47 protein-coding genes and 2 pseudogenes (2 of these 49 only partly in view) are annotated in these 57671 nt (G+C 64.1%); 21 read left to right on the top strand and 28 right to left on the bottom strand.

Annotated features, from left to right (window positions below; genetic code table 11):
- Nucleotides 1–847: the 5' portion of an AI-2E family transporter gene (locus BMI01S_RS18635; RefSeq protein ID WP_028214362.1), read on the bottom strand. 203 nt of this gene lie to the left of the window's left edge; the window shows 847 of its 1050 coding nt (coding positions 1–847); the start codon lies at nucleotides 845–847; the stop codon falls past the left edge of the window.
- A 504-nt stretch (nucleotides 848–1351) separates the two neighbouring features.
- On the opposite strand from BMI01S_RS18635, the gene BMI01S_RS18630 reads away from it, so the two are divergent.
- Nucleotides 1352–2431, top strand: a complete 1080-nt coding sequence (locus BMI01S_RS18630; protein ID WP_028231169.1) for a S1C family serine protease — start codon at nucleotides 1352–1354, stop codon at nucleotides 2429–2431.
- Between the two features lie 37 nt (nucleotides 2432–2468).
- On the opposite strand, the gene BMI01S_RS18625 is transcribed toward BMI01S_RS18630, so the two are convergent.
- The 5 genes from BMI01S_RS18625 to BMI01S_RS39110 all read right to left on the bottom strand — a co-directional run bounded on the left by BMI01S_RS18625 (nucleotide 2469) and on the right by BMI01S_RS39110 (nucleotide 8281).
- Entirely contained in the window at nucleotides 2469–3929 is a 1461-nt protein-coding gene (locus tag BMI01S_RS18625; RefSeq protein ID WP_244145239.1) for an alpha/beta hydrolase, read from the bottom strand.
- Between the two features lie 56 nt (nucleotides 3930–3985).
- Nucleotides 3986–5824 carry an SLC13 family permease gene (locus BMI01S_RS18620; RefSeq protein WP_028231167.1) on the bottom strand — a complete coding sequence of 613 codons (1839 nt, stop codon included), beginning with the start codon at nucleotides 5822–5824 and terminating at the stop codon, nucleotides 3986–3988.
- Nucleotides 5825–5956: 132 nt separating this feature from the next.
- Nucleotides 5957–7069 carry a GGDEF domain-containing protein gene (locus BMI01S_RS18615; protein WP_028231166.1) on the bottom strand — a complete coding sequence of 371 codons (1113 nt, stop codon included), beginning with the start codon at nucleotides 7067–7069 and terminating at the stop codon, nucleotides 5957–5959.
- A gap of 145 nt (nucleotides 7070–7214) precedes the next feature.
- The gene (locus BMI01S_RS18610; protein WP_042290109.1) at nucleotides 7215–7904 is read right to left on the bottom strand and encodes a c-type cytochrome; all 690 of its coding nucleotides are present in this window, start codon (nucleotides 7902–7904) and stop codon (nucleotides 7215–7217) included.
- Between the two features lie 74 nt (nucleotides 7905–7978).
- Nucleotides 7979–8281: a hypothetical protein gene (locus BMI01S_RS39110; RefSeq protein ID WP_244145238.1), complete on the bottom strand. Its 303-nt coding sequence runs from the start codon at nucleotides 8279–8281 to the stop codon at nucleotides 7979–7981.
- Nucleotides 8282–8690: 409 nt separating this feature from the next.
- Between BMI01S_RS39110 and BMI01S_RS18605 the strand changes: the two genes are divergently transcribed.
- Nucleotides 8691–10100 carry a purine-cytosine permease family protein gene (locus BMI01S_RS18605; protein ID WP_028231165.1) on the top strand — a complete coding sequence of 470 codons (1410 nt, stop codon included), beginning with the start codon at nucleotides 8691–8693 and terminating at the stop codon, nucleotides 10098–10100.
- Between the two features lie 27 nt (nucleotides 10101–10127).
- Here BMI01S_RS18605 and BMI01S_RS18600 read toward each other — a convergent pair whose 3' ends face one another.
- Nucleotides 10128–11054, bottom strand: a complete 927-nt coding sequence (locus BMI01S_RS18600; protein WP_028214356.1) for a LysR family transcriptional regulator — start codon at nucleotides 11052–11054, stop codon at nucleotides 10128–10130.
- A 171-nt stretch (nucleotides 11055–11225) separates the two neighbouring features.
- Here BMI01S_RS18600 and BMI01S_RS18595 point away from each other — a divergent pair, with 171 nt between their 5' ends.
- From BMI01S_RS18595 to argE, 4 genes are read left to right on the top strand one after another with little or no spacing between them, the layout of a single operon-like run.
- Complete coding sequence (locus tag BMI01S_RS18595; RefSeq protein WP_028231164.1) at nucleotides 11226–12566, top strand: flavin-containing monooxygenase; 1341 nt, start codon at nucleotides 11226–11228, stop codon at nucleotides 12564–12566.
- Nucleotides 12566–12997 (top strand): RidA family protein, encoded by a 432-nt coding sequence (locus BMI01S_RS18590; RefSeq protein WP_028231163.1) that lies wholly within the window; start codon nucleotides 12566–12568, stop codon nucleotides 12995–12997. The genes BMI01S_RS18595 and BMI01S_RS18590 overlap by 1 nt, the downstream gene beginning before the upstream one ends.
- Nucleotides 12998–13007: 10 nt before the next feature.
- Entirely contained in the window at nucleotides 13008–13685 is a 678-nt protein-coding gene (locus BMI01S_RS18585) for a DUF1028 domain-containing protein (protein ID WP_028231162.1), read from the top strand.
- Entirely contained in the window at nucleotides 13678–14838 is a 1161-nt protein-coding gene (argE, locus tag BMI01S_RS18580) for an acetylornithine deacetylase (RefSeq protein ID WP_028231161.1), read from the top strand. The genes BMI01S_RS18585 and argE overlap by 8 nt, the downstream gene beginning before the upstream one ends.
- A 67-nt stretch (nucleotides 14839–14905) precedes the next feature.
- Here the strand turns inward: argE and BMI01S_RS39105 are convergent.
- The 9 genes and pseudogenes from BMI01S_RS39105 to BMI01S_RS40910 form a co-directional block, all read right to left on the bottom strand.
- A pseudogene (locus BMI01S_RS39105) lies at nucleotides 14906–15148 on the bottom strand (aldehyde dehydrogenase family protein); the annotation flags it as partial.
- Nucleotides 15149–15161: 13 nt separating this feature from the next.
- Nucleotides 15162–15647, bottom strand: a complete 486-nt coding sequence (locus BMI01S_RS18575) for an RbsD/FucU family protein (protein WP_028231160.1) — start codon at nucleotides 15645–15647, stop codon at nucleotides 15162–15164.
- Between the two features lie 95 nt (nucleotides 15648–15742).
- On the bottom strand, nucleotides 15743–16189 hold the full coding sequence (locus tag BMI01S_RS18570) for a GNAT family N-acetyltransferase (RefSeq protein ID WP_028214350.1): 447 nt from the start codon (nucleotides 16187–16189) through the stop codon (nucleotides 15743–15745).
- Nucleotides 16190–16909 carry a GNAT family N-acetyltransferase gene (locus BMI01S_RS18565; RefSeq protein ID WP_036020712.1) on the bottom strand — a complete coding sequence of 240 codons (720 nt, stop codon included), beginning with the start codon at nucleotides 16907–16909 and terminating at the stop codon, nucleotides 16190–16192.
- 116 nt (nucleotides 16910–17025) lie between these two features.
- Nucleotides 17026–17697 carry a DUF799 domain-containing protein gene (locus BMI01S_RS18560; RefSeq protein ID WP_028214348.1) on the bottom strand — a complete coding sequence of 224 codons (672 nt, stop codon included), beginning with the start codon at nucleotides 17695–17697 and terminating at the stop codon, nucleotides 17026–17028.
- 10 nt (nucleotides 17698–17707) lie between these two features.
- On the bottom strand, nucleotides 17708–18094 hold the full coding sequence (locus BMI01S_RS18555) for a DUF4810 domain-containing protein (protein ID WP_042290104.1): 387 nt from the start codon (nucleotides 18092–18094) through the stop codon (nucleotides 17708–17710).
- A gap of 2 nt (nucleotides 18095–18096) precedes the next feature.
- Nucleotides 18097–18744 carry a CsgG/HfaB family protein gene (locus BMI01S_RS18550; RefSeq protein ID WP_154671268.1) on the bottom strand — a complete coding sequence of 216 codons (648 nt, stop codon included), beginning with the start codon at nucleotides 18742–18744 and terminating at the stop codon, nucleotides 18097–18099.
- Between the two features lie 463 nt (nucleotides 18745–19207).
- Complete coding sequence (locus BMI01S_RS18545) at nucleotides 19208–19399, bottom strand: hypothetical protein (RefSeq protein ID WP_028212310.1); 192 nt, start codon at nucleotides 19397–19399, stop codon at nucleotides 19208–19210.
- A 13-nt stretch (nucleotides 19400–19412) separates the two neighbouring features.
- The gene (locus BMI01S_RS40910; RefSeq protein ID WP_154671267.1) at nucleotides 19413–19565 is read right to left on the bottom strand and encodes a hypothetical protein; all 153 of its coding nucleotides are present in this window, start codon (nucleotides 19563–19565) and stop codon (nucleotides 19413–19415) included.
- A gap of 267 nt (nucleotides 19566–19832) precedes the next feature.
- Here BMI01S_RS40910 and BMI01S_RS18540 point away from each other — a divergent pair, with 267 nt between their 5' ends.
- Both BMI01S_RS18540 and BMI01S_RS18535 read left to right on the top strand, forming a co-directional pair.
- A complete protein-coding gene (locus BMI01S_RS18540; protein WP_028212309.1) occupies nucleotides 19833–22607 on the top strand; it encodes a cation-translocating P-type ATPase in 2775 nt (924 codons plus the stop codon).
- Between the two features lie 78 nt (nucleotides 22608–22685).
- Nucleotides 22686–24425, top strand: coding sequence for a Na/Pi cotransporter family protein (locus BMI01S_RS18535; protein ID WP_042290101.1), 1740 nt, complete (start codon nucleotides 22686–22688; stop codon nucleotides 24423–24425).
- 80 nt (nucleotides 24426–24505) lie between these two features.
- Here the strand turns inward: BMI01S_RS18535 and BMI01S_RS18530 are convergent, their stop codons facing one another.
- The 5 genes from BMI01S_RS18530 to BMI01S_RS18510 all read right to left on the bottom strand — a co-directional run bounded on the left by BMI01S_RS18530 (nucleotide 24506) and on the right by BMI01S_RS18510 (nucleotide 28708).
- Nucleotides 24506–24760: a hypothetical protein gene (locus tag BMI01S_RS18530; RefSeq protein ID WP_028231158.1), complete on the bottom strand. Its 255-nt coding sequence runs from the start codon at nucleotides 24758–24760 to the stop codon at nucleotides 24506–24508.
- A 76-nt stretch (nucleotides 24761–24836) separates the two neighbouring features.
- Nucleotides 24837–25235, bottom strand: a complete 399-nt coding sequence (locus tag BMI01S_RS18525) for a VOC family protein (protein WP_028231157.1) — start codon at nucleotides 25233–25235, stop codon at nucleotides 24837–24839.
- Between the two features lie 67 nt (nucleotides 25236–25302).
- Nucleotides 25303–26859 (bottom strand): methyl-accepting chemotaxis protein, encoded by a 1557-nt coding sequence (locus BMI01S_RS18520; protein ID WP_042290097.1) that lies wholly within the window; start codon nucleotides 26857–26859, stop codon nucleotides 25303–25305.
- Nucleotides 26860–27099: 240 nt separating this feature from the next.
- Nucleotides 27100–27549: a CBS domain-containing protein gene (locus tag BMI01S_RS18515; protein ID WP_028212306.1), complete on the bottom strand. Its 450-nt coding sequence runs from the start codon at nucleotides 27547–27549 to the stop codon at nucleotides 27100–27102.
- 148 nt (nucleotides 27550–27697) lie between these two features.
- Nucleotides 27698–28708: a DUF2891 domain-containing protein gene (locus BMI01S_RS18510; RefSeq protein WP_028212305.1), complete on the bottom strand. Its 1011-nt coding sequence runs from the start codon at nucleotides 28706–28708 to the stop codon at nucleotides 27698–27700.
- 609 nt (nucleotides 28709–29317) lie between these two features.
- Here BMI01S_RS18510 and BMI01S_RS18505 point away from each other — a divergent pair.
- Both BMI01S_RS18505 and argG read left to right on the top strand, forming a co-directional pair.
- Nucleotides 29318–30322 (top strand): glycosyltransferase family 2 protein, encoded by a 1005-nt coding sequence (locus BMI01S_RS18505; protein ID WP_154671266.1) that lies wholly within the window; start codon nucleotides 29318–29320, stop codon nucleotides 30320–30322.
- A 244-nt stretch (nucleotides 30323–30566) separates the two neighbouring features.
- Nucleotides 30567–31901, top strand: a complete 1335-nt coding sequence (gene argG, locus BMI01S_RS18500; RefSeq protein WP_028231156.1) for an argininosuccinate synthase — start codon at nucleotides 30567–30569, stop codon at nucleotides 31899–31901.
- Nucleotides 31902–32151: 250 nt separating this feature from the next.
- Here the strand turns inward: argG and BMI01S_RS18495 are convergent, their stop codons facing one another.
- Nucleotides 32152–33534: a replication initiation protein gene (locus BMI01S_RS18495; protein WP_028231155.1), complete on the bottom strand. Its 1383-nt coding sequence runs from the start codon at nucleotides 33532–33534 to the stop codon at nucleotides 32152–32154.
- Nucleotides 33535–34883: 1349 nt separating this feature from the next.
- Here BMI01S_RS18495 and BMI01S_RS18490 point away from each other — a divergent pair.
- Entirely contained in the window at nucleotides 34884–36092 is a 1209-nt protein-coding gene (locus BMI01S_RS18490) for an AAA family ATPase (RefSeq protein ID WP_028212302.1), read from the top strand.
- On the top strand, nucleotides 36089–37084 hold the full coding sequence (locus BMI01S_RS18485) for a ParB/RepB/Spo0J family partition protein (RefSeq protein WP_028231154.1): 996 nt from the start codon (nucleotides 36089–36091) through the stop codon (nucleotides 37082–37084). The genes BMI01S_RS18490 and BMI01S_RS18485 overlap by 4 nt, the downstream gene beginning before the upstream one ends.
- Before the next feature lie 1741 nt (nucleotides 37085–38825).
- Here the strand turns inward: BMI01S_RS18485 and BMI01S_RS18480 are convergent.
- The 3 genes and pseudogenes from BMI01S_RS18480 to BMI01S_RS18475 all read right to left on the bottom strand — a co-directional run bounded on the left by BMI01S_RS18480 (nucleotide 38826) and on the right by BMI01S_RS18475 (nucleotide 40524).
- A pseudogene (locus tag BMI01S_RS18480) lies at nucleotides 38826–39482 on the bottom strand (TetR/AcrR family transcriptional regulator).
- A 53-nt stretch (nucleotides 39483–39535) separates the two neighbouring features.
- Nucleotides 39536–39865 carry a LysR substrate-binding domain-containing protein gene (locus BMI01S_RS43065; protein ID WP_255217812.1) on the bottom strand — a complete coding sequence of 110 codons (330 nt, stop codon included), beginning with the start codon at nucleotides 39863–39865 and terminating at the stop codon, nucleotides 39536–39538.
- The gene (locus BMI01S_RS18475; RefSeq protein ID WP_255217811.1) at nucleotides 39832–40524 is read right to left on the bottom strand and encodes a LysR family transcriptional regulator; all 693 of its coding nucleotides are present in this window, start codon (nucleotides 40522–40524) and stop codon (nucleotides 39832–39834) included. The genes BMI01S_RS43065 and BMI01S_RS18475 overlap by 34 nt, the downstream gene beginning before the upstream one ends.
- Before the next feature lie 196 nt (nucleotides 40525–40720).
- Between BMI01S_RS18475 and BMI01S_RS18470 the strand changes: the two genes are divergently transcribed.
- From BMI01S_RS18470 to BMI01S_RS18455, 4 genes are all read left to right on the top strand, one after another.
- Nucleotides 40721–41971 (top strand): metallophosphoesterase family protein, encoded by a 1251-nt coding sequence (locus tag BMI01S_RS18470; RefSeq protein WP_028212299.1) that lies wholly within the window; start codon nucleotides 40721–40723, stop codon nucleotides 41969–41971.
- A gap of 3 nt (nucleotides 41972–41974) precedes the next feature.
- On the top strand, nucleotides 41975–45442 hold the full coding sequence (locus BMI01S_RS18465; RefSeq protein ID WP_028231153.1) for an ATP-binding protein: 3468 nt from the start codon (nucleotides 41975–41977) through the stop codon (nucleotides 45440–45442).
- 248 nt (nucleotides 45443–45690) lie between these two features.
- Complete coding sequence (locus BMI01S_RS18460; protein WP_051381428.1) at nucleotides 45691–46212, top strand: H-NS histone family protein; 522 nt, start codon at nucleotides 45691–45693, stop codon at nucleotides 46210–46212.
- Between the two features lie 133 nt (nucleotides 46213–46345).
- Entirely contained in the window at nucleotides 46346–47143 is a 798-nt protein-coding gene (locus tag BMI01S_RS18455) for a sulfite exporter TauE/SafE family protein (protein ID WP_028231152.1), read from the top strand.
- A 34-nt stretch (nucleotides 47144–47177) separates the two neighbouring features.
- Here the strand turns inward: BMI01S_RS18455 and BMI01S_RS18450 are convergent, their stop codons facing one another.
- Complete coding sequence (locus tag BMI01S_RS18450) at nucleotides 47178–48503, bottom strand: MFS transporter (protein ID WP_208460975.1); 1326 nt, start codon at nucleotides 48501–48503, stop codon at nucleotides 47178–47180.
- 449 nt (nucleotides 48504–48952) lie between these two features.
- On the bottom strand, nucleotides 48953–49861 hold the full coding sequence (locus BMI01S_RS18440; RefSeq protein WP_028231150.1) for a LysR family transcriptional regulator: 909 nt from the start codon (nucleotides 49859–49861) through the stop codon (nucleotides 48953–48955).
- Between the two features lie 106 nt (nucleotides 49862–49967).
- Here BMI01S_RS18440 and mdlC point away from each other — a divergent pair, with 106 nt between their 5' ends.
- The 5 genes from mdlC to BMI01S_RS18415 all read left to right on the top strand — a co-directional run bounded on the left by mdlC (nucleotide 49968) and on the right by BMI01S_RS18415 (nucleotide 56957).
- A complete protein-coding gene (mdlC, locus tag BMI01S_RS18435; RefSeq protein ID WP_028231149.1) occupies nucleotides 49968–51605 on the top strand; it encodes a benzoylformate decarboxylase in 1638 nt (545 codons plus the stop codon).
- Between the two features lie 47 nt (nucleotides 51606–51652).
- Nucleotides 51653–53104, top strand: a complete 1452-nt coding sequence (locus BMI01S_RS18430) for an aldehyde dehydrogenase (RefSeq protein WP_028231148.1) — start codon at nucleotides 51653–51655, stop codon at nucleotides 53102–53104.
- Between the two features lie 9 nt (nucleotides 53105–53113).
- Nucleotides 53114–54037, top strand: coding sequence for a ketopantoate reductase family protein (locus BMI01S_RS18425; RefSeq protein ID WP_028231147.1), 924 nt, complete (start codon nucleotides 53114–53116; stop codon nucleotides 54035–54037).
- Nucleotides 54038–54172: 135 nt separating this feature from the next.
- Nucleotides 54173–55570 (top strand): MFS transporter, encoded by a 1398-nt coding sequence (locus BMI01S_RS18420; protein WP_036045079.1) that lies wholly within the window; start codon nucleotides 54173–54175, stop codon nucleotides 55568–55570.
- Between the two features lie 250 nt (nucleotides 55571–55820).
- Complete coding sequence (locus tag BMI01S_RS18415; RefSeq protein WP_028231145.1) at nucleotides 55821–56957, top strand: porin; 1137 nt, start codon at nucleotides 55821–55823, stop codon at nucleotides 56955–56957.
- A gap of 126 nt (nucleotides 56958–57083) precedes the next feature.
- Here BMI01S_RS18415 and BMI01S_RS18410 read toward each other — a convergent pair whose 3' ends face one another.
- On the bottom strand, nucleotides 57084–57671 hold the final stretch of the coding sequence (locus BMI01S_RS18410; RefSeq protein ID WP_028231144.1) for a polysaccharide pyruvyl transferase family protein. The gene runs 633 nt beyond the window's last position; the window shows 588 of its 1221 coding nt (coding positions 634–1221); its start codon lies beyond the right edge, outside the window; its stop codon occupies nucleotides 57084–57086.

The following is a 57671-nucleotide window of genomic DNA, read 5'->3' as shown; positions in this document are numbered from 1 at the left end:
ACGGGTCGAGCACATTGCCCATCACGAAGTTGATCGCAGAGAGCGAAACGAGCAGCGTGACGGGCTCGTTCCACTGGCCGAACTGAAGCGCCGCGAGCAGGACGGGAAGCGCCACCTGGATCAGCGAGCCCGCATACGGCACGAAGTTCAGCAGCACGATGAGGACGGCGATGAGCGGCGCGAACTCCAGCCCGACGAAATGCATGCAGACCCAGCTGAGAATGCCGAGCACCACGCCGAGCAGCGCCTTCAACGCCAGGTAGGTGCCGATTTTCGAGTTGATGGCGTCGATCACGGGCTCCATGTCGGCCTTGCCGCGCATGACTGCGGACAGCTTGCGGCGAAAGCGCCCCATCTCGACCATGAAGAACGCCGTGTACAGAAAGACGACGACCGTGGTCGCCATGAGCGAAGAGAGCGAGCCGAGCAGCGAGGTCAGCAGCGCCTGAACGTTGACGGCCGCCAGCAACTCGCGGCGGAACGCTGTCCACGACGCTTCCGTTTCCAGATGGAACAGCGCGGTGATTTTGGCCAGCAAGGCGAGCAGCGTGGCTTCGTACTTCGGCGCCACGGCCAGCATGCGGTCGGTATCGGAAAGCAGCAGTTCGGCCGCGAGCCAGGCCGCGACGAGGATGAGCGCGGCCGCACTCCAGTAGCGCACGCCTGCGCGAATGCGCTTGCCCACGTGCGGCACGCGCCGCAGGATTTCGGCAAGCCCGTAGATCACATACGAGGTAATGATCGCGAAGGCGATGGGCACCAGCACCGGACGCCCGATATACAGAACCCATCCCGTGATGACGGCAAGGACGGCCACACAGGTGAACGTCACGAGATCCTGTCTCATGAATTCCCCGGTGTCGCGCGGTTTCGTGTCACCCGCGATCGCGCCGGTTGGCAACGAAGCGATGATCCGGCCATCTCCTTCCTCGCATGACATGAAATGCTCTGGATGACGAACCACATTGCCTGATGTATCGACCGGCGCTTCGACCCGCGCGCCAGGCGGAAAACCGGTGGAAAGAGCCAGACGTTAGCTAGCCATTCACGCCCGGGTCAGCTATGGGGCCCTCAATATTGCGGGCTTCGGGGCGCGATCGGCCGCCACTTCGAAAGACTAGCCGCTTTGAGGAAGACTTGCGCGCTAGCTGGCAATGGCATGTCGAGAGCGGAACCACACGAATCGCGCCACGAAGCGGAACGGATATCCGATCCGGATGGACACTGCCCCGATTTAGTTGTGCGCACATCGAGCTTGCGGGCCACGAAATTCCGCTTCCCTTTAAGTCACGTTTAAGCACCGAAAAGTACCTTACGCCACCTTCACCAACTTTCCTTTTTGACCATAGCTATGAGTACCAGCAAATATCAGCGCCGGGGCCTGATCGCCGGTGTGGCGGTGGCGCTTGCAGGCGCATGGGTTGTCAGCCATGAGCACGCCAGCGCCGATGAGCGCGGCATGACGAAAACGTCGTTGTCGTCCCCCGCGCCCAAGGCTGACGACAGCAGGAGCCAGGCGCCGAACTTCTCGGCGATCGTCGCGCATTACGGTCCGGCCGTGGTCCATATCGAGGTCGTCAAGGAAAACCCCGATGCCGAAGACGGCCATTCGGGTGCCCTGGGATCGGGTTTCATCGTGAGCCAGGACGGCTACATCCTCACGAACAATCACGTCGTCGAGGGTGCGGACGAGGTGACGGTCAAGCTCACGGACGGCCGCAAGTTCTCCGCGCGCGTGATCGGCACCGACAAGGCGGGCGACGTGGCCGTGCTGAAAATCGCTGGCACGGGCTTTCCCACGGTGAAGATCGGCAATCCCGCCAACAGCAAGGTGGGCGACTGGGTCGTCGCGATCGGCTCGCCCTATGGTCTCGACAACACCGTGACCTCGGGCATCATCAGCGCGAAGTCGCGCCAGCTTTCGGAAGACAGCCCGACACATCTCATCCAGACCGATGTGCCCGTCAATCCGGGCAACTCGGGCGGACCGCTCTTCAATCTGGACGGCGAAGTCATCGGCATCAATTCGATGATCTATTCGCGCACGGGCGGCTTCCAGGGGCTGTCGTTCGCGATCCCCATCGACGAAGCCATGCACATGAAGGATCAGATCGTGCAAGGCGGAGGCAACGGGCGCACCCTGGCCCACGGCGCGCGTCCGCGTCTCGGCGTGGCCGTGCGTGCGCTCACCGGCGAAGAAGCGCAGCAGGTCGGCGTGGACGGCGGCGTGCTCGTCGTGCAGTCGGGCGGTCCGGCAAAGGCAGCGGGCATCGGCGCCGGCGACGTGATCATCGCTGTCAACGGCATCGAGGTGCAAAACGTCGAGCAGTTGCAGAGCCTGATCGCGCGAGCCAAAGGCGGTGTGTCGATCGTCGTTGCGCGCGACGGCGAGCAGATGACCGCGCGGGTCGAACTCTCGCCGCGCGCGTGATCGACCGGTGCCATGCCCGGCGCCGTCGATCACGCGATCACGGCCCGTGGCTCGCCAGATAGTCGATGCGCTCGATGACGTACCCGTAGAAGGGATTCCACGAGAGGCGCGTGAGAAGCCCGGCGCCAACGATCAGCGCCCCCGTTTCGCCGCGTACGGACTGTGCGCCGAGCTGGATTCCCATGTCGTCGTCGGGATCGGGGGTGCGGCCATAGAGCGAATCGGTTACCGGGAACGGCAGTGCCACATGTGAGAGCGAATAGACATCGAGCGGATAGTCGAGCCCCGTGGGCTCGACTTTTGACGTTGTCTCGTCGGGCGCCGTGCTCTGCTCGATCACTTGCGGCGAGGTGGCGGAGGCGTTGGTGAGCACCGTCAGGCGGTAGCGCAGCGGCGGCACGGGCGCGATACGGCGCAGCGCATCACGCATCGAAGCACGTAACAGCGGGCTCCACTGCGCGGTGCGGTTGATGTCGAAGAGCACGAGCTCGCTGCCGTTGGCAGGAAGTTGCGCATACAACGAACTGACGATGGCACTCGTGCTCACCGTGAAGTCCAGCACGGACTGAAACGTAAGCATGGGCGGCAGCGCCGCGATCTTGCCGTTGCGCGCCGCATCCGCCAGTTCCTGCTGGACCTTGCGGGTCACCCGCCACGACTGGCGCGCGCCGTTCACGGGAAACGAGTTGTACTTGTACGGATTGAATTCCGGCACGATATCGAGCCACGCGGCTTTTGCGAACGCCGGAAGGATCGACGGCAACGCCGCGAGGCCCGCGAAGCGCGCGAACCGCGTAATGCCGATCATCGGCGAAAGCAGGATCAGATGGTCCGCCTTCGGCAGGCTCGGGTTCTCCAGTGTCTCGAGCGCGTATTGAACCGCAAGCGCGCCGCCGTTCGAAAACCCCACGACATGCAGCGGCGCCGGCGCCGGCACGAGGCGGCGCGCCTCGCGCACGGCGAGCCGCGTGGCGGCCTCCCAGTCCTCCGCCGTCACTTCGGTCAAGCCGGACGGCACGGTGCCATGCCCCGGAAGCCGGACGGCCACGACAGCGAAGCCATCGCGCTGATAGCGCAGCGCAATGTGCCGCAGGCTGTACGGCGAATCGGTCAGTCCATGCACCATCACGGCCACGCCGCGCGGCGCGCCTTCCGGCATCAGCGTGTACGAGCGGTTCCAGTCGGTGCGAAAGTGGCCGGGGTAGATCGGGCTGCCCGAGAAATAGCGATTGGCGGGCACGCGTGCCTCTTCCGGCAGCTTGTCGGTCACGTTCTTCCTGACCGAATCGAACAGGCGATTCTCGTATTCGATGTATTGCGCCCAGGTCGCATGATCGATTTCGTCGGCGTGCATGTCGTGAGGCACATACGTGTGCCACAGACTCAGGGGCGCCTTGCGTTGCGCGTCGTACAGCCGCACAGCGGCGATGCAAACGAACGCGATCACCACGAAAAGAAACAGCCGCTTGATCCAGCGAAGGGCCCACGCTCTCGTCAAGAATTTCGCCATATCCGGTCAATGCCTCGCGAACGGATGACCTGCCTGGCCTCGCGCTAGCGCGGGAAGGCCGGCCAAATGAGCGGTACCAGCACGACGGTGATCACGAGCGCCCCCAGGGCCGCCGGCATGCCCACCTTGAAAAAATCCCGGAACCGGTAGCCGCCCGCCGTGCTGACGAGCGCATTGACCGGTGTCGAGATCGGCGACATATAGGCCGCCGATGCGGCGACCGCCGTCGTCAACGCGAACGGATACGGCGACGCATGCAGGTGCGCCGCCATCGCGATCACCACGGGCGCCATCAACACCGCCGTCGCCGTGCCGGAAATCACGGTGCCGATGACCAGCGTCAGCAGAAAAACGGCGCCCATCAGGCCATGCGGGCCCCATTCACCCGCCACGCGCAGCACGGCATCGGCGGCGATGTCGATGCCGCCCGTGCGCTGCAGCGCGATGGAAAACGGCAGCATGCCCACGATCAGCACGAGGCTGCGCCAGTGAATCGAGCGGTAGGCGCTGTCTAGACTCACGCAGCCGAACGCCCCCATGAGGAGACACCCGATCAGCCCCGCGAGCACGTTCGGCACCCGCGGCGAGCGCATCATCGCGATGACGAGCGCCATGACACAGAGCGCGTGCAGCGCCTTGTGCGGCTCGGGCACGTACGCGTCGCTTTCAACCGGCATCGCGAGGCACACGATATCGCGCTCCACCGACTGCATCGAGAAGATATCGATCCACGGGCCCACCACCAGCAGCGTGTCGCCGACCTTCAGCTGCGTGGTTTGCAGATCGCGCACGAGCGCCGCGTCGGCCCGGCGCAGGCCCACCACCGTCACGCCATGCCGCCTGAGGGTCCCGGAACTGCGCGCGACGTCGCCCACCAGCGACGAGTCCGGCGGCACGATGACCTCGGCCATGCCCACATCGTGTGACTGGTCCGTGAAATAGGCGCCCGACATGCGGCGCACCGCGAGCGTGTAACGCTCGCAAAACGCCTCCACGTCGAAGCTGGGAACCTCCACGTCGAGGAGCAGCACGTCGCCGGGCGCGATACTGCTGTCCGCCGTCGCGGGCAGCACGGTAGCGCCCATGCGCGCGCGCCGCTCGATGGCGACGACGTGCGCCACGGGATCGTCGGCGAGTCCGCAGTGGCCGAGCGTCTGCCCCACGAGCGGCGAGGCCGCCCCGACCTCCAGACGAAACGCGCGCCCTTCGAGCGAATAGCGTGCGACCCAGTCGTTCACGGAGGGCCGGGTGGGTGCGTCGGCGCCGCCGGAGCCCGGTCCGTTCAGGAAGCGTCTCGCGAACAGCATCCACGCAATGCACGCCGAGAGAATAGGCACGCCCAGCGGCGTGATGGCGAAAAAGGCGAAGCCCCGGTAGCCGCGATCGACGAGCGCGCTGTTGATGACGAGGTTCGGCGTCGTGGCGACGAGCGTGAGCATGCCGCTCGTGAGCGCCGCCATGCTCACCGGCATGAGCAAGCGCGCGCGCGACACGCCAGACTGGCGCGCGATGCGTATGACGATAGGAATGAAGATCGCCACGACGGCCGTCGAACTCATGACCGAGCCCATCACTCCCACGATGACCATGATCAGTACGACGAGCCGCCGCTCGTTCGAACCGCCGCGCGCGATCAGGTAGTCGCCGACGCGCTGCGCGACGCCCGTGCGCGCGAGGCCGTCGCCAAGCACGAACAGCGCCGCGATCAGGACGATGTTCGGATCGGCGAAGCCCGCCAGCGCCTCGTTGACGGTCACGATACCCGAGAGCGCCAGCGCCACGATCATGATGAGCGCCACCGCGTCCGCGCGGGGCCGGCCGATCAGGAACATCGCGATCGCGCCCGCCAGACAGGCAACGGTGATCAAGAGGTCGTAAGACATGATTTCGCTACGCCTGTTCAACGGGCCATGGAAACCAACGCTTGCGCAAATAGTGCCGGATTTTGAAAACTTACGTTCGCGAACAGCCGTAAGCGAGTGTCCTTACGATCTCTTTACTGGATCGCAACGGCGTCATTGGCGCACGCCGAGCAGGGAGACGCGGTTGCGCCCCTGGTGCTTGGCCTGGTACATCGCCTGATCGGCCTCGTCGAGGAGCGAGCGCGCTTGCCCCTCCGGCGTCCCGGCGGACGCCTCGCCGGCGTTCACCCGATACTCCGCGACGCCAATCGACACGCTGAGCGCAATGCGGCCGCCCTCGTCGTCGTGCACTTCCAGCGTTTCGACCGCGCGCCGGATGCGCTCGGCAACGGCCAGCGCGTCGGGCAGGTCGCACAGCAGCAGCGCGACGAACTCCTCGCCCCCGTAGCGCGACACCGTGTCCCCCACGCGCACCTGCTGCTTGAGGCAGGTGCCGATGGCGCCGAGCGCCACGTCGCCGATGGCGTGGCCGTGTGTGTCGTTGACCTGCTTGAAATGATCGATGTCGATGAAGAGGCACGTCATGGGCGCCGCGTGCGAATTCGCGCGCCGGATCTCCTGGTTCAGGCGCTCGTCGAAATAGCGGCGGTTCGAGAGGCCCGTGAGCGGATCGGTCACGCCGGTCTTGCGCAGATGCTCGCGATGCGCGACGTTGTCGAGGCTCGCCGCGGCGACGCTGCTGAACCGCATGAGGAGGTCCGTGCCCATGCTCGCGTCGAAGCGCGCGGGATCGACGCTCGAGAGGCATAGATAGCCGAGCACCTGGGCGCGGCTCAGGAGCGGCAGCACGATCGCGCTGCCCGTGGCCGCCTGCGCGCCGAAGAAAGTCTCGCTCGCGGCCGGTTCCAGTTCGCCCAGTTCGCTGATGCGGCCAAGCCACGGACGATTGGCCGCGCACAGCCGCGACAGTGCGAAGCCGCCCTGGGCCCCCGATTTCACGTTCGCATCCAGATCGGCGCACCCTTGCCCGGATTCGAGCAGGTCGCGCAGCAGCGGCGCGCGGGCGTCGAGCCAGAGGCCGGCCGAAGTCAGCCCGAACACCTCGGGCAGATAGACGAACATCCCTTCGAGAAAGGCGCACCAATCCTGCGCGCCGATCAGGCGCAGTTCCACGTCCTGGAACGATTTCGACGCGCGCTCGTTACGCTGTACGGTTTCGAGAAGCGCAGCAAGATCCAGTGAAGGCTCAGTCCCGGGATGTGTCACGATGCATCGAGAATATTCCGAAGCCTGCTATTACGGCAGCTTCGGGACGGACTTGAGCGCCGGACGACGGCACCCGCAGCCCGATGGCCCTTTACCGCGGAGTGGGCGAAACGGCGCTCTGGACCGGCCTCGGCAGGGCGGCGCGTCATTCACCGGCCGATCGGGTCTCGGAGGCCCCCAGGTCTGCCGGTATCGCGACCCGAGGCGCGGAGGCTTCGAGGAAAGCCGCTACCGAGTCCATTTCCTCGGCCGTCAGCTTGACGCAGATCGCATTCATCACCGCTCCACGAGGCCTCTGCCCGGGGTGTCGGAAGACCGCCAGCTGCTTCACGATGTAGTCGGCATGCTGGCCCGCGAGGCGCGGAAACTCACCTGCGCCTTCACCGTGCGCCCCGTGACAGGCGCTGCATGCCGGTACACCCCTCTCAGGCACGCCAGAGGTGAAGATCGCCCTGCCGCGACCGACTGGCAGAGGATCGCCGGGGACGCCCGCGGGCGGCGGACGGCTCGAAAAGTACGTGGCTAACTGGTCGATCTGCGCATCGCTCAGATGTGTGAAGCCCCACATATACCTTTGCGCGTTCAGGTCGGACCGCCGATGCGCCCTGAAGTCCATCAACTGGTTGACGAGATATGCCTTTGTCTGGCCCGCGAGCTTGGGAAACGTGGGAGAGACAGAGACGCCGTTCGCGCCGTGACAGATCGAGCACACCTGCAACGCGATCGTCCTGCCGCTGACAGCAGGATCGTCGGTCCGTCTGGAATGCTCGATGTCGTGACAACTGGCGTCACCCAGCAACGTGGCGAGCACAATCCATCGCGATACGCCTTTCATTTTGCAACGCTCCAGATGACTTCCACGGCATGTGTCCGGACGAAGAGACGGGATGGTTTTCACGGCGGGACAGATCACCAGTACGCCGCCCAGAGGTAAACAAACAGCGTGTCGTTGTTGCTTGCATTGCGCCCGAGCCCGTCGTAGTTCGAGCGCGCGCCAAGATATCTGGTGAAGTGCGTGTATTGCAGACCCAGCCGGATGTTTTGCACAGGAATCCATAATATTTCCGGGGTCCAGCCCTGTGTTGCCGGAGAGAAGTTCGCACTGCCCGGGTACGCGACGCTGTCGCGGCTGCCGGTCCCGTTACAGAAAGAGGCACGCAGGTGCCCACCCCACTGCGAAAAGCGGGTCGACAATGGCGAGGCTTCGCGCACGGCATCACCGGCGTCGCCTGGCAAAACTGTGGAACGACACAGGCCTGTGCTGCGCGGGAAACGAACCCGGCAAGCACACCCGTTCACTCGATGTCCAAAACGAAGAAGCGCGCCGCCTTATTCCGCCGACGGTGCCTCGACGCTACGCAGGGTCGGGACGATCCTCAACGAGAGCTTCGCGAGCAGAAAGGCGCGCGCTTTGCCGAACGGCTCAAACGATGCCTGTTCTTGCATAGCTTTAGCCTATGTAAAACATCGGGAAACAATGCTTGGCAAGCGAAATTTGGCGTCCGTTAATTCGCCCAATGTTTCGAGCGGGGGCGTCGATTTGTCCGGGCCCTGCACTTGTTTTCACCTTCGTCGCGCGTGCTGTCTTCAGCAACGCGCGGGCGAGAAAATGGAGATTGTTATGGCTGACAACCGCAACACGGTTCCCCTGATCGAGAAGCACACGATCGGGTACGTGCCCGAGAACGAGCGCCACGGCAAGGTCCGCGATCTCTTCACGCTTTGGTTCGGCGGCAATATCGCACCGCTGCCGATCGTCACCGGCGCGCTAGGCGTGCAAATCTATCACCTCAATCTCATGTGGGGCATCTTTGCAATCATCGTCGGCCAGGCGGTGGGCGGCATTCTCATGGCGCTGCATTCGGCGCAAGGCCCGCAAATGGGCATTCCACAAATGATCCAGAGCCGCGCGCAGTTTGGCTCGTGGGGCGCGCTGCTCGTCACGGTCATCGCCGGCATCATGTACGTCGGGTTCTTCGCGTCGAATATCGTGCTGGCCGGCAAGTCGCTGCACGGCATCGAATCGTCGATTCCGGTGCCCGCCGGCATCGTGATCGGCGCGCTGGGTTCGGGGCTGATCGGCATCATCGGATACCGCTTCATACACGTGCTGAACCGCATCGGCACATGGGTGCTCGGCATCGGGATCGCCGTGGGCTTCGGCTATATCGTCACGCACGTGCAATCGGCGGACTTCCTCACGCGCGGCGGCTTCAGCTTCGCCGGCTGGCTCGCGACGGTGTCCCTCTCCGCACTGTGGCAGATCGCGTTCGCGCCGTACGTCTCCGACTATTCGCGCTACCTTCCGGCGGATGTGGGTGTCGCGTCGACCTTTTGGGCGACGTACCTTGGCTGCGTGCTCGGTTCGACGCTTGCGTTCGTGTTCGGCGCCGTGGCCGTGCTCGCGGTTCCAGCCGGCGCAGACACGATGGACGCCGTCAAGGCATCGACCGGGGCGATCGGCCCGTTCATGCTCGTGCTGTTTTTGCTGAGCGTGATCAGCCACAACGCGCTGAATCTGTACGGGGCAGTCCTTTCGGTCATCACGTCGCTGCAGACGTTCGCGTATCGCTGGATTCCCACCGCGAAGTCGCGCGCAGTGCTCTCGATCATCATTCTGGTCGCGTGCTGCGTAGCGGCGGTCGGTGCGTCGAAGGACTTCGTCGGGCATTTCGTCGATCTCGTGCTCGCGCTGCTCGTGGTGCTCGTGCCGTGGACGGCGATCAACCTGATCGACTTCTATGTGATTCACAAAGGCCAGTACGATGTCCAGTCGATCTTCCGGGTCGATGGCGGCATTTACGGCCGGTTCAATCCGCAAGCGTTGATCGCGTATGCAGCCGGGATCCTGGTGCAGATTCCGTTCATGAACACGCCGATGTACGTGGGCTCCTTCTCGGCGCATCTGGACGGCGCGGACCTGTCCTGGCTCGTGGGCATCATCGTCACGACGCCGCTCTACCTTTGGCTCGCCACGCGCGATACGGCGTACCGTCGACGGTTGAATCAGCCATCCGCATCGCTGCAGTAAGTCACCGGGATCGTCGCAAGCACCTCATCAATGCTTGAGGTGCAACTGCCGGATATAGCTTTCGCAAAACGCGACGAAGCGCTTCACCACCTCGCGTTGCCGCACGGTGTTCGACGTCGCAATGCCGAGCACCGTCGCGGGAACGGCCTCCTTGAAGCGCTTGATGACAAATTCCTTGCCGTCCACGGTGCGGCACGACTCGAGCGGAAAGTTGAGAATGCTGTAGCCCAGACCATTCGCCACCATGCCGCGCACGACCTCGGGCTGCGACGAGCGGAACGCGGCGACAGGCCGGCTGCCTGCCGCGTCAAAGAGCGTCGAGAAATATTCGCGGCTGTGCGGAAGGTCAAGCATCACGTAAGGCTGCGGCAGCAGATCCTTTAGCGAGACCTTTGCTGCGCGTGCGAGCCGGTGCGTTTTCGGGAGGATCACGTACGGAGGCAGCGAGACGACTGGAACGAAGGCGATGCCTTCCGCGATATCGAGGCTATAGGTGAGAGCGACATCCAGCGAGCCGTCGCTGAGCCCGCTCAGCAGGCCATCCTGATGCGCTTCCCTGGTGATGAATGTGATCGCCGAATGTTCGCGCAGGAACTCGCTGATGAGCGACGGCATGAGCGGCGGCGCAAGCGAGACGAGGCATCCGAGCGAAACGGTGCCGGATACGCCGCCGTCGAGTTCTTGCGCCGTGAGTTGCAGTTCCTCGGCGCTTTTCAGGAGACTGCGTGCGTGGACGAGCAGATCTCGTCCCGGTTGAGTTAGCGACAGTCCGCTTGCGTGATGACGGATGAACAATTGCACGCCGAACGATGCCTCCAGCTCTGCCAGCGCGGTCGATATCGAAGGCTGCGAGATGTGCAGCCGCTTCGCCGCGGCAGTGAACGAAAGCGTTTCTGCCGTCGCGATGAAATAGCGCAACTGGCGCAGTGAATAGCGAATCGATACTCCGTCCATTTCAAGCGGTCTCTCTGGAGGGCGCAACCGGGACGGCACATCGCCGACGCGTGGTTGCATAGCTAAATCCGATGCATAAGATTTTATTTTAATACTTTTACCTATCCTGGGTCGCGCGTACAGTCCGCTTCGACGAACAGGACGATATTCGCAATCCGAAGGAGAACACAGATGAAGGCTGACAACGTGTCCATCGACACACTGGTGATAGGCGCCGGTCAGGCGGGCGTGGCAATGAGCGAGCATCTCGGCAGGTCGGGCGTGCCGCATCTCGTGCTCGAACGCGATCGCATTGCCGAGCGCTGGCGCACGAGCCGATGGGATTCGCTGGTCGCCAACGGTCCCGCCTGGCACGACCGCTTTCCCGGCATGGAATTCGAAGGACTGCATCCCGACGCCTTCGCGCCGAAGGAACAGGTCGCCGACTATTTCGTTGCGTACGCACGTAAATTCAATGCACCTGTCCGCACCGGCGTGGAGGTGACGAGCGTCGAGCGCATTCAAGGCCGTTCGGGCTTCACTGTGGCGACGAGCAATGGCACGTTCGAGGCCAATCGTGTCGTCGTGGCGACGGGCCCGTTCCAGCGTCCAGTGATTCCCGCCATCGCGCCAAAGGACCCGCATCTCACACAGATGCACTCGGCAGACTATCGCAATCCGGCGCAGTTGCCCGATGGTGCGGTGCTCGTCGTCGGCGCGGGTTCGTCGGGCACACAGATCGCCGAGGAACTGCGGCGCGCGGGCCGCACGGTGTATCTGTCGGTCGGGCCGCACGATCGGCCGCCGCGCGCTTACCGCAACCGCGACTTCTGCTGGTGGCTCGGCGTGCTCGGCGAATGGGACAAGGAGGTAGCTGGGCCCGGACGCGAGCACGTGACGATCGCCGTGAGCGGCGCTTACGGCGGCCGGACCATCGATTTTCGCCGGCTCGCGCATGAAGGCATGACGCTCGTCGGTGTCACGAAATCGTTCGATAACGGCATCGTGACGTTCGACCAGGATCTGGCGGAGAACCTCAAGCGCGGCGACGACAACCTGATGTCGCTGCTCGACGCGGCCGACGGCTATGTCGAGCGCAACGGCATCGACCTGCCGGAAGATTCCGAGGCACGCTTCATTCCGCCCGATCCCGAGTGCGTCACGCATCCGCTGCGCGAGCTGGACCTCGCGAAGTCTGGCGTGAAGACGATCATCTGGGCGACCGGCTATGCCGTCGATTACAGCTGGCTGCACGTCGACGCCTTCGACGAGCAAGGCAAGCCGAAGCATCAGCGTGGCGTCTCGAAGGAACCGGGCGTGTATTTCCTCGGCCTGCCGTGGCTGTCGCGGCGCGGGTCGTCGTTCATCTGGGGCGTGTGGCACGACGCGAAGCACATCGCCGATCACATCGTCACGCAGCGCAAATACCTCGACTATCGCGATGCGGCGCAACGCGAACGCCTGGCACTGGCCACGAATACCGCGCACGACGCATCGCACGCAAGCACCCTCAACGAAACCGGAGTGAATTGATGCCTATCCATACCCGCATCCGCATGTTCAACACGAAAGACACGTACCCGAACCAGACGCTCGACAACGACCTGTGCCAGGCCGTTCGCGCAGGCAACACGGTCTACGTGCGCGGCCAGGTCGGCACCGACTTCGACGGCAAGCTGATCGGCCTCGGCGATCCGCGCGCGCAAGCCGGGCAGGCGATGAAGAACGTCAAGCAGTTGCTCGAAGAAGCAGGCAGCGACCTTTCGCACATCGTCAAGACGACGACGTACATCATCGATCCACGTTATCGCGAGCCGGTCTATCAGGAAGTCGGAAAGTGGCTCAAGGGTGTGTATCCGATCTCGACCGGTTTGTGCGTGAGCGCGCTCGGCCAACCGCAATGGCTGATGGAAATCGACGTGATCGCGGTGATTCCCGAGAACTGGACGCCTGGCGAGGCATAAGGAGCGGCGCATGACATTCTCAATCGTCGGACGTTGCCGGGAGACCGGACAACTGGGGATCGCCATCAGTTCGTCGAGTATTGCCGTGGGCGCGCGTTGCCCATGGGTGCGGGCAGGCGTCGGCGCAGTTGCGACGCAGAATGTCACGCTGCCCGCGCTCGGCCCGCAAATCCTCGATCTCATGGAGCAGCAGAAGCTTGCGCCGCATGTTGCGTTGATGCAGGCCCGCGCCACCGACACCTTCAATGCCTGGCGGCAAGTCACGGTGATCGACGCCCAGGGCCGCACCGCGTTCTTCACCGGCGACAACGCGCTCGGGCTGCATCATGCGGTGGCCGGCGATCAGTGCGTCGCGGCCGGCAACATGCTCGCCGCGCCCCAAGTCGTCGACGAGATGGTGCGCGCATTCGAGCGCACGCATGGGCTGCTCGCCGCGCGTCTGCTGGCCGCAATGCACGCCGCTGTCGAGGCAGGCGGAGAAGCCGGCCCGGTTCATTCCGCCGCGCTGAAAGTCGTCGACCGGCAGGTCTGGTCGATCGTGGATTTGAGAGTCGATTGGGCCGACGACGACCCCATCGGTCAGCTAGCGCAGCTATGGCGAGCGTATCTTCCGCAGATGCAGGATTACGTCACCCGCGCGCTGGATCCGGGCGCCGCGCCAAGCTATGGAGTGCCAGGCGATGAGTGAACGTGCCAGCCGCGCGCTGCTCGAGCGGCTGATCGGTTTCGCGACCGTCAGCCGCGAATCGAATCTTGAACTGATCGCGTTCGTGCAGCGCTATCTCGCGGGTTTTGGCGTAGAAAGCGAGCTGTTTCACAACGCCGAGCGCACGAAAGCCAGTCTCTTCGCGACCATCGGTCCGCGCGAGCAGGGTGGCATCGTGTTGTCGGGACATACGGACGTCGTGCCCGTCGAGGGACAGGCGTGGACCGTCGACCCGTTCCGCCTCACGGAAAAGAATGGGCGGCTTTACGGGCGCGGTACGGCGGACATGAAGGGCTTTCTGGCGTGCGTGCTCGCGGCGGTGCCCATGTTCGTCGAGCGCAAACTCGACCTGCCGGTACATATCGCGTTCTCATACGACGAAGAAGTCGGCTGCGTCGGGGTGCGGCCGATGCTCGCAGAACTCGAGAAGCGCGCACACAAGCCGCGTTTGTGCATGATCGGCGAGCCGACGGAAATGAAGCCCGTGCTCGGCCACAAGGGGAAGCTCGCAATGCGCTGCCGCGTGAAGGGCTCGGCGTGTCATTCGGCTTACGCGCCGTATGGCGTCAATGCCATTCAATACGCCGCGCGACTCATCAACAGGCTGGAAAGCATCGGCGAGGAACTCGCCCGGCCCGAGCATCGCGACGAGCGCTTCGATCCTCCGTTCTCTACCGTTCAAACGGGCGTCATCGCGGGCGGGCGCGCGCTGAACATCGTGGCGGCAGAGTGTGAGTTCGACTTCGAAGTGCGCTCGGTCCCGGGCCTGGAGGCACAGTCGATTGCCGGGCGGATCGAGTCGTATGCGCAAGCGGAACTGCTGCCGAAAATGCGTAAGGTGCAAGCCGATACCGACATCGGCTTCGAGCTCCTGAACGCTTATCCAGGCCTTGCGACGCCGCCTGATAGCGAAGCCGCGCAGCTCCTCGCCGTCATCGGCGAGCTGGGCGACTTCGGTACGGTCGCGTTCGGCACCGAGGGCGGACTGTTCACGCGGGCGGGAATTCCCGCCGTCGTGTGCGGGCCTGGCAGCATGGAGCAAGGTCACAAGCCAGACGAGTTCGTGAGTGCCGCACAGCTTGATCGCTGTGATGCGATGCTGGCGCGGCTTGCCGCGCATCTCGAAAGCGCGTAGCGCTTGCTGTAGCGCGCGGGCGGTGCCAGGCCGCCGCCCTACTCGTGCTCTTCTCGCTCACGCGGCGAAGAGCGCCCGCCACGCGCCACACACGGCCGATGTCGCGCGCATAGAAGTACGCGGAAAGGCCGAAGTCGGTGTCGTTCGCCGCCTGGATCGCTTCTTCCTCGCTCTCGAAGCGGAACACCGCAGCGACGGGGCCGAACGTCTCCTCGTGCGCGAGCATCATGCCGCCGTGCGCGCCGGTGACGGATGTCGATGAGGAAAGCGCCGCGCTACCCTTCCGCCGCGCGGCTCCTTTCAGCGTGGAAAAACGCGGAAGGTCAGGGCGCGCTTGTGCCGCCCGATGCACCAGGCGCATCGGGCGCGAGCAGCACGCCCTTGGCGAACACGAAGCAGCCGTAGCCGCGTGTTTCGCCCGTAGCGATCACGCAATATGCCTTGCGCGCCCGCGCGTAGAACGCATGACGCTCGATGGATGCGAACGGCACCGGCCGGCCCTCGGCGGCATCCACTTCGGCTTGCGCTTCGCGCTGGACGGTTGGGATCGTGCCGGGCTCGCCCACGACTTCCATGCGCATGGCCGGCGACTCGACGAAGGTATCGAGCGGCAGCACCGAGAGGATCGCGCGAATGGCGCGCGGCGCGTTGGCGCCGTCGATGCGTAGCAGCCTGCCAAGCGCCGTTGCGCGCGCAATGGAATCGGCGGGGAAATTCGCGTCGCACACGACTAGCTCGTCACCGTGCCCCATCGCGCGCAGCGCATGCAGGATATCGGCGTTCAGAAGCGGGTCGAGGTTCTTCAGCATGTTGGTGTCTCCGTTGATGGTCTGTCATTCCCGGGAACCCATCGTGCACGCTCACAGGCGCCGCCGTCAACCGGCGGGCGCCGCCCACGCGGCTTTCAGAACTGGAGACGGTAGCGCACGAAGTCGTCGGCCGTGGCGAATTCGTCGTAGAGCTTGCGCGCCGGGTTGTCCTCCCGCGTGTGCCAGTAAAGGCGCGACCAGCCGCGCGAGCGCGCCAGCGCGATCAAATCCTCGATGAGCCTTCTGCCAAGGCCCGCACCGCGAGAGGCGGGATCGACGAACAGGTCTTCCAGATAGCAGATGGGTGCATCGACCCATGTGCCTTCATGAAGCACCGAGAGACTGAATCCCGCCACACGCCCCTCCAGTTCGGCGACGCGGCCGAACAACGGCACGTTCGGATCGAGCATGCGCTGCCACGTACGCTCGCTGATGTGTGGCGAGATCGTCGATGCGTAGAACGCGTTATAGCCCGCCCAGAGGCTGAACCACGCGTCCCGGTCGGCGGCCGCGACGTCGCGGATAAGGATCGGCCGCGGCATTCAGGACGCCGCCGCTTCGCGCAGGCTGGCAAGCGACGCACGTTGCTTGCCGGCTGAGTCGAAGTTATCTTTCGAGAGCCACTTCTCGAACGCCGCTTTCGCGAGCGGCCAGTCCTTGTCGATGATGGCGAACCACGCCGTGTCGCGATTGCGCCCCTTGTACACGATCGCCTGGCGGAAAATGCCCTCGAACTGAAAGCCCAGACGCAACGCGGTCTTGCGCGAGGGCGCGTTGAGGCTGTCGCATTTCCATTCGTAGCGCCGGTAGCCGAGGTCGTCGAAGACATAGCGCATCAGCAGGTATTGCGCTTCGGTGGAAATCGGCGTTTCTTTCAGGCGCGGCGAAAACGTCACGCTGCCGACCTCGATCACGCCATGCACGGGTTCGATACGCATGAGCGCGAACGTGCCGACGGCCCGCCCGCTCGCGCGGTCGATCACGGCGTAGTGAAACGGGTCGTTCGACGAAGCGGCCTTCGCAAGGTATTCGCGAAACGCGGTGAAATCGGTGAACGGCTCGGCGAACAGATAGGTCCAGTCGCGGCCGTCGGCAGCCTGGCTATAGGCCTCGAAGAGGTCGGCGACGTGCCGGTCGAGATCGATGGGCTCGATGCGGCAAAACTGACCTTCGATCGTCACGCGCGCGGGCCGCTCGCGCGGTTGCCAACCGGCGACGGGTTCGCCGATTGGCTGCTGGTATTCGTTCAGTCGTGCTGCCATGGGTGACAGGCTCCTCTTGCGAAACGTGGGCGGTAACCGCGTTAAGGTAACGCTGGCGTGGTTCCGTGGAAAGGTCCACGGACCGCGGTCCCGGTAGAGCCACGCTTCGGTATGCGTCAGTCGGTGCCGTATCTCGGTGAACGGGGTCCATACAACAGGCCATCGGGTGGGCCGGCGCGCAGGAGACGGTCACCGGTGAGCCCTGCAACATCATGGGCTTCGTCGGACAGGTTATGCGCGACCTGTTTGACGGCAGCCTGCACCAGCGCACCGACCAGCCCGAAACCCAGATCGATGTTGGCACCGATTTCCTTTCCGGTCGCGCGGCCCCTGCCCTCCCAGAGCAAGTCGCCCGTTTTGAGATCGACCAGCTTTGCCGATGCCGAGACGATCGTCGTGCTGTCGACGATCTGGTACACGGAACCGTATTGCGTGACCTTCGGATAGAGCGCCGCATCTGCGCCGAAGATTTCGCGCAGCTTCGCCCCCGATACCGACTGGATGTCGGCTGGAGTCGTGAGTCCGTTTTGACGGAAAGTCTCGTCCATCACTGCGACCGGAACGACGTAATAGCCCGCTTCGCCCAGCGGCCTGGTCAGTTGCGACAGTACGCCGTATGTCGCATGAACATCCGACGTTTCGTTCACCGGCGGCAGCACGAGAATCGAGCGTGGGCGGCTGTTCTTGAACGCCGTGTAGTCAACGCGTTGCGCAGTCCCTGCGCAGGCCGCCAGCAGTGCGCTCATGGACAACGCGAAGGCGAGTTTCGTGAAAAGTGATTTGAACATGAACGGATACTCAAAGTGGCTTCGATTTCTTCTTCATCAGGAAATCCATGTATGCCGACGACTCCGGAAAGAGTGCCTTCTCGGCTTCGAACTCCTGCGTGGCCTGCCCGGTCTTGCCAACGCTCGAATACAGCATGCCGAGCTGCGCGTGAAAGCCCGGCGGTGGCATGCTGCCTTTCGCACGGATACGCTCGAGCGCTGCCTCCAGGGCTTCGATCTGCGCATCGGGCCCCTTCTCGCCCTTGAAGTACTCGTACACCTGAGGCTGGTAGGCATCCCATTGATAAAGGGGAGGACTATGAGTTGGCGCACATCCCGCCAGCAGCAGTCCGGCGGCGATACCCGGCAGCGCGGCGCCGATGCTGAAGAGCCTGTTTCTGTTGATTGCACGATCCATTTTCACTTCACCCCTTGCAGTGCGCCTGTATCGATCTGGGCAGCCATGCGGTCGACCGCTTCCTGGATGGCGAGAGTGAGCACCTTGCCATTGAGCGTCGAGTCGTAGCCTGCCGTGCCACCAAAGCCTATGATTTCCCGGTTGGACAGGCTGTATTCGGCCGCGCCACTGCTCGACAGCATCACTTCGGAGGTCGTCGTATCGACGATATTGAGGCTGACCTTCGCGTAAGCGACCTGGCTCTTTCCACGCCCCAGGATGCCGAACAGCTGCTGGTCACCGACCTCCTTGCGGCCAAATTCGGTCACATCCCCCGTTACGACGTAGTTGGCCCCCTTCAGGGCCTGCGCCTTCTTCATGAACGCCGCTTCCTGCCGGATTTCGTCCAGGTTGTCCCGCTCGAGGACGTTAAAGCGCCCGCTTTCCTGCAGCGAAGTAACCAGAATGGTCTTCGCCTGGCCGCCGAGACGGTCGATTCCATCCGTGAAGATGCCGCGCATATAGCTCGAGCGGTTGTCGAACTTGCCCACCGCGATCGCCACGCGATTCCCGACGTACGGCGTTTGCGCACTGCTCGCAGGCGCAACCGGCAACGATCGCGACGCCTCGGTGGCACAGCCGGTCAGTGAACCCGCGACGGCGATACCCATTAGTACTCCAACGCTTCTGGAAAATTTCAAGATCTCAACTCCCGTGGCACAAAATGACGCCTGCTTCGCATGCGGGCACTGCGCCGGTTTCTGCCTGTCCTGATTTCCCCCGCGCGGTGGCCGCTCCGCAAACGGCGACGAGCATTCCCCGGAGCTTGCTGATAACAAGCCCGTAATAACGGTTATTCATTGTTTTATCCGCAGTACTGAACGATGGCTCGCGCGAGGCTATCAAGCCCGTTCCGGAATCACTATCGGACAAATCTGAAATACTTTTATACGGGTTTCTTTATTTTTTCAGTTGAGCGCCGTTGACCACGGACATTCCTGGCCGCGCTGACGTGCGCCACGGCGAAGCCGACGAGTATCACGACCACGCCAACGATGTTCTGGAATTTTTGAAAGAATACCATGGGGCAGAAAGACACCCGACATCGCAGTGCCGGGCGCGCAAAAAACGTAATCAGATGATTTTGCAGGGCGGCTGCGAATCCATTACCGCTCGGGACGCGTGATGAATTGCCAGGGCGCAAAACGCCGCTTCGCTCATGCCGACCGCGCGCGATGCGTCCTGCAAGGAGGCATAGTCGCCAGGATGCAAGGCAATCGCCACGGCGACAGGCTCCGGCTTCGTGGTATTCAGCTTTTCACTCATGACGAGACTCCGGTCAGCTGTCGATCGTTGAAGGCCGGCGATGCACCCCAAGGACCTTCTTCAGCAGGGCAAACAAACGCGCGGGAAAGAGGACGAAGTGGCTGTTGCAGGCGATGCCAGCACGGTCATGCATGCGGCCAACTCGAATCAGGGAAAAGGGACTCATTGCTGCCTCCACAGAAGTCCGAATGGAATGGTGAGATGGTAGAGACGTGCCGCCGGCCTTCCCATAAGACCAGTCTCAAAAACATCTGCCCCCAAAGTCGGCTTGCTGCGGCCGGTTGTCACGTCGTGCCTCACAACCGGTGTCAGACGTTCCCATACATCGCCAGGCGACCCGCGCGCCGTCGAGTGCGCGCGCACCAGGTTGCGCGTGCCCGCCGCGAAAAAAACCTACTATTGCGTTGAATCTCCGAGCGACCAGGGGGCGAAGATGAGTTCAGCCGAGCATGCGGATTCAGGTTCGGGCGCGACGCCGTGGCACGCCATGCCCGTCGAAGAGATCGAGCGCAAGCTCGGCGTCGCGCCATCGCGCGGGCTCGATCCGGCGGACGCGTCGCAACGCCTCGGCACTTACGGTCGCAACGTGCTGCCCCAAGGCAAGAAAAGCGGGCCGCTCATGCGGCTCCTTGCCCAGTTCAACAACGTGCTCATCTATGTGCTGCTAGCGGCCGGCTTCATCAAGCTGATGCTGAGCCTCTGGCTCGACGCCTCCATCATCTTCGCCGTCGTCATCCTCAATTCGCTGCTGGGGTTCCTCCAGGAGGGGCGCGCCGAAAAGGCGCTCGATTCGATTCGCAACATGCTCTCCGCAGAGGCGCGCGTGCTGCGCGCAGGCGAAGTGCGCCTCGTTCCCGCCGACGAGGTCGTGCCCGGCGACATCGTGCTGCTCGAATCGGGCGACCGCATCCCCGCTGATCTGCGCCTCGTCGAGGCCAGAAACCTGCGCACGGAAGAAGCGGCGCTCACGGGAGAATCCGTTCCGGCGGAAAAGAGCACGGGCGCAGTGCCGGCGCGAGCGACCGTCGGCGACCGCGAAAACATGGCGTTTTCCGGCACGATGGTCCTCTCTGGGCGGGCCACTGGCGTGGTCGTGGCAACGGGCAGCCAGACCGAACTCGGCCGCATCAACCAGATGCTCGCCGAGGTCAGCGCGCTGGAAACACCGCTGCTTCGCCAGATCAAGAAGTTTGGATACGTCATCACGATCGCGATCGGCATTCTCAGCGTGCTGCTCTTCGCGTGGGGCCACTGGCTCGGCCACATGACCTTCATCCAGCTGTTCCAGGCGGTGGTGGGCATCGCGGTTTCGATGATCCCGGAAGGCCTGCCCGCGCTCATCACCATCACGCTCGCCATCGGCGTGCAGCGCATGGCGAAGCGCAACGCCATCATCCGGCGCCTGCCCGCGGTCGAGACGCTGGGCTCGGTGTCGCGCATCTGCTCGGACAAAACGGGCACGCTCACCCTCATGGAGATGATGGTGACTTCGGTCGTGACCGCCGATGCGCCCTATGAAGTAACCGGCGACGGCTACGCCCCCGAAGGCGAAGTCCGCGCGGCCGGCAAGGCGCTTGGCGCCGCGCCGCCCGAAGTGCTGTCGCTCATGGGTCGCGTGTCGATACTGTGCAACGACGCCGGGCTCTTCGAGGAAGAGGGGAAATGGAAAGTGGAAGGCGACCCCACCGAGGGCGCGCTCTACCCCTTCGCAGGCAAGCTCGGCATGGACCGCGCCGCGGAAACGGCGGCGGCGCCGCGCATCGACGCCATCCCCTTCGAGTCGGAGCACAAGTTCATGGCAACGCTGAACCGCTGGGCGCAAGGCGAAATGCTGCTCGTGAAGGGCGCGCCCGAAGTCATCATCGAGCATTGCGATCGCCAGCAAACGGCAACCGGGCCCGCGCCGCTCGATCGCGAACGCTTCGCACGCGAAGGTGAGCGGCTCGCCTCGCAGGGCGAGCGCGTACTGGCGCTGGCGTGGCTGCCGGACCCCGGCCTGCAAGTCGGCAACCTCGGCCCGCTGGATCTGCCGAAGACCCTCGTGCTGCTCGGCCTCGTAGGCCTGATGGACCCGCCGCGCAAGGAAGCGATCGACGCCGTGCGCGAATGCCACGGCGGCGGCATCCGCGTGACGATGATCACGGGCGACCACAAGGTCACCGCCGCCGCGATAGCGGGCATGCTCGGCATCGGCGACGGCAGGACGGCCGTGGCCGGCACCGAAATCGAGGCGATGAACGATGCTGCGCTGCAGGAATGCGTACGCGACGTGGATGTGTTCGCGCGCGCGAGCCCCGAGCACAAGCTGCGCCTCGTGAAGGCAATCCAGGCCAACCGGCAGGTGGTCGCGATGACGGGCGACGGCGTGAACGACGCGCCCGCGCTCAAGAAGGCCGACATCGGCGTGGCCATGGGTATCAAGGGCACGGAGGTCACGAAGGAGGCGGCCGGCATGATCCTCGCCGACGACAACTTCGCTTCGATCTCCGCGGCGGTGAAGGAAGGACGCACGGTCTACAACAACATCGAAAAGGCCATGCTTTTCATGCTGCCCACGAATATCGCCCAGGGCGCCGTCATTGCCATCGCGATCCTGTTCGGCTTCACGCTGCCGATCACCGCGCCGCAGGTGCTGTGGGTGAACATGGTCACGTCCGTCGCGCTCGGCCTCGTCATCTCGTTCGAGCCGCATGAAGACGACGTGATGCAGCGCCCGCCGCGTTCGATCGACCGGGCTATCGTCACACCTTTCGGCGTGTGGCGCATTCTCTTCGTCGGCGCGGCGCTCGTGCTCTATACGCTCGCGGCATTTTTCTGGATGAAGTCGCAGGGCGCGTCGGATTCACTTGCGCGCACCGCCGCCGTCAACGCGATCACACTCGGCCAGGTCTTTTATCTTCTCAACAGCCGCTCGCTGATCAACTCGGCGCTATCGGTGCGCGCGCACATGGGCAATGCGTATCTCTGGTACGGGATTGGCGCTGTCGTGGTGCTGCAGACGCTCTTCACCTATACCCTGCCCTTCCATGCCATCTTCCAGACCGAGTCGCTGCCGCTGGCGACGTGGTTCTGGCTGCTGGCCGGCGCAGTGCTGTTCTTCCTCGTCGTCGAAAGCGAAAAGCTCGTCATCCGGTCGATTCCGGCGTTGAAAAAATCGGTGACACCTCAACCGCGCAAAGGAGCGACAAGGCAGTACCATGACGCGTAGCGTCGCTTCGTCAAGCTGAGCTGTCGTTGTCCTTGTCGCTATCGTCGTCGTCCTGGCGCGAGAGGGAGGGCCATTGCCATGCTGTCTGGTGCGAACCTGAATCTGGTCAACGTTGTCGGATTGCTGATTGGCGGGCTTGCGCTGTTCCTGTTCGGTCTGGACCTCATGACAGGCGCGCTCAAGACCATCGCGGGCGCGCGCCTGCAGTCGCTGCTGGGCTCGCTCACCGCCAACCGGTTTCGTGGCGTGCTCGCAGGCGCGGGCATTACGGCGCTGCTCAACTCGTCCACCATCACCACGGTGCTGCTGGTGGGCTTCGTCTCCGCGCGGCTCATGACGCTGCGGCAGGCGATACCGATGATCATGGGCGCGAACATCGGCTCGACGCTCACCGCGCAGATCATCGCCTTCAACATCTCGGCGCTCACGCCATTCATGCTCGCGGGCGGATACGTGCTCTATGGCTTCGCGAAACGTGAAACGCTGCGCGAGCTGGGCGGGGCCCTCCTCGGCCTCGGCTTGCTGTTTCTCGGCATCGAGATGATGGGCAACGCCACCCGGCCCTTGCGCGATTACCAGCCGTTCATCGACGCCATGCAGGACATGCGCTATCCGTTGATCGGCGTCGTGATCGGCGCGGTGTTCACGGCCATCGTGCAAAGCTCGGCCGCCACGCTGGCCATCGTGATCGCGCTGGGCAGCCAGGGATTGATTCCGCTCGAATCGGGCATCGCGCTGATCCTCGGCGCCAACGTGGGCACGTGCGGCACCGCGCTGCTCGCGTCGATCGGCAAGTCGGCGGAGGCGGCGCAGGTCGGCATCGTCCACCTGCTCTTCAATGTGCTTGGCGTGCTGTTCTTCGTCTTTGCGATTCCGCAGTTCGCCGATTTCGTTCGCCTGATTTCGCCTTCCGCGCCCGAGCTCACCGGCGCAGCGCGCCTCGCCGCCGAAACGCCGCGCCAGGCCGCCAATGCGCACACGGTTTTCAGCGTATTCAGCACCTTTGTGCTGATCTGGTTCACCGGCCCGATTGCGAAGCTCGCCGAACGCCTCGCCCCGGTGCGGCGCGAAGCGTGGCAGGGCCCCGGCGTGCCGCGCTACCTCGACGAGACCCTGGTCGAAATGCCGGCGCTCGCCATTGCCCGCGTGCAGCTCGAACTGGCTTCGCTCGGCAAGCAGGTCCAGGTCGTTGTCGAGCAAAGCGTCTCGCTGGCCGTGCAAAGCTCGACGCGGGCGCTCTCCGCGGTAACGAACGAAGACAAGGCGGCGGATTCGCTCAGCACCGCCATTCTCACCTATATCGGCAAGCTCTCCGATGCGGTCCAGAGCGACGACGAAGGTCGGCAGCTGGTGGATCTCGCGCGTATCGCGACCTGCCTCGACGCGATCCGGGACGTGGCGACGACGAGCATGCTCGCGCTGAGCCAGCGGCACATCGCGCAGAGCGCGGACGTGTCCCGCCTGATCGGCAACCCGGCGGGCGTGCGTTTCGCCAGCTCGGTGATCCAGCATTTCACGCTCGCCGTGCAAACGATCTCGCATCCAGACGTGGACGTCGTGACGCGCATCGTCGACGCCAAGGCGGAAATCGAAGCGCAGTCCGACCTCGCGCGGCAGCACGTCATGTCCACGCTGCAGCTTCGCAACGAGGGCGATGCCTTCATTTTTCGCTTCGCCAACGACATGATCGAGCAGCTCAACGAAATCGCGCGGCTGTCGCGCGCCATCGCCAAGGCCACGCGCTGGCTGCACGATGTCAAGGTGGCGGAGCCGGCGGCCGAGGCTGAAGCGGAGCCTGAAACCGAGCCGCAGGCATGACGGCGCGACAGCCGCGCGTTCTGCGCGTGGCCTTTAGCGCATCTGCGCGCGGTGATCGCCGCGCTGCGGGTGTGACGGCGTTACTGGCGGTCCTTGCCCCAGCGCCAGCGAGGCGGTTCGCCCTTCAGCCAGCACACTGCGGTTAGTGCGAGCGTGGCGAGTATCACGAGCCCGGCAAAGATGAACGGATGCCCATGCGGTTCGCAAAATACCGCAATCAGGCAGATCGACAAAATATACAAGACGAGCGCCACCCATCCCTGCCAGGTGGACGGGAGTCCCCACCCCCATCCATAGCGTTTGGCTGGAAACCAGTATTTGTCAGAGCGTGGCATTTCCCCATCTCCCACGTATCGCGTTGAGCGGCGAGGACATGGCCGCCGACTTCCGCGCGTGGCGCGACGCGCAACGTCAGGCCGGCGCCGAATGGCACACGGCCTCGACCCGGTTGCCGGCCGGATCGATGAGAAACGCACCGTAGTAGTCGGCGTGATATTGCGGCCGCAAGCCTGGGTCGCCATCCGAGCGGCCGCCCGCCGCGAGACCGGCCGCATGGAACGCGTCGACCTGCGCGCGCGAAACGGCCTTGAAACACCAGTGACGCTTGTTCGGTTCGATGACGCTGGCGTCGAGATAAACGGCGAGACACGACGATTGCGTATCGGCAGCGCTGCAACGCTCGCCGTAGCCGAGCGCGGCGGGCCGGTCGTAGACCTTGACCGCGCCGAGCGCGTTCATGATGGCGTCGTAGAAGGGGCGCACTGCATCGAGATCGGGAACGCCGATCGATACATGATCGAGAAGCTGCATCGTGTCTCCAGTCGGTGGTCGCGAAAATACGACTATAACCGGCCAATCACGCCATGCAGCGTCCGCTTTACCCTGCTCGCCCGGTGCGGAACACCGAAACCGCCGCGTTCAGCCGGTGCGCTTCGTTTTCGAGCGACGAAGCGGCAGCCGTTGCCTGCTCGACGAGCGCCGCGTTCTGCTGCGTCACGAGGTCCATCTGGCCCACGGCGACGTTGACCTGATCGATGCCCGTGCTCTGCTCCGCCGCCGCCGATGCGATCTCGTTCATGATCGCGCTCACGCGCGCGATCGCCTCGACGATCTCGCTCATGGTCGAACCCGAGCGCTCGACGAGGCTCGCGCCCGTCTCGACGCGCGCGGTCGATGACTCAATCAGCTCCTTGATCTCCTTCGCCGCTGCGGCACTGCGCTGCGCAAGCGAGCGCACTTCGCTCGCCACCACCGCGAAGCCGCGCCCCTCCTCTCCCGCGCGCGCCGCTTCCACGGCCGCGTTGAGCGCGAGAATGTTGGTCTGGAAAGCAATGGCCTCGATCACGCCAACGATCTCGCCCACGCGCCGCGAGTGGCCCACGATGTCCTGCATGGTGCCGACGACTTCGCGCGACAGCGCGCCGCCCTGCGCGGCAAGGCCCGATGCGCCCTCGGCGAGCGTGCTGGCCTGCCGCGCGTTCTCGGCGGTCTGCTTGACGGTGGACGTAAGCTCTTCAATGCTCGCCGCTGTTTCCTCGAGCGAGGCCGCTTGCTGCTCGGTGCGCTGCGAGAGGTCCGTGTTGCCCGCGGCGATCTCGCTCACGCCCTTGTCGATCGATTGCGCGCCTTCGCGCACGCTGCTGACCGTCTTGGTGAGCGCATCCTGCATCTGCCGCAACGCGGATTGCAGGCGGCCCATTTCATTGGTGCTCGTCGATTCCACCGTGCCGCTCAGGTCGCCGGCTGCGATGCGCTGGAACTGCGCGATGGCGGCATCGACGGGATGTACGATGGCGCGCACGAGCGCGGCGCGGCCGATCCATGCGAGCAGCAGCGACAGCGCCATGCCCACGGCCACCGCGATGCTCACCGCGTTGAAGCGGTCTTGCGCTTCCTGATAGCGCTGCGCGCCGAGGTCGATCTGGCGCTGCTCGAGCACGAGCATGGCCTTTTCGTACGTGTTGTAGAGCGCCGGCAGCTTATGGCCCTGCAGTTCCTGGAACGTGGTCTTGTCGCCGGCTTTGAGCGCAGCCAGCGCCGGATCGACGCCCTCATGCAGGAAGCTGTTGCGCTTGGCCGCGATGAGATCCTGCGCCTCGCCTTCGCCGCTCGCAATCGACAGATAGTGGTCCAGCCGTTCGTTCGAGTTCTTCAGGTATTGGTCGAAGCGCTTGAGCACCGCCTCCGCGGCGTCGTGGTCGCCCAGATCGGAGAGCGATGCGTTGGTGGCAAGCGCAAGGCGCAGACGAAGCAGCTGGCCGGCGCTGCCTTCGAGATCCGCGACAGCCGGCGTATTGACCGTGTACATGGTGCGCAGCGATTCGTTGCCCGCTCGCATCGACAGGAGTCCTGTAGCGGCCCCGACCACCAGCACGACGCCGAAGAAGGCGATCATCACGGTCAGGCTCGCGCGTATCGACAGCTTGGGAAGCATTCCTGGTCTCTCTGGCGTGGAGCGCGCGGCTCTGGAGGCCGCCCGCTGCGTTCGTGGTTGTACCGGCGCGCTTGCCCAGTGCAGCCCAAGTGACCAGGCTGATTAAGCGCCCAGTACATAACAACGGCAGGAGACGTTGCGAACTTTATGGTTCGCGGCGAAGAAGCACGGCCGTTAGCAACGCTGCGCAATGCACGTCAATATGTGGGACGCGCAGGCCCCATTCGGCATCACGCGGCATCACGCCTTCGGCTGCGCCGCAACGGGGTCGACTTCGGCGCTCTCGTCCATCGGCACGAGATAGCGCAGCACGTCGCGCCAGCTCACGATGCCCACCGGGCGGAATTCGGCATCCACGATGGGGATGCACGAAATCTTGTTGGACAGAAAGAGGGCCACGGCTTCGGATAGGCTCGACTCGGGCCGCAGCGTGAGCGGCTTGCGGCTCATGATTTGATGCACGCGCTTGTTGAGCGTGCCCAGATCGCGCGCGGATTCGACCACGCTGTCGATGAACGGGCTAATTGCGCGCAGCAGATCGCGATCGGACACGACGCCTTGCAGCTTGCCCTCTTCGACCACGAGGAGATGGTGAAAGCTCGCCTTCGCGAAGATTTCGCGAACCGTCGCGAGCGTATCGTCGAAACCGATCGTGACGATACGGTTCGTCATGAATTTCTCTACTTGCATACCTTCCGGACCTGGTGGATTCGATGTCCCCCGCCGGCGTATGCAACGCGGATTGCGACTGCGGCGCGGGCCCATGCCTGGATATCGACCGCCCGCGTGCAAATCTTCAGTCGGGACGCCGTTGGCGCCACCCGATCTCACGCATCGTCTACGCTTCCAGCGCAAGCGTCGCGAAGGTCGCAAGCCAGTGTTCGCCCATATAGTCCCCGGCCACGTGCTCGAGTGCGCTGGCGAGATGCGTTTGCGCAGCGGCGTTGAGCACGGCAACGCGCGCATCGTCCGCTGTCAGCGCGCGCGCAAGCGAGCGCTGACACCACGCGCGACTCAGATTGAGCCCGTCGAGGTGGGCGATCTTGCCGTCGCTGCGGTCCGTGACGGTGGCGGGCGTGAAGAGCGTGGCGGGCTCACGCGCCGCAAGGTTGGGCAAGAAGCGCGTGAACCACGGCTCGAAATCCGGCGCGGGCAGCACGCGGCTCATCAGCAACGCCACGCTGAGCGCGGGTGAAAGAAACTCGTCGCCGCCGGGCTCCCACGCCTGGCAGGCCGCGTCGTTCGCGTGCCAGCGCATGGCAGTCGCTTCGATCAGCGTGGCCAGCGACGCTCGCGAGGTGGCTTTCGCGAAGTCATGCGCGAGCGTCAGCGCGAAGGCCGTATTGAAGTGCGTGCCCACGCGCAGCGGATAGGTCGCCTTCGGCAGGAATTCCTCGAAACGCTCGACGAACCACTGCGCGAGCGGCGCGAGCGCCGACTTCCACGGCTCGGCTTGCGGCAACTCGAGCGCTTCTACCTGCGCCGCGAGCGCGAGGAGCCATGCCCAACCATAAGGCCGCTCGAAACCGCGGTTGTGCGCCAGCGTGAGGTAGGCCATTTCGCCGGCCATCTTGTCCGCGGTGAAATGCTCGTCGACCACGGCGACGATCTGCGGCGCCTCGGGCAGGCCGGGAAAACGCTGCAGCAGATGCAGTACGAGCCAGTAGCCGTGCACGCACGAATGCCAGTCGTAGCTGCCATAAAAGACCGGATGCAACGCGCGCGGACCTTGCACGTCCTGCGGCCCTGCAAGCGAGTGCGTGAGCTTGTTCGGATATTCGCGCGTGAGATGAGCGAGCGCGAGCGAGGCGAACTTCGAGGCATGGGCGGTAGTGAGATCGGAGGTCATCGTGAGCTTTTCAGGTCGGGAAAACGAAGGCGTACCTCGGCAGCCTGTTCGCGACAGGCAGCAGCACGGCGGCAGGCCATCCTTGATTGCACCGTTTTCGTCGCTCGATTCGAGCAGCGCTGCGGGAACGATGTTGAAGTCCTCGTCCCTCGCTGTCCCGAGCGTACACGAGTGGGTGCCGCCGCGTCGCGGCGCGGGCATGGGGCGGGCGGGTTGGGCCGTTAGTTGCATCTATATGGCTGGATGCTTTGCTCTTCTCTGATCTGTGCGTTATTAATCAGTGATCCAAAATGAATGCTTGCTGATGGCCCAACCCTCGCGGCGCGTCGCGACACGAACTCCGCGCCGACACGCTCGCCACCGCTCACCCGGCTGAGACGGGCCGCCGCCGGATTTTCTTTCCGATTCCTCAGAGGAAAACCGGGCGTTTTTGCGCGATGCCCGACAGGGCGGGCGTTGCGGGCTGCCGTGCGCAAGCCGCGTTCCTTGCGATTTATTTTCGATTTCTTTCGGGTTTTTTTCATTTACCGTCGGTGGCCAACGGATGAAGTCGCCAGCGTGAACCTGCTTGCGCCGACTTCTTCGCCTACTCAAGACCGGGGCTCGCTCATGACGACAACAACGAAAGTCTCCATTTGTTTGCCGACGTGCAACCGGCCCGAGTTGCTCGTTCGCTGCATCGAATCGTGCCTGATGCAAACGCACACGAACATCGAGATCGTGATCGGCGACGATTCGCACGACGATCGAACGGCGCAACTGGTCACCTCCCGTTATGGCGACGACCCGCGCATCGCCTACCGGCGCAACGTGCCCGCACTCGGACAGGCGCCCAATGTGGCCAGCCTCTTCGAGCGCGCGAGTGGAGACAAGATCCTGCTGATCCACGACGACGATTACCTGCTCGTCCACTGCATCGAGACACTGCTTGCGCAGTGGTCCCGCCACCCGGATCTGGAAGTCGCGTTCGGCGATCAATACGAAACCGATCATGACGGGCGCATCATGCACGCGGCGAGCGAGCGCATGAACCGCGCCTATCACCGCACGCCGAGTGCTGCGGGGCTGCAAGATCCACCGGGTCGCGCGGGCATCGTGCAGATGTTCCCCAACAACGGCTGGCTCGCCAACGCGGCGCTCGTCAAGCGCATCGGCTACGACGACCGCTACGGCACCTGCTGCGATTACGTGTTCGGCACGCGGCTTTGTCTCGCGGCAAAGCGCGTGTGCTACGTGAACGAATACGTCTCGTGCTACCGCATGACAGATGCTTCGGTCTCCCAGGCAACGCGGCGCAGCATCAATGCCTCGTCGATTTCGGCATGGCAGTTTCTCGAGGGCCTCGCGCTGCCGCCCGACCTCGAACCGGCGCGCAGGCTCGCCAGGCGCCGGCTGGTGCCGATCGTGGTGTCCCTGCTCGCGCGCAATCGCGAGGCGCGCGCCGGGCTGCAACTCGCGCTCGGCAATCTCTATGCTTACCGGTTCGGCTTGAGCCCGCGGCTCTACTACCACTTGCTGATGATCTGGAAAGCCACGCGCCGGCCCCGCGAGGAACCGGTCGCGCCGAGGGGCATCGACCATGGCGTCGATGCGTCGAGAACGCGGATGCCGTAGCGCGAACGTCGGACGAGGCGCAAGCGCTCCCATCGTTGAGTGCGTTCTGTGCGCGATCGAGGCTGCCCGGGAGAGGCTGTGCCGAAGCCGCCGCCCCAAATCGGGGCTAGCGGCCGTGGCCCTTTTATTTGCGTAGAAATCGCGGCGAAAGCCGCCAGGCTTGCCGAATGGCCGGGGATACAAGATACTTGACGATTCGACCGAATTCCCTCCGCATTCTCGTTCTACCGGGTCCTTTCTCATCATGAGCACAATTCTTGAAAGCCTTCCGACCGGCCAAAAGGTCGGTATCGCGTTCTCCGGCGGCCTCGACACCAGCGCCGCGCTGCACTGGATGAAGCTGAAGGGCGCCGTGCCCTACGCCTACACCGCGAACCTCGGCCAGCCCGACGAAGACGACTACGATTCGATCCCGCGCCGCGCGACCGAATACGGCGCCGCGGGCGCGCGCCTGATCGACTGCCGCGCGCAACTCGTGGCGGAAGGCATTGCCGCCCTGCAATGCGGCGCGTTCCACATCTCGACGGCCGGCGTCACGTACTTCAACACCACCCCGATCGGCCGCGCCGTGACGGGCACGATGCTCGTGGCCGCGATGAAGGAAGACGGCGTCAACATCTGGGGCGACGGCTCGACCTACAAGGGCAACGACATCGAGCGCTTCTACCGCTATGGGCTGCTCGTCAACCCTGAACTGAAGATCTACAAGCCGTGGCTGGACCAGCAGTTCATCGACGAACTCGGCGGCCGCGCGGAAATGTCGGAATTCATGCGCCAGTCGGGTTTCGCATACAAGATGTCGGCCGAGAAGGCCTACTCGACCGATTCGAACCTGCTCGGCGCGACGCACGAAGCGAAGGACCTGGAAAGCCTGGAAAGCGGCATCAAGATCGTGAACCCGATCATGGGCGTGGCGTTCTGGCGCGACGACGTCAAGATCGACAGGGAAGAAGTCACGATCCGCTTCGAGGAAGGCCAGCCGGTCGCGCTGAACGGCCAGACTTTCCCGAATGCCGTCGAACTGCTGCTCGAAGCGAACCGCATTGGCGGCCGTCACGGTCTGGGCATGAGCGACCAGATCGAGAACCGTATCATCGAGGCGAAGAGCCGCGGCATTTACGAAGCCCCGGGTCTGGCTCTGCTCTACATCGCGTATGAGCGCCTCGTCACGGGCATTCACAACGAAGACACCATCGAGCAGTACCGCGAAAACGGCCGCCGCCTCGGCCGCCTGCTGTACCAGGGCCGCTGGTTCGACCCGCAGGCGATCATGCTGCGCGAGACGGCCCAGCACTGGGTCGCGCGCGCCGTGACGGGCGAAGTGAAGGTGGAGCTGCGCCGCGGCAACGACTACTCGATCCTCAGCACGAAGTCGGACAACCTCACGTACCAGCCGGAGCGTCTGTCGATGGAGAAGGTCGCTTCGACCTTCTCGCCGCGTGACCGCATCGGCCAGCTCACGATGCGCAACCTCGATATCGCCGACACGCGCGATAAGCTGCGCGTCTACTCCCAGGTGGGCCTGCTTGCGCCTGGCGCGGCTTATACGCTGCCGCAACTGAACGACGACAAGAAGTAAGGCGTCGTCGCTCCGCGAACAAAGGGAAGGCTCTGTGCCTTCCCTTTTTTCATGGATACGCGGGGATGCAATGGTGGTCCGGGTTACCCACAGATTCTGTTGGCAAGCTTGTGGAGAACGCTTGGGACGACTACCTCAAGCCCTTGATCCATCGGGTGTTTCCCGCCGGGTGATCGCTGGAGGCAGCGCGTGCCCGGCCTGCGCATAACACGCCTGCCGCCAGATCAGGCGCGAGGTGTATTGAACACACTCACCCGGTGGCAAGCTGCTTCATCTTCCCGTAGACGAATTGTCCGAAATACCACGACAAATCGGAATGGTTGAGGATGTTGGCATCGGAGAGCGCGCCCGCCTCGAGCTTCAGGCGGCGCAGCATGAGCTTGCCGGCCTGCGAGGCGATGTAGAGCCGCACCAGCTCCTTGCGGGTCTTGTCGTCGGCCGATTCGAAGTGGTCCCGGCCTTGCCTGACCTCCTCGTTGCGCTGCGACCTCGCCTCTTCGTCGCGGGCCGCGATGCTCTGCTTCACGGCCGTGGTCGCCTCGGTTCTCGCGATCTCCTTCGCCGTCGCCGCGACGGCCTGCTCGCTCTGGATCGCCACCATCTTGCGCTCGGCCTCCGAGACCTGCCAGTTGTGGCTGAGCGCCTTCATCAGATACCCCGCCGGGCTCTTGGTCACCTTGCCCTGATTAAGCCGGAAACGCGTGTACTCGATGGCCTGCTGGATGCGCTCGTCGGTCCAGCTCATGCGGTGCTCCGCGATCACGTCGAACTGCTTGTTCGAGAGGCCGAACTCCTCCTTGAGCGTGAGCAGCAGGTCGTGCGCATCGGGCTGCCGGCTCAGGAGCGCCGCAACCGTGTCCTTGCGCTTCATCCGGAAGCGGATCTTGTTGATCTTGCGTGAGGTTTCCGAGTCGGCCCGGGTCTCGTAGCTGAGGTCGATATCGGAAAGCTCGTTGATCTGGCGGACCGCCGGATCGAGGTACTTGGGCCGGAAATGCTTGAACTCCGACGCGCTCGTGCCGAGTTTGCCCGGCCAGCGCCGCATGACGTCGAGTTCGATCCAGTCGGTCAGCCCGGCCGCCACGAAGGGCAGCACGTAGTCGTAGATCGCCCGCGCGTAGGTCTGCGAAAAGGACGCCGTGATGCACAGGTTGAGCCAGTGATGTTTGTCGGGACCGGTGATGTGGCGCAGCATGAGCGGCGGAATGCGGAACTGGATGCGCCCCTTGCCGATCTTCACGCTACCCATCAGCTGCTCGGAAATCCACTGGTCGTCTTCGCTGGGTGCGCGGTCGGGCGGCGTGTCGGTCACCTCGATCAACACGCGCTGGGCTTCCTTGATGACGCTCTGCAAATGACGCACGTTGCGGCTCTCATAGCGCATGAGCCACTTGAAGTAGTTGAGGTCGACGTCGTAGATATCGCGCGGCGCGGGCTCCTGGGCAGCAATGAAATAGGCAGCGTCGATGAATCGGCGCGACGACAGCCCAAGCCCATTGATGGCGACGAACACATTGTTGCGCTGAAAGCCGATCTCACGCGTACTCTCATTGATCGGCTGGCCGGACATCTCCTCGAAGAGTCCCAGCGACATCTGCTGTGTAGTTGTCCTGCGCCCGCTCTCCTCCGACATACGCCCGCTCTCCCGTCGACATTGGCGGGCACTCTATCATTCCCTAAACACAAGTCAACACAATAAACGTTACCTCAAACAGGCGCCTAAACCAGCGTGCGCACAACAAACGTACCTTGCTGCACAAATATCTCCACACCCCCGCACACAAAACGGGACGTGCGAGCACATAAACCGCTGCTTCGAGCACATAGAACGGTGCTTTTCCGGGCTAAGTAGCTGAGCGCAAAGAGTTTGGCGCTGTACGTTAGTTGGTTGGTGAGTTGTTTATGTTTAAGTAAACAAACAAACTCCGCGGCAGAAAGAACGGCTCAGGGCTCGATTTGGCGCGAGGCGTTTCGGCTCTGTGGCCGAAAAGAGGGGCGCTTATTTCCCGGAACCCCTATGGCTACAGGCTTGCAACGAGGCGGCCTGCCGAACCGACGGCGTTGTCTACCAGACGGAGCGCTCAAACAGGTAACGATCTCTGTGCAGCTGTGAGGGCGAAGGTAGTGGTTTATGTGCGCACCGGCTTCGGGTGGCACGCAAAGACGCGTGACAGGTCGAAAGCCGCTGGAGAGGAATGCCGAGGGCGCTCTTTTCAATCAGCACTTTGCAGGGTAACGGTTTTTGTGAAATATCGGCCGCTCGGCAAGGCAACGGTTTTTGTGCGCGTGCTACGGGAGGCCCGGGGTAACGGTTTTTGTGCGCGCGGATCGCCACAAGCCCCCTGGGCGCCTCGTTTATCGAGGTAACGGAAATTGTGCTGGAGTTGTGCAGGCGCGTGACGTCGCGGTTCCGATTCCCCGGAACAAGCGAAACCGGCTACTGCTGCTGCACCAGAGGACGCGAAGGTAACGGTTTTTGTGCATTGTGGGTGCGCGAGCGCATCACGCCGGCCTTCCGCGCGGGCAGGTGGTAACGGTTTTTGTGCACTTCTGAAGCGACGGGGTGCCGGTAAAAGACCAGGAGCACAAAAACCGTTACTGTTCGCGGGCGACTGATCCTTTTGAAGAACCGCGCCGTGAAAACCGCACAAAAACCGTGACCCTCGCTTGCGCAGGTGACCCCCTCAATAACCTGGGCGACGCCGCAGCCGGATCTGCACAAAAAACGCGACCTGTGACAGGTTTGATGGAAGGCCCTTCGAACAGGCGTACGCTCAAAAAGCACGCAAGCCGGGCGCACGATGGATCATGGTCGCAATGCCGGTGCTAACGCCGCTGGCCCTGCTGGCCTGCCCAGCGGCCTACGGGACCTTCCAAGGCCTTTTGAGAGGGTATTTGTTTCATATCGCTCTCAATTAGTGTGTTTTCATACACTTTTGCTGTATTCTACGCTTTATCCAAATTCTGATAAAAAGCGTATTAATGGCAAAGACTATCGAGTTACCGTCGATCGATCGACGCGTGGATCTTTCCGCGATCACCGAGTTCGCCGAAGAGGCCGGCCGTCTGTCTGAGGAGCTCAGGGAGATGATGCTCGCACCGCGGCCGCGAAAGGCGGCGCCCACCTTTACGTCCGCGCAGGTCGCAGAGCTCTGCGGCATAGATCGCATCAAACTGAACAACTTGCTAGCCACCCGGGAGGGTCTCCCACAAGGTGTGGCGCAAGGCTCGGGGCGCAGCCGGGTCTTCACCCTGGCAGAAGCGCGAACCTGGGTCCAGCAGGTTTCGGATATCTACCAGACGCCGCTCCATACCGGCGTGCGCGATGCAGACGGCAAGGTGCTTCTCGTCGCGAACTTCAAGGGCGGGTCGACGAAAACGACCACGACCATGTGTCTCGCCCAAGGCCTGACCTTGCGTGGGCGCAAGGTGCTGCTCATCGATCTGGATCCTCAGGCGTCGCTGACGGAACTCTGCGGTCTCTATGCCGAAAAGGAAGTGACGGAGGACAGCACGGTCCTGCCGTTCATCTATGACCCGCACATGGAAGGCGGCCTGACGAATTTCGTGCAGGAAACCTACTGGGACGGCCTCGACGTCATTCCCGCGCACCCTACGCTCTTCTCCGCGGAATTCCACATTCCTGGCACCGTGATCAAGAACCCGGGGTTCAAGTTCTGGGACCTGTTGCGCCAAGGGGTGGAGTCGCTGCGCAAGCAATATGACTACATCATTCTGGACACGGCACCGTCGCTGTCATATCTGACGATCAACGCGCTCATGGCCGCGGATGCAATGGTCATGCCCCTCGTCCCGGAAAGCCTGGATTTCATCAGCTCGGTTTCGTTCTGGAGTCTCTTTTCCGACCTCGCGCATACCATCATGGAGCGCGGCGACGAAAAGACCTACGACTTCGTTTCTGTGCTGCTTTCCAAAGTGGACTACGGTAAGACGTCGTCGGCGCCAGTCGTGCGTTCGTGGGTACAGCGGACTTACAAGGACTGGGTGAATGCGCTCGAAGTGCCGGCGAGTTCGGCAATGAGCAACGGCGCGTTGGCAATGGCGACGGTGTTCGATATCAGCAAAGGCGATCTCGCCGACAAGACGGTTGCACGCGTGCGTCAGCCGCTCTCGGATTACGTGCGGTGGATCGATGATCTTTACGTAGAACAATGGAGGGCGGGCAAGTGAGTTCATTCCGCGACAAGATGGCGGCGAAGACCGCTGAACTCGGCTCTTCTTCGGAGCGGCCGGCCCCCGAACGCCCGGCTGCCGTCGCACCGGCCGAGCCGCGCCGCAGCAGCGCGTTCAAGACCGGACCCGGAATGCTCGGCGCATTGGCCGTTGCTCAGCAACGCATTCAGGAACTCGAGAGTACGAGCGACAAGCTCATGTTGCCGGTGAGCGCGATTCAGCCGAATCCGTGGCAACCGCGCAAGATTTTCAGCGACGAGGGCCTCGCATCGCTCGCGGAATCGATACGCGAAGTCGGGCTCGTCGAGCCGGTGGTCGTTCGCCGGGCGGAAAACGGCTATCAGCTGATCGCGGGCGAGCGACGTCTGCGCGCGCACGCGCTGATTCAGGCGCAGGAGATTCGTGCCTCCGTTATCGAGTGTTCGGACCAGGACATGGCGGTGTTGGCGCTCGTGGAAAACGTCGGTCGCGAAGACCTCACCGATTACGAGATCGGACAGTCGCTGCGACGGGCCGAGCGGGAGTTCCCCACTCGCAAGCGCATGGCCGAGGCGCTCGGTATGTCGCGCAAAGGCCTGTACCGCTTTCTGGCGTTCGAGAACCTCCCGGATTTCATGCGAAAGGATCTCGATTTGAATCCGCGATTGCTCGGCGGCTCGGCAGCGGACGAGGTCGTTTCGGCGATCAAAAAATACGGGTCGGCGGGTCTGGCGGCAGCACGTGAGTTGTGGCCGGCCGTTGTCGCTCGGACACTGGACCAAGGGAAGCTGGCCGCGGCGATCGGGGCACAAGCGAGCCGGGGCGGTTCGACCGAACGCGTCTCAGAGCGCAGCATCGAGAAGATTTTTTCGGGGAAGAGCCACGCCGGGAGCATTACCAAGGATGCCAACAGCTTTACGGTGAAGCTGAAGACCGGCGTGCTGTCCGACGCGCAGGAAACGCAGATTCGGGAACTGATCAGTCAGCTGTTCAATGTGAAGCCCGGCTGAACCCCAGTGGGGTTGTCGGTTGAATGGGGAGCCCGCTTCGGCGGGCTTTTTTTTGGCTGTGCGTGTGTCGAGTTGACACACCGTACCGGGGGCTGCGGCACGTTGTTATCGTCCAGCGGATCGAGTTCGCGTCTTGAGATCGACATCGACATATCCCGAGCCAGCCAATACGTCTGTTGCTCATGGGCCACCGGCTGGTGTGTCGAGTCGACACACTATGATCGGAATGCCCCGACTCGCATGACGCGTGTGACATCCGACTCCTTCGAGTTGAAAAAACGGTCGGCTGAACGCTTTCCTGTCCCAAACCGCTTACGGTGAGCACCTGCCGGCGTTTCCCCTTAGCCGATGCTTCTTCCCTATCTGATGACGGACCTCGAAGACATAGACGTCCGGGCAAGTGTGTCGAGTCGACACACGATAGGTCGACCGCGTTCTCACCGGACGGAGACGACTCCCGTTGGCGCACCCAGCGCGTAGGGCGTCGCGCTGAACTGCCGATGCACAAGGGCTTCGCGCGCAAGGGTCGACTAACGTGCGTGAGGAGGCTAGTCGACAGGAAAGGGATGCACAAGGGCAACCCTGAACTGCGCGTTAGTCGCTGCCTGCAGTGTGTCACGTTGAAGCTATCAACTCTCGGCCTGTGTGGGGACCTCGCGCTAGTTGCACCTGCACCGCCCATACGGAACGATGCCGCGACTCACGGCAATCCACCGGTCTGTGCGATCGAATGGTTCGGCGATGTGTGTAGAGTCGACACACATCTGTGCAACGCAAAGTTTCATGGTTTGTGGACAGCGAACCCGGCAACGACGCCCGATCGCTGTCCACTGGCGGACCTCCAGCAGCAGGCGAAAAGGCTGGTGCCGCAGGCTCAACGCTTCACCCCTTCTTCGAGCCAAGGATTCACGAATGCTGGTCCCAGGAGATCGCATGCGTCGTCCCCTCTGCATTCGTTGCCGTCCAGAGGGAACCGGTAACTCAGCCGGCCGCAATTCCTACGCCGACTCGCGAACGTTGGCTTGATATTAGTCGCGGCGTGAGGCGTGTATGGGGTCGATGAGTTTGTCTACGCGCTCATCGCTCCGTGAGCGTAACGTACGCGATTTTTCCGCAGGGGCCGGAAGTAGCAGCTCCTGAATTGTCTCATTGCCAGGGCAGGGCAGACCCCAAGCTCACCGGCGGGAAACCGCAGTGGCGATGGCGAACTGCAAGAGGCGCAGGGTAAGCTCGGGGAATCGCTTGACAAAAGCAATGCAACTAACAGATTGAATGCCAATGTGAGCGCACTTTCGACCGGACAAGGCATATGGCCATGCCGGTGAGGCGCCGGACCCTCTCTGACGAACGGCACTGGCGAATACTGTCACGCGGGAACCCAGGAACAAGACGGACCTGAACGTACGCATGCCGCGACCCCCGCGTCCGAAGGGCTGGGAAAACAGGGGAGTGGAAAATATGGCGCCGATGATGAGCACCGACATCCGCAATAGGGCCGCGCTAGCCGTGGAACATTTTTCTAAAAAGACCAAAACGGCCCCAAGCCTTATCGTGCAAGCCCTACGAGCCAGAAACCAACCAAATTCTCGTAGTTGTTTCACGACACTACCGACTCTCCGACCCCCAAATGCCGGAGAAACTATCGCCGGCAGGCAAAAACCCGCACAACCTCGATCGTTCGTATATTTTCATACGTATTTTGTAGTTCAATCGATATCTTCGGAAGACGCGGCGGCCTGGTTCACCCGAGCATATTCAAAGCCGTTTGCAGCACGACGCGCTTGTACTTCGCCTGCTGTTTCGGCAACGCAGAGAACACCTACAGGAGATGCCCGTAGGCAACCGTTTTACTAATGCCGTTCATCAGCATAAAGAACAGCACGTTTGCATCGACCACTTTGAGTGTCCCGCACTTTCCGGCATCGGCGAGCAAAGGAACCAGCACGCGATGATAGGGGCGCACCAGGCGCTCGACGAGCAGCCCGAAGCGCATACCTTCCTCAGTGGCGGCCGTCGCAAAGAAAAGGCCGATGTCCGGTTCGTCGAAAACTTTGTCGATGTAGATTTCGAGCGCGCGCTCCACGCGCTCGCGCGCCCCCAACGGCGACTCGCGTAATGCCGCCGTCGCCGCGATCATGGGCACGGCGTGTTCGGCGATCTGTTCGACCACCGCGGCCCAGAGCGCTTCCTTGGAGCCAAAGTGATGCGCGAGCAACGCCGCATCGACGCCGGATTCGCGCGCGATCTCACGCACGCTCGTAGCGTCGTAGCCACGCTTCGCGAACATGCTGCGCGCGTTGCGCAATAGCGCGTCCGGCCCGACGGAGCTGCCATGCGCGGGGCGTCCGCGCGCTCGTTTCTTCGCTGGGGTCGTGTGCGAGGTGGCCGCGCTCTTCATGCGTCTCGACGGTATCTATCTGGAAGGAGGGTCAATCGAGCGCAATGCGCGGTTCACGCCAAATAGCCCATCGCGCGGACGTGCCGCGCTTGCGCAGCCTCGAGCGCCTCTTCGTGCCCGGCGATCTTTTGCGGCACAGTGTCTCGCAGGAATTCGACCAGCGTCTTGATCTTCGCATCGAGATACTGGCGCGACGCGTAAAGCGCGTAGATGTTGTGCGGCACGGCGCGTACGCCGGGCAGCACGTGAGTCAGGCTGCCTTCGCGAATGCCCTGCAACGCGGTGGGCACTGGCAGCATGGCCAGACCCATGCCCGCCTGCACAGCCTGGGCGAGCGCTTCGGGCATGTTCACCGTGAGCGGCGCCGGCTTGGGCGTGCGCAACGATTCGCTTCCGGCATCCTCGAACAGCTCTGTGTCGCCGGCATGTCCGGCAGATTCAGTTGCAGGCAGATGTGATGTTCGAGGTCCGCGAGCGTGCGTGGCGTGCCGTGCCGCATCAGGTAGCTGGGCGACGCGCACAGCACCGGGCGCGCGAGTCCCACGCGTTGCGAAACGAGCGAGGAGTCTTTCAGGGTCTGCGCGACGGCGATCGCGACGTCGAACTTCTCCTCGAGCAGATCGGGCGTGCGCTGCGAGAGCACGAGATCGACCGGGACGTCTTCGAACTGCGCCGTGTATTGCGCGAGCAAAGGCGTGAGGTAGTGCTGGCCGAAACTCGACGTGGCGTGAATGCGCAGCCTGCCTGTGGGTTGCGCGCTCGCGCCCGTGGCTTCGGCGTCGGCCAGTTCGAGCTGGTTGAGAATGCGCTCGCAATGCGAGAGATAACGGCGACCCGCGTCGGTCAGCGAGATCTGCCGCGTGGTGCGGTTAAAGAGCCGCGTCTGCAGGCTCGACTCCAGTTCCATGATGGCGCGCGACACGGCGGCGGTGCTCAGCGACGCGCGCGCCGCGGCTTTGGCGAATCCTCCCGCCTGAGCGACCCTCACAAACATTTTCAGGCTGCCGAGCTTGTCCATCTGATCCGTGTGGCTTGCGGACAATGCGCCGCGCTGGTTACACGCTGGTTACACATATTCAACGGTCGATGAAATAATTCTACTTCGCGGCCAGCCGCCGTGTCAAAGCAGCGCGCGTCGCCGAAGCTCACCGATCGCGTCGATTAGAATTGGCCCGCACCGATGGGCGGGAATCGCCCTTTCACCATACTGCGCCCGGAATCACCAGAGAGGACACGTCGTGAAGTTCATCCACGCGGCAGACATACACCTCGACAGCCCCCTGCATGGGCTAAGCGCCTACCCCGACGCACCGGCCGGCCATTTGCGCAACGCCACGCGCGAGGCGTTGCGCCTGCTCGTCGATCGCGCGATCGACGAAGAAGTCGCCTTCGTCGTGATCGCCGGCGATCTCTACGATGGCGACTGGAAGGACCACAACACCGGCATCTTTTTCGGTCAGCAAATGGGCCGCCTGCGCAAGGCGGGCATTCGCGTATTCGCGCTGTGGGGCAACCACGACGCGGAAAGCGAAATGACAAAAAAGCTCACGTTACCCGACAACGTCGTGGTGTTCAGCCATCGCAAACCGGAAACGCATGTGCTGGACGAATTGAAGGTGGCGCTGCACGGCCAGAGCTTCAAGGACAAGGCCGTGGTCGACAACCTCGCCGTGCGCTATCCTTCGCCGCTTTCCGGCTACTACAACATCGGCGTGCTGCATACCGCGCTCGAAGGCTATGCGGCGCACGCGAGCTACGCGCCATGCACGCGTTCCGAATTGCATGCGAAGGGCTACGACTACTGGGCGCTTGGTCACGTGCACGAATTCCAGCAGTGGTCCGAGCAATCGACGATCGTGTTTCCGGGCAATCTGCAGGGCCGGCACATACGCGAGACTGGCCGCCGCGGCGCGGTGCTCGTGACGGTGGAGGCAGGCCGTACGCATGTCGAACGTCTCTATCTCGACGTGCTGCGCTGGGAATCGGTGCACGTCGACGCAAGCGACTGCCTGAGCGTTGCTGATCTCTCGCGCAAAATCGGCGCGTCGCTCGAAGCGCTGCTGTCCACCGACCCGCACGTGCCGCGCGCGGTGCGCGTGACGGTGACCGGCAAGTCGCCGGCGCACGGGCTCTTTTTCGGACGCGCCACGCAATTGCGCGCCGAGGTGCTCAACCAGATCGGCATCATCGGCAACGACAGACTATGGCTGGAAAAGGTCAAGCTCGAAACCCGCGCTGCGGACATGGCAGCCGCGCAGAACGAGCAGTTCGAAGCGCTCGCTGATCTCAAGCAGATTCTCGAGGCCGCTACGCAAGACCCCGATTTTCTCGCGATGCTCGAACGCGATTTGCGCGCCTTCGTCGGCAAGGTACGCAGCGAGGTGAAAGAAGACGCGCCGCTGCTGGAACTCGCACGCGACGGCAAACTCGCGGCGCTGGTGGAGCAGGTCGGACCTGCGCTGCTTGCGCGCCTTTCCACGGGAGAATGACCAGTGCGTCTCAAGCAACTCGAATTGATCAAATATGGGAAGTTCACCGAAACGATCTTGAGCTTTCCGCATGCGGTGCACGATTTCCATGTCATCGTGGGACCGAACGAGGCGGGCAAGTCCACGGTGCGCACGGCCGTGTCGGAGTTGCTGTTCGGCATGCGCCTGCAAACCCCGCTTGATTTTCTGCATGGCACGCCCGAGCTTCGGCTTGGTGGCGTGCTGGAAAACGGCGCGGCCGAGCAACGGTTTCATCGCGCACGCGGGCGCAATTCGCTGCGCACGCCGCAGGACGACAAATTGCCCGATGACTTTCTCGCGGCATTTCTCGATGGCGCAAGCAAGGAATTCTTCGAACAGATGTTCGGTCTCGATCATGCGCGGCTCATCGAGGGCGGCCGCAGCATTCTCGACGCATCGGACAAGCTCGGCCAGGTGCTGTTCGAATCCGCCGCTGGCGTGGGGAGCCTCGGGCCCGTGCGCGAGGAACTGGAAAATCGCTCTTTGGAACTCTGGGCGCCGCGACGCAGCAGCAGTGCCTATGCGCAGGCCGAAACGGCGTTTACCGAAGCGACGGGCGAACTGAAAGCCGCGCAGGTACGCACACGCGACTGGGTCGAGAAAAAGGAGGCGCTCGAAACGGCCGAAAAGGCGATCGAGCGTTTGCGCGCCGAACAGCGCAGTCTCGAATCGCAGCGCTCGAAGCTCGAGCGGGTGCGCCGCCTCGCGCCCTATATGGAAGAGCTTTCGCTCAAGCGGAACGCACTGGCTGCGTTGGGCGAAGTCGTCGATCTGCCGCCCACGGCGTATGCCGAGCTGTTGAAGGCGCAAGCCGACATCGCCGCCGAGCGCAAGGTACTGGAAGCGCGCCAGGCCGATCTCGCAGGCAAGGAAGCCTCACGCCGCGCGATCGAGCCCGATCGCGCGGCACTCGCGCTGGCTGCGGAAATCGATGCGCTCGACGCGCTTCGCGGCGAATGCATCAACTATCCGCGCGAGCTTCTGGTGTGCGAAACGGAGATCCAGAGCCATCTCGACGTCGCGTTCGCAGCCGCCGCTCAACTGGGCTGGCCTGCCGAAGAAACTGCCTTGCGCGCTGCATTGCCGGGTGCGCTCGCGCTCAAGACGGTGACGAACCTGCTGCGCGAACACGCGCTGCGCGACCAGGCGCTCGCAACGGCACGCGAGGCGCGCGACGAACAGGCGCGCAAGCGTGCTCAGGTACAGGACCTGCTGGCGAGCCTGCCTTGCATCGACGTGCCGTTCGCGCTGCAGGCGGCGCTCGACACGGCGCGCGAGTTCCGCAATAGCGCGGCGCACGAAAACACGCTCGAGCACGAAGTCGCGCAGGCGCAACGTGCACTCGAGGAAAAGCTCGCGCTGCTCGGGCAATGGCGCAAGCCTGTGCCGGTGCTGCGCGCGCTGGACCTGCCTTCGGCCACGCGCCTCGCCGCGCTTCAAAAGGAAGAAAGCGAGCACGCGAGCGCGTTGGCCGCCGCGCGGGAAACGGTGGCGGCGGCGCGGGAGGAAGTCGCGCGCCTCGAATTGCAGGAAAAGCATTTCACGCAGGGCAACAGAATCGTGACGACCGCGGAAGTGCAGGCGGCGCGCACGCGCCGCGACAGCGCGTGGGACGAGGTCAGGCAGGCACGCGTGAGTCTCGCCGACGGTGCGCCCATCGTGGACGATGCCATCCGGCTTGCCGACGAACTGGTCGACGCGCAACTCGGAACCTCGCAGGCGGCGGCTACGTTACTCAATCTGCGCCAGCAACTCGAAGCATCGCGTGCGAACTTGCAGCGCAAGCTCGCGGCCTTGAATGAGCGCGAGCGCGATCTCGACAACTTTCACGCGGCCTGGACGCAGAGCGCGAACGCCGCGCAACTGCCTGGCATGCGGCTTGCCGATATGGGCGCGTGGCTCGCGAATCGCGAAACGGCGCTTGCCGCGCACAGCGAACGCGAGCGCCGCGCAAGCGAACTGGAAACGCGCCGTGCCGCACGCGTGGCCGCGCACCGGACGTTGCTCGAAGCGCTGCCCGTTGCGTTGGCGAACGAAGGCGACGCACTGGCGACTTTGATCGGCGCGGCCGAAGCCTTCGTTCAGTCGGCGCAAAAGAGCGCCGTGCAGCGCGAAAGTCTGGAAGCGCAGTTGCGCGAGGTCGAACGTGCGAACGAATCCGCGCAATCCCGGCTGGCGATCGAGCAGGACGCCTACGAAAAGTGGCAGACGCAATGGCGCGAGGCGCTCGCACAAGCGAATCTCGGCGCCCGGGCGGCGACACTCGCGGCAGCCGAAGGCGCAGTCGAACTCGCAAATGCCATTGCGGTCGCCTTTTCGGATGCCGAAGCACCGCGCAATCGCATTCGCGCAATTCGCGCGCAACTAAAGACGCTCGAATCCGACGCGCGGCGCCTCGCCGGGTTGCTTACACCGGAGCAACCCGCTTCGAATGACGGCATCGAAGTGGCTCGCCAACTGGCCACGAGACTCGCGAAAGCGCGCGAGACGGCGAAAGCGCTCGCCGAGGCCGACGCGGAGGTACAGGTCGCGCGCACACGCGTGGCCGACGCCGTTGCGGCAGTAGCAGGCGCGCAGGCGCGCATCGAGCCCATCCTGAGCCTCGCGGGGGTCAGCGAAATCGACGCGGCACTACCGCTTGCCCAGCGCTCGGATGAGCGCCGCGCGTTGTCGGACGCAATTTCCGCCGCGCAAGACATGATCGTGCGCGAAGGCGACGGCCTTTCGCAGGAAGCGATTACGGCCGAAATCGCGCAGCAGCCCATGACCGACGTGCCCGCGCTGCTCGCGGCAGTGAAGCAGCAGCTCGAAGCGGTCGACCGCTCGCTGGCCGAGTGCCTGCAGCAGCAGGTGAAGGCCGCGCAGGCTTTCGAAGCGATCAACGGCCGCGCCAATGCCGCGCTGGCGGAGGCCAAGCGCCAGGAAGCCCTGAGCGCAATGGGCGAAGCCGCGGAGCAATATCTCGAAGCCGCGACCGCGTGCCGTCTGCTCAAGTGGGCAACGGATCGATATCGCGACCAGAAGCAAGGGCCGATGCTGCGCCGCGCAGGAGAAATATTCAGCGGACTCACGCTTGGCGATTTCGCGCGGCTCGTGGTCGATACCGAACGCAATCCGCCTGCATTGCATGGGCGCCGCGGCAACGGCAAGGCCGTGGAGGTGAGCGGAATGAGCGAAGGCACGCGCGACCAGCTTTTTCTCGCGCTGCGCATCGCGGCGCTCGAATTGCAGCTGGCGAACAAGGCGGCGCTTCCGTTTGTCGCCGACGATCTCTTCATCAATTTCGACGATGCGCGTGCAAGGGCTGGGTTCGAAGCGTTACAGAATCTTTCTCAAAAAACGCAGGTGTTGTTTCTCACGCACCACGACCATCTTTTACCTTTGATTCGCGAGGTGTTTGGCGCGGGCGTCAATGTTGTCGAATTGCAGCGCGCCAGCGTTGCGGCGTAGCAGCGAACGTCGTCCAGCGAGTATCTCGCGAAGTGAGAATTTGCGGGGGCTTTGTTTGCCTGAGAATCAATGTTCTGATCAGGAAATGTGTTTTTTAGTGCGAATCAGTCGTTTGAAATTGCCAGCATGCGTCATTTGACTTCATAATCACGTTGCCTTTCGCGACGCCCCGGGCAAGCAGGATCGCATTTCGATCTGGCGATGTTGGATGAAGGGTGTCCGTAAAAACCGTGAATAAGGAGGTGTGAATGGTCACCCTGGATGCAATTCAATCGAAGATCGCGAAGCTGCAAAAACAGGCCGAATCGATCGTGCAAAAGCAAACGTCGGTCGGTCTCGCGAAGATTCGCGATCTGATGGCCAAGCATGGCCTGAGCCTGGCCGACATCGAGAGCTTCGTTGGCAAGAGGCGTGGCCGTAAGCCGGGCGCGAGCGCCAAGACGGCCACGAAGCGTGCGGTTGCGGCGAAATACGCCGATCCGAAAACGGGCGCAACGTGGACGGGCCGCGGCCGCGCGCCGCTGTGGATTCGCGACGTGAAAGATCGTTCGAAATTCCTGATCGACGGCAGCGCGGCAAACGGCGCGGCCGCAAAACCGGCCGGCCGCAAGGTCGCTGCGAAGGCCGCACGGAAAACGCGCGCGAGTTCGACGGCGGTGAGCAAGAACGCTGGCAAGCGTGCCAAGGCCGCGCCCGCAAAAAAAGCGGCGCGTAAGTCGGGTGGCCGAAAGTCCGCTGCGACGTCCGCGCAGGTTGCGACGGCTGCCTGAATAAGCAGCGGAATAGTCGCCAAGGCGAGAATCGCTTGCTAACGAGTGGCCGCGCCGTCGTTTCGACGTCCGCGGCCACTTTCACATGAGCGGCGCCAAAAGACGCGCGCCCACCTTCCCAATATCCAGATCGATGTCCGGCCTTTCTTTTTCCTCGGGCTTACTCGCGCCCCATCTGCAATCGCTCGACGTGTTTCAGTGGGTCGGCATCGCGCTCGCGCTCGTGCTCGGCGGAATGGTAAAAGGCGTGACCGGCATTGGCGTGCCGCTCGTGGCCATGCCCATCGTCACGCATTTTTTGCCTGTCAAGGAAGCGGTGCTCCTGCTTTCCATGCCGATCATTCTCGGCAATATCCCGCAGGCGCTCGAGGGAGGCGAAATGTTGCCGACCTTGCGCAATATCGCGGCGCCGCTGATTGGCACGGTGATCGGCAACGTGGTCGGGGTATCGGTGCTGATCTCGCTGGAGCCGCATCATGCCCAGGCGGCCTCGGGCGTGGCATTGATCGTGGCGGCCGCGCTGCTGCTCGTCTCACCGCGCCTCACGCTCTCGCCCGCGCTCGTGAAGCCCGTGGGTTTCGCGCTGGGCTTCGGGGCGGCGCTCATGGAGAGCATCGCCGCGGTGCCGGGGCCGCTGCTCGCCATGTACCTGATCGCATCGGGCGCGACGGGCCGCGCCTTTACAAAGCAGATCGCGATCATTCTCGTCGTCTCCGTCATCACGCTCATTACGACGTTCAGCCACGGCGCGCATGCCAATCTCGCCGACCTCGCGATTTCGGCCCTGGCGAGCCTGCCCGCCATCGCGGGCATGCTGTTGATCCGTCCATTGCGCGACAATCTGCATCCGCTTGCATTTCGTATCGTCGTGCTCGTGTGCGTGCTGGCCGCGGCGGCCCAAATGATCATCAAGTCACACGTGCTGTTCTGACCCGCAGATCGTGGGGCGGCGCCGCGCACGCAGGTCAATGGCTGATGACTTCGAGCGAGAGCCCGCGTGTGACAGGCCCGAGCAGAATCATCACGATACCCACCAGCATCGAAGCCCCGATAAACACCGCAACGCCAGGCACACCGTAACGATGCAGCAGGATGCCGATGGCGAGCCCCGCGAACGCGGCGGCAATCCGGCTCCACGAATACACGAAGCCCACGGCGCGCGCCCGGATGCGCGTCGGGTAGAGCTCGGCCTGATAGCCGTGGTAGGCATACGACATCACGTTCGAAGCGAGCGTGAAGAACACGCCGAGCACGATCAGAACCCACGGCTGCGTGGCCTGAGCGAATAGCGCGATGACCACGGCCATGATGAGCAGGCCGCCGACGATCTGTGTCTTGCGCTCGAATTTGTCCGCGAACCACACGCCGAGCAACGGCCCGAACGGATTGGCGATGGCGATCACGAACGCGTACGCGAGACTCTGCGTGATGTGCACGCCACGCGCGATCAGCAGCGTCGGCACCCATGCCGCAAAGCCGTAAAAGCCGATCACCTGCGCCATGTTGAAGATCGACAGAATCACCGTGCGCCGCAGATAAGGCGCACGCAGCACTTCGCCGAGCGAGCCGCGCCCGGCCTTTTCGAGCGAGATCGCCCCCAGCGGCGGCAACGCGGTGCCCGTTTCAGCCACGACACGGCGCTCGATGTCCGACACGATCCGTTCGGCTTCTTCCACACGGCCGTTGCGCGCGAGCCAGCGCGGGCTTTCCGGAATGCTACGGCGCAGGAACCACACCGCCACTGCGCCCACGGAACCGATCAGGATCACCACGCGCCAGTAGTCGAGACCGATGGGATGCGTGTCCTTGAGGATAAAGGCGAGAAACGCGACCACCGGCACCACGCTGAACGTGATGAACTGGTTGACGGCGTATGCGCGGCCGCGCTCGCCGCTCGGGATCAGTTCGGAGATGTAGGTGTCGATGGTCACGAGTTCGATGCCGATGCCGATGCCCGCAATGAAGCGCCAGATGTTGAGCGCCTGGCCGCTCGTCTGGAACGCCATGATAGCCGTGCAGACGATGTACCAGATGAGTGACCACGTGAAGATCATGCGCCGCCCGAAGCGGTCGGCTACCTGGCCGAAGGCGAGCGCGCCAACCCACAGCCCGGCGAAGGTCGAGAACACGAAGGTGCCGAAGCCCGCCACCTTGAGCGGCCCGAGCGCCGAAAAGAAACCGAGCGACTCCGGCGTGAAGAGGCCCGAATGCACCATGCCAGGCGCGACATAGCCCGTGAAGAAGAGATCGTAAAACTCGAATACGCCGCCGAGCGAAAGCAGTATCACCATTTTCCAGACAGTGCGCGACGGCGGCAGCCGGTCGAAGCGGGCGGCAATTTCCGCCGATTTTTCGATGGACATCCCGATCCTCATTACATTTTGAAAGCTTGTTGGGAAAGTTGTGCGCGCATCGTTCGGATGGCGTGCGCGGCGCGCGGACGAGCGCGTGCCTTGCGACACGCTCTCATATCAAGCAGCTTATTGATGCGGCGGCGCTCAGGCACCTGGTTGAAACCCAAACCGATGCGGAGCAAAGCGCACGGCCCGCAAACGCGCGCGAACTGCGCGGCAGTGTGCTTGCGCCGACGCGAGTGTGAAGCCGTGTTGGGCTGCGGGCTCGACGAGCATCGCGATGGGCGAGCGCGGTGCGGCACAACATGGGCACGTTCGTGGTGATCGCGAACGCGGAGCGGCTGCTCCGCGACGAGTGACGCTGCCGCGCGAGGTAAAAGGTCCGGCTACTGCGGCACCGCCGTCAACGTGCGCAACTGCTCCAGCAGCTTCACCGCCGGGCTCGGCAGAATGCCGTGCCGCCGACGAAACGCCGTGAGCGTGCGCCGGCCCTCCACGCCGGGCATCTCGAGCGTGTCGAACACGCCCGCCTTGCTTTCGGTGACGTACATCGTCGATGCCATCCAGCTCAGGAATCCTGAACGCGCGACGAGGCTCTTGAGGGCCGTAATCGAGCGCGTTTGCACCACCACGTTCGGCAGACCCAGCCCTTGCCCGGCGAACGCCTGCTCCATGTGCTCGAACGGCGCAGTGCCGCGCGGCGGAATCGCCCATTGCTCGTTCAACGTGTCCGCGAGCGTGAGATCGGGCTTCGCGCGCAACGGATGATCGTGTGCCGCGACCACGTAGCTGCAATCTTCCCAGCGGCAATCGCCGATGGCCGCGATTTCGTCGGTATCCGGCACGGCCATGCTGAGCGCGAGGTCGATCTCACGCTTGACGAGCGCGTCGGCGAGCCGGTCCCAGACGCCTTCGAGTATTTCGACGCGTAGCCCCGGCCAGCGGCGCAGCACACCGCTCACCGCAAGCGGCAGCACGAGGCTCGCGATGCTGCCCACGGCGCCCACGCGAATCGTGCCGCGCGCGAGGCCGCGCATGGCGTCGATTTCCTCGCGCGCCTGTTCGGCTTCGCGCTGCAGCAGGATGGCGTGTGGCAAGAGCGCCTCGCCCACCGCTGTGAGGTGCATGCCGCGCGAGTGCCGCTCGAAGAGCGGCGCACCTACCTGCTCCTCGAGGCGGCGGACCGCGCGCGAAAGCGCGGGCTGGGTCACGTGCAACGTTTCCGCCGCGCGCCCCAGACTGCCGGCGGAGACGATGGTGGCGAATGCCTGGAGTTGCTGGAGGTTGTAAGTCATGCCCAAAGGTAATGCCTTTAGGCGAAATGCGCAATTTGCGGTTACCCGTAGCGTCGCGATAATGGCTCTCCATTGAATGACGCGCTTTTTCGAAAGGAGGCCTTGGATGACTGGCAGCGCGCCTCAGCAGCATGTTCAAGATTCCACCGCGCCCGGCAACGCCTGGACCGTGCGCCACGCGGTCATCGACTTCGCGCGCCGCGTGGGCATGACCTCGATCTTCGCGAACCCCGGCTCGACCGAACTGCCCATGTTCCGCGACTTCCCCGCCGATTTCCGCTACGTGCTCGGCCTGCAGGAGGCGGTCGTGGTCGGCATGGCCGACGGCCACGCGCAGGCCACGGGCAACGCGGCGCTCGTAAACCTGCACTCGGCGGCCGGCGTGGGCAACGCGATGGGCAACATTTTCACGGCGTTTCGCAACCGTACGCCGCTTGTCGTCACGGCGGGCCAGCAGGCGCGCTCGATCCTGCCGTTCGACCCGTTTCTCGCCGCCACCCAGGCCACCGAGCTGCCCAAGCCCTATGTGAAGTGGAGCATCGAGCCGGCGCGCGCGCAGGACGTGCCGCTCGCCATCGCGCGCGCCTATGCGATCGCCATGCAGGAGCCGCGCGGCCCGGTGTTCGTGTCGATCCCCGTGGACGACTGGGATCAGCCGGCCGAGCGCGTTCCCGAGCGCGCGCTCGCACATACCACGCGCCCCGAGCCCGCGATGCTGGCGAACATCGGCGCGGCGCTCGATGCGTGCGCGCGGCCTGCCTTCGTGGTGGGCGGCGCCGTGGATCGCGCGGGCGCGGCTGAGGAAGTGGTGCGCCTCGCGGAGCGCCATCGCGCGCGCGTGTTCGTCGCGCCCATGACGGGCCGTTGCAGCTTTCCGGAAAAGCATCCGCTGTTCGCGGGCTTTCTGCCGGCCATGCGCGAACGTATCGTCGAGCTGCTGGGCGGACACGATCTTGTGTTCGCGATCGGTGCGCCCGCCTTCACCTATCACGTGGAAGGCCATGGTCCGCACGTGCCGCCGGGCGCCGCGCTTTGCCAGCTGATCGACGATCCCGGCACCGCTGCGTGGACGCCCGAGGGCATGGCCGCCGTGGGCAACGTTCGGCTCGGCGTGCAGGATCTGCTGGCGCGGCCCGCGCCCGCCCTGGAGCGCGCGATGCCCGCCCGGCGCGCCGTGCCGCCTCGCGCCGTGCCGCCCGCCGAGCCGGGCGAGCGCATGTCGGTCGCCTACGCGCTACAAACGCTCGCTGGAGTGCGAGAAGCGGGCACGACCGTGGTGGAAGAAGCGCCCAGCGCGCGCCCGGTGATGCAGGCGTATCTGCCGTTCGAGCGCCCGGGCACGTTCCTCACGATGGACAGCGGGGGCCTTGGCTATGGCATGCCGGCCGCCGTGGGCGTGGCGCTCGCGAAGCCGGGCGAGCGCGTGATCGCGCTGATCGGCGACGGTTCTGCCATGTACTCGATCCAGGCGATCTGGAGCGCGGTGCAGCTCCAGCTGCCGATTACCTTCGTTATCCTGAACAACACGCGCTACGCGGCACTCCAGGATTTCGCGCCGGTGTTCGGCTTCGGGCCGACCGACCCGGTGCAGGGCACCGACCTGCCGGGGCTCGATTTCGTGGGAATTGCCGCGGGCATGGGTTGCCCCGGCGTGCGCGTGAGCGACGCGGGGCGATTGCGCCAAACGCTTGCGGCTGCGCTGACGGGGCAAGGCACAATGCTGGTCGAGATGATCGTCGCCTGAAGGGTGCGCGCGCAACCAATTGACTGAGATCAGGGAGTGAACAGGACATGCAAACCGTATCCATGCTGATTGACGGCGAAGCAGTGCAGGCACGCAACGGCGCGACGTTCGAGCGCCGCAACCCGCTCGATGGGACGGTGGCGAGCCGCGCACCGGCGGCCACGGTTCAAGACGGCGTGTCGGCAGTCGACGCTGCTGCGGCCGCGTTCCCAGTCTGGTCGGCCATGGGACCCGGCGAGCGCCGCGCACTCCTCACGAAGGCCGCGCATGCGCTCGAAGCGAAAGCCGAGGCATTCGCCGCGGCGATGGCCGCTGAAACCGGCGCGTCGGGCATCTGGGCGGGCTTCAACGTGCATCTCGCCGCAGCGGGGCTGATCGAGGCCGCGGCGCTCACCACGCAGATCGGCGGCGAACTGATCCCCTCCGATGTGCCCGGCAGCCTCGCCATGGGCGTGCGCCAGGCAGCTGGCGTCGTGCTCGGCATCGCGCCGTGGAATGCGCCCGTGATTCTCGCGGTGCGCGCCATCGCGCTGCCGCTCGCTTGCGGCAACACCGTCGTGCTCAAGGGGTCGGAAATCTGCCCGGCCACGCACGGCCTGATTATCGCGGCCATGCAGGAGGCGGGCTTGCCGCGCGGCACCGTGAATTTCGTAACCAACGCGCCCGCGGACGCCGCACAGGTGGTCGAAGCCATGATCGCCCATCCGAAGGTGCGCCGCGTGAACTTCACCGGCTCCACGCGCGTGGGCCGCATCATCGCCGAAACGTGTGCGCGTTATCTCAAGCCCTCGGTGCTCGAACTGGGCGGCAAGGCACCCCTCGTCGTGCTCGACGACGCCGACATCGAAGCGGCGGCACATGCGGCCGCATTCGGCGCGTTCGCCAATTCCGGGCAGATCTGCATGTCTACGGAGCGCATCATCGTCGACGAAAGCATTGCCGACGCCTTCGTCGCGCGTCTTGGCGAGCGGGCACGCGCGTTGCCGCTCGGCGACCCGCGCAAGGGACCGGTGGTGCTCGGCTCGGTGGTGGACATGAGCACCGTCGAGCGCTGCAACGCGCTGATCGACGACGCGCTCGCCAAAGGCGCGAAGCTCGTCTGCGGCGGCAAGGCGGAAAGCACACTGATGCCGGCCACGCTGCTCGACCACATCACGCCGGAAATGCGCATCTATCACGACGAGTCGTTCGGCCCCGTGAAGGGCATCGTGCGCGTGCGCAGCGAGGATGCCGCCGTGGCATGTGCGAACGACAACGCGTACGGGCTTTCCTCGGCGGTGTTCAGCCGCGATACGGCGCGCGCATGGGGAGTCGCGCAGCGTATCGAATCGGGCATTTGTCACATCAACGGTCCGACCGTGCACGACGAGGCACAAATGCCGTTTGGCGGCGTGAAGGAAAGCGGCTTTGGGCGCTTTGGCGGCAAGGCGGGCATTGCCGAATTCACCGAGCTGCGCTGGATCACGATCCAGACCGCACCGCGTCACTATCCGCTCTGAGGTCGCGCCATGCATATCGCCATCCTCGGCGCGGGCGCGATGGGCTCGCTCTTCGGCGGGTTGCTGGCCGAAGCGGGTCATCGCGTCACACTGCTCGACGTCGACGAAGCCCATCTGCGTGCGATCAACGAGAACGGCCTGCAGCTCGCGACCGACGCGGGCGAGCGCATCGTCACGAATCTCGCGGCGATGCGGCCCGAGGCGGCGACGCAGCCAGCGGACCTCCTGATCGTCTTCACCAAGACGCTGCACACGCAGGCAGCGCTCGGAGCGGCGCGCACGGTGCTCGCGCCGCAAACCGCGCTGCTTTCGCTGCAGAACGGGCTGGGCAACGCGGAGCGTCTCGCGCAGTTTGCGGACCCCGCGCGCGTGATGATCGGTGTGACGACGTGGCCCGCCGACAAGAACGGTCCTGGTCGCGTGAGTTCGCACGGCACGGGCGTGATCCGCTTGATGAGCGCGGACGGTGCGGGCTCGCCGATGCTTTCGCGCACGGTCGAGGCGCTCAACGAGGCGGGCCTCGCCTGCACGGCCGACGCTGACGTGTGGGCCGCGATCTGGGAGAAGGTTGCGTTCAACGCGGCGCTCAACAGCCTGTGCGCGGTGGCGGGCTGCACGGTTGGCGAACTCACGAACGTGGCGGACGGCGAGGCGCTCGCGCTCAAGATTGTCGTGGAGGTCGCAGCGGTGGCGCATGCGCATGGCGTGGCCGTAAACGAGTCGCACATAGCCGACAACGTGCGGCATGCGCTCGCGCATCACCGCGTACATCGTCCTTCGATGCTCCAGGACGTGCTGGCGGGGCGCAAGACCGAAATTGAGGCCATCAACGGCGCGGTGGTGGAGGCTGCTCGCCTGCGGGCCATTGCGGTGCCGCACACTGAAACGCTGTTGCACCTCGTGCGCCTCATCGATGCAAAGGACTCCAGATGAATCACGAAGTCATGCCGATACATCCTGACTTTTGCGCGAAACGGAAATGCCCGTAGACGTACGCGCCGCGCATACTTTGCGACATGACTACAAACAAATGACTGCACACTGACAACGCAGCAAAGGAGACGCTTCATGAATTACGCCACGCCCGCCCCCGCTTCGGGGGCGACGCCGCTCGAACCGGCCGCCGTCACCGGCAGCACTGTCGATATCGGCCGCACGCTCGACGAAGGCCCTTACGCCACGTTGCAGAAAATCGCCGTGGTGCTGGCGGCCTTGTCGATCGTCGTCGACGGCTTCGACAGCCAGTTGATCGGCTTTGCGATCCCGGTGCTCATCAAGGAGTGGGGCATTACGCGCAATGCGTTTGCGCCTGTGGTGGCAGCGGGGCTGATCGGCATGGGCATCGGCAGCGCGTTCGCGGGCTTGTTTGCGGACCGTTTCGGGCGCCGCTGGGCCGTGGTGGGCAGCGTGCTCGTGTTCGGCACGGCAACCTGCGCAATCGGACTTGCGCCCAACGTCGCGGCCATTGCCGCGCTGCGTTTCATCGCCGGTCTTGGCATTGGCGGCGCGTTGCCCAGTTCGACCACGCTGACGGCCGAATTCACGCCCGCGCGCCTGCGCACCTTTGCGGTGACGGCGACGATCGTGTGCGTGCCGCTCGGCGGCATGCTGGCCGGCCTCTTCGCGGCGCAAGTGCTGCCGGCCTATGGCTGGCGCGGGCTGTTCGTCGTGGGCGGTGTGCTGCCGCTCGTGCTGGCGCTCCTGCTGCTCGTGGCGCTGCCCGAATCGCCGCGCTTTCTCGCGCGTCGCCCGCAGCGGTGGCCGGAACTCGTGCGGCTGCTCGGCCGCATGGGGCGCGAGGTCGCCTCCCATGCGAATTTCACGGACGCGCGCGAGCAAAGCGCCGAAAAGCACGTGGGCTTTAGCGCGCTCTTTCGCGACGGTCGCGCGCGCGACACCGTGGCGATCTGGTGGGCGTTCTTCATGTGCCTGCTCGCCGTGTACAGCGCGTTTAGCTGGCTGCCCACCATGCTGACGAGCGAAGGGCTGAGCGTTTCGCTGGCCGGCTATGGACTGAGCGCGTACAACCTGGGCGGCGTGATCGGCGCGCTGCTATGCGCGCTAGCCATTACGCGCTTCGGCTCGCGCGGGCCGCTGCTGCTGTGCTGCGCCGGCGGCGCGGCGAGCGCCTGGATGATGCTCGGCGTGGGGGCGACCCAGCACACCGGCTGGCTGATTACCGGGCTCGGCCTGCACGGACTGTTCGTCAACGCAGTGCAGTCCACCATGTACGCGCTCTGCGCCTACGTCTACCCGACCAGCGTCCGCGCCACCGGCACGGCCTCCGCGCTGGCCTTCGGCCGCGTGGGCGCGATCCTGAGCGCCTTTGCGGGTGCCGCGGTCATCACCGCGGGCGGTGCGGCGGGCTATCTCGCCATGCTCGGCGCTGCGATGGTGGTGGTGCTGGTTGCGCTTGCCGTGGTCGGCCGCCATATCCCGAAGGGCGTGGCGCAGCGACGGGGTTGAGTGGCTGAGCGCCCGGGAGGCCGCCGCGGCACGTGCGGCTTCCCGGGCGGCCCTTCCCGGGCGGCCAGCTCCTGACAGGCAAGCGGCCGCATCGATTCCTCCGGCTGCCGGATCCATTCAATCAAGAGTCCTAAAGAATGACGCGCTAGCGGCGGCGTGGCCCCACGTCGGCCGAAACGCGCCCAATCGACAACAACGTCCGGCTGGCGGCGAACCCGCAAGACCGGCATATCAGGAGACCCTGGAGATCATGAAACTTCGGATCGCAGCAGGGCTGGCGTTCGCCGGCCTGAGCGCATCGGCGTTCGCGCAGAGCAGCGTGACGCTGTACGGCATCGTGGACACCGGCATCGAATATGTCTCGCACGCGAACGCAGCGGGCGACAGTGTGGTCCGCATGCCCGGCATCACCGGCGAAATGCCTTCGCGCTGGGGCGTGCGTGGCAGTGAGGACCTGGGCGGCGGCTTGTCGACCATCTTCGCGCTGGAGAGCGGTTTCAATATGCGCGGCGGAACCTTGAACCAGGGCGGTCGCCTGTTCGGGCGCCAGGCGTGGGTGGGCCTGAGCAGCCCCTATGGCAACCTGACGTTCGGGCGCCAGTACACGATGACGTTCTGGGCGATCGCCGACGCCGACCTGCTCGGCCCCGACATCTACGGCGGCACCGCTTCGTTCGACCAGTACCTGCCGAGTTCGCGTAGTGACAACACCATCGTTTACAAGGGCAGCTACGCCGGCTTCACGCTCGGCGCAACGTGGTCGTTCGGGCGCGATTCGGCCGGAACCGGCAATTCACCGGGCCAGGGCACCTGCGCCGGGCCGGTGCCGGGCAGTTCGCAGTCGTGCCGCGAATGGTCGGCGATGCTGAAATATGACCGCAACGGCTATGGCGTGGCGGCTGCCTATGATGAGCAGCGCGGCGGCCCCGGGGCGGCGGCGAACCTGTACGACGGCACGCCGACCTTCGCGTTTACCAACCCGGGTGATACCGATGTGCGCATCCAGCTCAACGGCTATGGCCATATCGGGGCGCTGCGCATTGGCGGAGGCTGGCTGGGAAGGCGTGTCGATACGGTTTTGGCCGAAACGCCCAATGTGCATTCGGATCAGTTCTACCTCACGGCGCAATATCCGGTGACGGCTGCCTTTATCGTCGATGGCGGCGTGTACCGCATCGTTAACAGCGACCACGATACGCGCGGCACGATTGCGGCGCTGCGCAGCACGTATCAGCTCTCGAAGCGCTCAGCCGTTTATCTGCAGGGCGCGTATTTGTGGAACAGCGCGAAGGCGGCCTACACGGTAAGCCAGGGCGGCGGCGGTACAACGCCCGCGCCGGGGGCGGGGCAACTGGGGATCATGGCGGGCATCCGGCATAGCTTCTGACGCGGCGTCCCGGGCGGTGCGTCCCGAGGGAGGCGGCCAGGCGTGAAACGAGGCCTCTTGAATCGACTGCGATTTATCACTAACCCTGGCAATGCGGCGCTGCTTTCAGTGCCGGGGCCAGTGAATTCAAACTGAGGAGTGAAGCAGGAAACCGGCCCGATACCGCCGCGCGAGTTCGAGCGCCGTGTTCCGCAGCGTCTCGAAATCGGCGGCCATCGCACGATCAACCGCATGGGCAAGCCCATCGAGAGGCACCGTCCCGGCGAGCCCCGCTGCCTCCCAGGTCGCCGCGTACGCCGCGAGCTTGCGTGACGATCCGAAATGATCAGGATGGCTGATGTTGACGCGTGGTAACGCATAGGCCATCGCCACAATGCGTCCATGCAGACTGCTGCCGCAGTAAGCCCGGCTCCCCGCGATCAGCGCGCAAATGTCCCAGAGGTTCAGCGAAGCGAACACGCGGGCCGTCGCCACACGCAAGCGTCCCGCCAGGCGCTCGTACACCTCGACGTCATCGTGCCACGGCGCGGCGCCTGCGCGAAACAGCACAATGCCCATGCCGAGCGCCTGCGCGACACGCTCGAGCTGGACGGCCAACGTGTCGAGCGTCGCGTCGTCGCCGAAGTCGGCGCTGAATTGCACCGCCGCGTAACCGTGCGGGAACGCTTCCCGCACTTTACGCATCGCCTCGTTTGCGGCGTGACGGCGTATGGT

The sequence above is a fragment of the Paraburkholderia mimosarum LMG 23256 = NBRC 106338 genome (genome assembly GCF_000739815.1).
Classification (GTDB): Bacteria; Pseudomonadota; Gammaproteobacteria; order Burkholderiales; family Burkholderiaceae; genus Paraburkholderia; species Paraburkholderia mimosarum.
The sequence above is the reverse complement of the archived record's forward strand: the minus strand, read 5'-3'. Positions and strand labels throughout refer to the sequence as shown.

What these genes read in the sequence shown, in the direction of transcription:
- BMI01S_RS18630 (WP_028231169.1), top strand. Translation starts at nt 1,352, where the DNA reads ATGAGTACCAGCAAATATCAGCGCCGGGGCCTGATCGCCGGTGTGGCG.
- BMI01S_RS18620 (WP_028231167.1), bottom strand. Translation starts at nt 5,824, where the DNA reads ATGTCTTACGACCTCTTGATCACCGTTGCCTGTCTGGCGGGCGCGATC.
- BMI01S_RS18610 (WP_042290109.1), bottom strand. Translation starts at nt 7,904, where the DNA reads ATGAAAGGCGTATCGCGATGGATTGTGCTCGCCACGTTGCTGGGTGAC.
- BMI01S_RS18605 (WP_028231165.1), top strand. Translation starts at nt 8,691, where the DNA reads ATGGCTGACAACCGCAACACGGTTCCCCTGATCGAGAAGCACACGATC.
- BMI01S_RS18600 (WP_028214356.1), bottom strand. Translation starts at nt 11,054, where the DNA reads ATGGACGGAGTATCGATTCGCTATTCACTGCGCCAGTTGCGCTATTTC.
- BMI01S_RS18595 (WP_028231164.1), top strand. Translation starts at nt 11,226, where the DNA reads ATGAAGGCTGACAACGTGTCCATCGACACACTGGTGATAGGCGCCGGT.
- BMI01S_RS18590 (WP_028231163.1), top strand. Translation starts at nt 12,566, where the DNA reads ATGCCTATCCATACCCGCATCCGCATGTTCAACACGAAAGACACGTAC.
- BMI01S_RS18585 (WP_028231162.1), top strand. Translation starts at nt 13,008, where the DNA reads ATGACATTCTCAATCGTCGGACGTTGCCGGGAGACCGGACAACTGGGG.
- argE (WP_028231161.1), top strand. Translation starts at nt 13,678, where the DNA reads ATGAGTGAACGTGCCAGCCGCGCGCTGCTCGAGCGGCTGATCGGTTTC.
- BMI01S_RS18575 (WP_028231160.1), bottom strand. Translation starts at nt 15,647, where the DNA reads ATGCTGAAGAACCTCGACCCGCTTCTGAACGCCGATATCCTGCATGCG.
- BMI01S_RS18570 (WP_028214350.1), bottom strand. Translation starts at nt 16,189, where the DNA reads ATGCCGCGGCCGATCCTTATCCGCGACGTCGCGGCCGCCGACCGGGAC.
- BMI01S_RS18565 (WP_036020712.1), bottom strand. Translation starts at nt 16,909, where the DNA reads ATGGCAGCACGACTGAACGAATACCAGCAGCCAATCGGCGAACCCGTC.
- BMI01S_RS18560 (WP_028214348.1), bottom strand. Translation starts at nt 17,697, where the DNA reads ATGTTCAAATCACTTTTCACGAAACTCGCCTTCGCGTTGTCCATGAGC.
- BMI01S_RS18555 (WP_042290104.1), bottom strand. Translation starts at nt 18,094, where the DNA reads ATGGATCGTGCAATCAACAGAAACAGGCTCTTCAGCATCGGCGCCGCG.
- BMI01S_RS18550 (WP_154671268.1), bottom strand. Translation starts at nt 18,744, where the DNA reads ATGGGTATCGCCGTCGCGGGTTCACTGACCGGCTGTGCCACCGAGGCG.
- BMI01S_RS18545 (WP_028212310.1), bottom strand. Translation starts at nt 19,399, where the DNA reads ATGAGTGAAAAGCTGAATACCACGAAGCCGGAGCCTGTCGCCGTGGCG.
- BMI01S_RS40910 (WP_154671267.1), bottom strand. Translation starts at nt 19,565, where the DNA reads ATGAGTCCCTTTTCCCTGATTCGAGTTGGCCGCATGCATGACCGTGCT.
- BMI01S_RS18540 (WP_028212309.1), top strand. Translation starts at nt 19,833, where the DNA reads ATGAGTTCAGCCGAGCATGCGGATTCAGGTTCGGGCGCGACGCCGTGG.
- BMI01S_RS18535 (WP_042290101.1), top strand. Translation starts at nt 22,686, where the DNA reads ATGCTGTCTGGTGCGAACCTGAATCTGGTCAACGTTGTCGGATTGCTG.
- BMI01S_RS18530 (WP_028231158.1), bottom strand. Translation starts at nt 24,760, where the DNA reads ATGCCACGCTCTGACAAATACTGGTTTCCAGCCAAACGCTATGGATGG.
- BMI01S_RS18525 (WP_028231157.1), bottom strand. Translation starts at nt 25,235, where the DNA reads ATGCAGCTTCTCGATCATGTATCGATCGGCGTTCCCGATCTCGATGCA.
- BMI01S_RS18520 (WP_042290097.1), bottom strand. Translation starts at nt 26,859, where the DNA reads ATGCTTCCCAAGCTGTCGATACGCGCGAGCCTGACCGTGATGATCGCC.
- BMI01S_RS18515 (WP_028212306.1), bottom strand. Translation starts at nt 27,549, where the DNA reads ATGCAAGTAGAGAAATTCATGACGAACCGTATCGTCACGATCGGTTTC.
- BMI01S_RS18510 (WP_028212305.1), bottom strand. Translation starts at nt 28,708, where the DNA reads ATGACCTCCGATCTCACTACCGCCCATGCCTCGAAGTTCGCCTCGCTC.
- BMI01S_RS18505 (WP_154671266.1), top strand. Translation starts at nt 29,318, where the DNA reads ATGACGACAACAACGAAAGTCTCCATTTGTTTGCCGACGTGCAACCGG.
- argG (WP_028231156.1), top strand. Translation starts at nt 30,567, where the DNA reads ATGAGCACAATTCTTGAAAGCCTTCCGACCGGCCAAAAGGTCGGTATC.
- BMI01S_RS18495 (WP_028231155.1), bottom strand. Translation starts at nt 33,534, where the DNA reads ATGTCGGAGGAGAGCGGGCGCAGGACAACTACACAGCAGATGTCGCTG.
- BMI01S_RS18490 (WP_028212302.1), top strand. Translation starts at nt 34,884, where the DNA reads ATGGCAAAGACTATCGAGTTACCGTCGATCGATCGACGCGTGGATCTT.
- BMI01S_RS18460 (WP_051381428.1), top strand. Translation starts at nt 45,691, where the DNA reads ATGGTCACCCTGGATGCAATTCAATCGAAGATCGCGAAGCTGCAAAAA.
- BMI01S_RS18455 (WP_028231152.1), top strand. Translation starts at nt 46,346, where the DNA reads ATGTCCGGCCTTTCTTTTTCCTCGGGCTTACTCGCGCCCCATCTGCAA.
- BMI01S_RS18450 (WP_208460975.1), bottom strand. Translation starts at nt 48,503, where the DNA reads ATGGTGATACTGCTTTCGCTCGGCGGCGTATTCGAGTTTTACGATCTC.
- BMI01S_RS18440 (WP_028231150.1), bottom strand. Translation starts at nt 49,861, where the DNA reads ATGACTTACAACCTCCAGCAACTCCAGGCATTCGCCACCATCGTCTCC.
- mdlC (WP_028231149.1), top strand. Translation starts at nt 49,968, where the DNA reads ATGACTGGCAGCGCGCCTCAGCAGCATGTTCAAGATTCCACCGCGCCC.
- BMI01S_RS18430 (WP_028231148.1), top strand. Translation starts at nt 51,653, where the DNA reads ATGCAAACCGTATCCATGCTGATTGACGGCGAAGCAGTGCAGGCACGC.
- BMI01S_RS18425 (WP_028231147.1), top strand. Translation starts at nt 53,114, where the DNA reads ATGCATATCGCCATCCTCGGCGCGGGCGCGATGGGCTCGCTCTTCGGC.
- BMI01S_RS18420 (WP_036045079.1), top strand. Translation starts at nt 54,173, where the DNA reads ATGAATTACGCCACGCCCGCCCCCGCTTCGGGGGCGACGCCGCTCGAA.
- BMI01S_RS18415 (WP_028231145.1), top strand. Translation starts at nt 55,821, where the DNA reads ATGAAACTTCGGATCGCAGCAGGGCTGGCGTTCGCCGGCCTGAGCGCA.